At 66.4% G+C, this 55,145-nt stretch carries 53 protein-coding genes (1 of these 53 running past the window's edge); 38 read left to right on the top strand and 15 right to left on the bottom strand.

Translation table 11 applies throughout. The annotated features are described in order from the left end of the window. On the bottom strand, positions 1-310 hold the start of the coding sequence (locus ACYJSS_RS28990) for a patatin-like phospholipase family protein (RefSeq protein WP_236206420.1). Its footprint begins 770 nt before the window's first position; the window shows 310 of its 1,080 coding nt (coding positions 1-310); it begins with the start codon at positions 308-310; its stop codon lies beyond the left edge, outside the window. A 222-nt stretch (positions 311-532) separates the two neighbouring features. Between ACYJSS_RS28990 and ACYJSS_RS28985 the strand changes: the two genes are divergently transcribed. The 5 genes from ACYJSS_RS28985 to ACYJSS_RS28965 all read left to right on the top strand — a co-directional run bounded on the left by ACYJSS_RS28985 (position 533) and on the right by ACYJSS_RS28965 (position 3,681). Beyond that, the gene (locus tag ACYJSS_RS28985) at positions 533-841 is read left to right on the top strand and encodes a PepSY domain-containing protein (protein WP_021216815.1); all 309 of its coding nucleotides are present in this window, start codon (positions 533-535) and stop codon (positions 839-841) included. After that, the gene (locus ACYJSS_RS28980; protein WP_111262841.1) at positions 841-1,155 is read left to right on the top strand and encodes a PepSY domain-containing protein; all 315 of its coding nucleotides are present in this window, start codon (positions 841-843) and stop codon (positions 1,153-1,155) included. The genes ACYJSS_RS28985 and ACYJSS_RS28980 overlap by 1 nt, the downstream gene beginning before the upstream one ends. Next, positions 1,155-1,823, top strand: coding sequence for a response regulator transcription factor (locus ACYJSS_RS28975; protein WP_111262842.1), 669 nt, complete (start codon positions 1,155-1,157; stop codon positions 1,821-1,823). The genes ACYJSS_RS28980 and ACYJSS_RS28975 overlap by 1 nt, the downstream gene beginning before the upstream one ends. Beyond that, positions 1,820-3,139 (top strand): sensor histidine kinase, encoded by a 1,320-nt coding sequence (locus tag ACYJSS_RS28970; RefSeq protein WP_236206421.1) that lies wholly within the window; start codon positions 1,820-1,822, stop codon positions 3,137-3,139. The genes ACYJSS_RS28975 and ACYJSS_RS28970 overlap by 4 nt, the downstream gene beginning before the upstream one ends. A gap of 65 nt (positions 3,140-3,204) precedes the next feature. Further along, on the top strand, positions 3,205-3,681 hold the full coding sequence (locus ACYJSS_RS28965) for a DUF3429 domain-containing protein (protein WP_236206422.1): 477 nt from the start codon (positions 3,205-3,207) through the stop codon (positions 3,679-3,681). On the opposite strand, the gene ACYJSS_RS28960 is transcribed toward ACYJSS_RS28965, so the two are convergent. The 5 genes from ACYJSS_RS28960 to ACYJSS_RS28940 all read right to left on the bottom strand — a co-directional run bounded on the left by ACYJSS_RS28960 (position 3,661) and on the right by ACYJSS_RS28940 (position 7,680). Then, entirely contained in the window at positions 3,661-4,185 is a 525-nt protein-coding gene (locus tag ACYJSS_RS28960; protein WP_236206423.1) for an AAA family ATPase, read from the bottom strand. The genes ACYJSS_RS28965 and ACYJSS_RS28960 overlap by 21 nt on opposite strands. Further along, a complete protein-coding gene (gene pnuC, locus ACYJSS_RS28955; RefSeq protein WP_111262846.1) occupies positions 4,182-4,745 on the bottom strand; it encodes a nicotinamide riboside transporter PnuC in 564 nt (187 codons plus the stop codon). Before pnuC ends, ACYJSS_RS28960 begins: the two co-directional genes overlap by 4 nt. Positions 4,746-4,784: 39 nt before the next feature. Beyond that, the gene (locus ACYJSS_RS28950) at positions 4,785-5,324 is read right to left on the bottom strand and encodes a hypothetical protein (RefSeq protein WP_111262847.1); all 540 of its coding nucleotides are present in this window, start codon (positions 5,322-5,324) and stop codon (positions 4,785-4,787) included. 101 nt (positions 5,325-5,425) lie between these two features. After that, entirely contained in the window at positions 5,426-6,040 is a 615-nt protein-coding gene (locus ACYJSS_RS28945) for a hypothetical protein (protein WP_236206424.1), read from the bottom strand. A gap of 8 nt (positions 6,041-6,048) precedes the next feature. Beyond that, positions 6,049-7,680, bottom strand: coding sequence for a methyl-accepting chemotaxis protein (locus ACYJSS_RS28940; RefSeq protein ID WP_043246469.1), 1,632 nt, complete (start codon positions 7,678-7,680; stop codon positions 6,049-6,051). A 244-nt stretch (positions 7,681-7,924) separates the two neighbouring features. Between ACYJSS_RS28940 and ACYJSS_RS28935 the strand changes: the two genes are divergently transcribed. Further along, entirely contained in the window at positions 7,925-8,755 is an 831-nt protein-coding gene (locus ACYJSS_RS28935; protein ID WP_043246471.1) for an undecaprenyl-diphosphate phosphatase, read from the top strand. A 94-nt stretch (positions 8,756-8,849) separates the two neighbouring features. Further along, entirely contained in the window at positions 8,850-9,824 is a 975-nt protein-coding gene (locus tag ACYJSS_RS28930) for an alpha/beta fold hydrolase (RefSeq protein WP_236206425.1), read from the top strand. 188 nt (positions 9,825-10,012) lie between these two features. On the opposite strand, the gene acnA is transcribed toward ACYJSS_RS28930, so the two are convergent. Next, positions 10,013-12,754: an aconitate hydratase AcnA gene (gene acnA / locus ACYJSS_RS28925; RefSeq protein ID WP_236206426.1), complete on the bottom strand. Its 2,742-nt coding sequence runs from the start codon at positions 12,752-12,754 to the stop codon at positions 10,013-10,015. Between the two features lie 215 nt (positions 12,755-12,969). Here acnA and rlmM point away from each other — a divergent pair, with 215 nt between their 5' ends. Together rlmM and tusA are read left to right on the top strand one after the other, a co-directional pair. Continuing rightward, entirely contained in the window at positions 12,970-14,025 is a 1,056-nt protein-coding gene (gene rlmM / locus ACYJSS_RS28920; RefSeq protein WP_043246476.1) for a 23S rRNA (cytidine(2498)-2'-O)-methyltransferase RlmM, read from the top strand. Between the two features lie 89 nt (positions 14,026-14,114). Further along, entirely contained in the window at positions 14,115-14,354 is a 240-nt protein-coding gene (gene tusA, locus ACYJSS_RS28915) for a sulfurtransferase TusA (RefSeq protein WP_021216828.1), read from the top strand. Positions 14,355-14,517: 163 nt separating this feature from the next. Here tusA and ACYJSS_RS28910 read toward each other — a convergent pair whose 3' ends face one another. Further along, positions 14,518-15,930, bottom strand: a complete 1,413-nt coding sequence (locus ACYJSS_RS28910; protein ID WP_111262853.1) for an MATE family efflux transporter — start codon at positions 15,928-15,930, stop codon at positions 14,518-14,520. Positions 15,931-16,194: 264 nt separating this feature from the next. On the opposite strand from ACYJSS_RS28910, the gene pdxB reads away from it, so the two are divergent. Continuing rightward, the gene (gene pdxB, locus ACYJSS_RS28905) at positions 16,195-17,337 is read left to right on the top strand and encodes a 4-phosphoerythronate dehydrogenase PdxB (protein ID WP_236206428.1); all 1,143 of its coding nucleotides are present in this window, start codon (positions 16,195-16,197) and stop codon (positions 17,335-17,337) included. 70 nt (positions 17,338-17,407) lie between these two features. Here the strand turns inward: pdxB and ACYJSS_RS28900 are convergent, their stop codons facing one another. Then, positions 17,408-17,584, bottom strand: coding sequence for a PA1571 family protein (locus ACYJSS_RS28900; RefSeq protein ID WP_178082991.1), 177 nt, complete (start codon positions 17,582-17,584; stop codon positions 17,408-17,410). Between the two features lie 194 nt (positions 17,585-17,778). On the opposite strand from ACYJSS_RS28900, the gene ACYJSS_RS28895 reads away from it, so the two are divergent. From ACYJSS_RS28895 to ACYJSS_RS28870, 6 genes are all read left to right on the top strand, one after another. Beyond that, entirely contained in the window at positions 17,779-18,918 is a 1,140-nt protein-coding gene (locus tag ACYJSS_RS28895; protein ID WP_111262855.1) for an ATP-NAD kinase family protein, read from the top strand. A gap of 292 nt (positions 18,919-19,210) precedes the next feature. After that, positions 19,211-19,609 carry a GFA family protein gene (locus ACYJSS_RS28890; protein WP_111262856.1) on the top strand — a complete coding sequence of 133 codons (399 nt, stop codon included), beginning with the start codon at positions 19,211-19,213 and terminating at the stop codon, positions 19,607-19,609. Between the two features lie 2 nt (positions 19,610-19,611). Then, complete coding sequence (locus tag ACYJSS_RS28885) at positions 19,612-20,190, top strand: DUF1287 domain-containing protein (protein ID WP_111262857.1); 579 nt, start codon at positions 19,612-19,614, stop codon at positions 20,188-20,190. A 50-nt stretch (positions 20,191-20,240) separates the two neighbouring features. Continuing rightward, positions 20,241-20,681, top strand: coding sequence for a thiol-disulfide oxidoreductase DCC family protein (locus tag ACYJSS_RS28880; protein ID WP_111262858.1), 441 nt, complete (start codon positions 20,241-20,243; stop codon positions 20,679-20,681). A 72-nt stretch (positions 20,682-20,753) separates the two neighbouring features. Further along, positions 20,754-22,526, top strand: a complete 1,773-nt coding sequence (locus tag ACYJSS_RS28875; protein WP_236206429.1) for an ABC transporter transmembrane domain-containing protein — start codon at positions 20,754-20,756, stop codon at positions 22,524-22,526. A gap of 22 nt (positions 22,527-22,548) precedes the next feature. Continuing rightward, positions 22,549-23,658 (top strand): saccharopine dehydrogenase family protein, encoded by a 1,110-nt coding sequence (locus ACYJSS_RS28870; RefSeq protein WP_236206430.1) that lies wholly within the window; start codon positions 22,549-22,551, stop codon positions 23,656-23,658. A 137-nt stretch (positions 23,659-23,795) separates the two neighbouring features. On the opposite strand, the gene ppnP is transcribed toward ACYJSS_RS28870, so the two are convergent. Beyond that, the gene (gene ppnP / locus ACYJSS_RS28865) at positions 23,796-24,077 is read right to left on the bottom strand and encodes a pyrimidine/purine nucleoside phosphorylase (RefSeq protein ID WP_111262861.1); all 282 of its coding nucleotides are present in this window, start codon (positions 24,075-24,077) and stop codon (positions 23,796-23,798) included. An 89-nt stretch (positions 24,078-24,166) separates the two neighbouring features. After that, the gene (locus tag ACYJSS_RS28860) at positions 24,167-24,715 is read right to left on the bottom strand and encodes a 3'-5' exonuclease (protein ID WP_236206431.1); all 549 of its coding nucleotides are present in this window, start codon (positions 24,713-24,715) and stop codon (positions 24,167-24,169) included. A gap of 120 nt (positions 24,716-24,835) precedes the next feature. Between ACYJSS_RS28860 and ACYJSS_RS28855 the strand changes: the two genes are divergently transcribed. Further along, on the top strand, positions 24,836-25,708 hold the full coding sequence (locus ACYJSS_RS28855; RefSeq protein ID WP_111262863.1) for an NAD(P)-dependent oxidoreductase: 873 nt from the start codon (positions 24,836-24,838) through the stop codon (positions 25,706-25,708). A gap of 48 nt (positions 25,709-25,756) precedes the next feature. On the opposite strand, the gene ACYJSS_RS28850 is transcribed toward ACYJSS_RS28855, so the two are convergent. Further along, the gene (locus tag ACYJSS_RS28850) at positions 25,757-26,098 is read right to left on the bottom strand and encodes a DMT family protein (RefSeq protein WP_043247147.1); all 342 of its coding nucleotides are present in this window, start codon (positions 26,096-26,098) and stop codon (positions 25,757-25,759) included. Between the two features lie 101 nt (positions 26,099-26,199). On the opposite strand from ACYJSS_RS28850, the gene ACYJSS_RS28845 reads away from it, so the two are divergent. The 5 genes from ACYJSS_RS28845 (at position 26,200) to ACYJSS_RS28825 (ending at position 33,650) form a co-directional block, all read left to right on the top strand. Beyond that, complete coding sequence (locus ACYJSS_RS28845) at positions 26,200-28,413, top strand: alpha-glucosidase (RefSeq protein ID WP_236206432.1); 2,214 nt, start codon at positions 26,200-26,202, stop codon at positions 28,411-28,413. A gap of 80 nt (positions 28,414-28,493) precedes the next feature. Continuing rightward, positions 28,494-30,728, top strand: coding sequence for a GGDEF/EAL domain-containing response regulator (locus ACYJSS_RS28840; protein ID WP_236206433.1), 2,235 nt, complete (start codon positions 28,494-28,496; stop codon positions 30,726-30,728). Continuing rightward, on the top strand, positions 30,725-32,632 hold the full coding sequence (locus ACYJSS_RS28835) for a sensor histidine kinase (protein WP_236206434.1): 1,908 nt from the start codon (positions 30,725-30,727) through the stop codon (positions 32,630-32,632). Before ACYJSS_RS28840 ends, ACYJSS_RS28835 begins: the two co-directional genes overlap by 4 nt. A gap of 81 nt (positions 32,633-32,713) precedes the next feature. Further along, a complete protein-coding gene (locus ACYJSS_RS28830; RefSeq protein ID WP_111262867.1) occupies positions 32,714-32,989 on the top strand; it encodes a YkgJ family cysteine cluster protein in 276 nt (91 codons plus the stop codon). Positions 32,990-33,035: 46 nt separating this feature from the next. Then, positions 33,036-33,650: an START domain-containing protein gene (locus tag ACYJSS_RS28825; RefSeq protein WP_111262868.1), complete on the top strand. Its 615-nt coding sequence runs from the start codon at positions 33,036-33,038 to the stop codon at positions 33,648-33,650. 202 nt (positions 33,651-33,852) lie between these two features. Here ACYJSS_RS28825 and gltA read toward each other — a convergent pair whose 3' ends face one another. Beyond that, positions 33,853-35,142: a citrate synthase gene (gene gltA / locus ACYJSS_RS28820; protein WP_111262869.1), complete on the bottom strand. Its 1,290-nt coding sequence runs from the start codon at positions 35,140-35,142 to the stop codon at positions 33,853-33,855. A gap of 361 nt (positions 35,143-35,503) precedes the next feature. On the opposite strand from gltA, the gene sdhC reads away from it, so the two are divergent. The 12 genes from sdhC to ACYJSS_RS28760 all read left to right on the top strand — a co-directional run bounded on the left by sdhC (position 35,504) and on the right by ACYJSS_RS28760 (position 49,791). Continuing rightward, positions 35,504-35,878, top strand: coding sequence for a succinate dehydrogenase, cytochrome b556 subunit (gene sdhC, locus ACYJSS_RS28815; protein WP_111262870.1), 375 nt, complete (start codon positions 35,504-35,506; stop codon positions 35,876-35,878). Then, positions 35,872-36,240 carry a succinate dehydrogenase, hydrophobic membrane anchor protein gene (sdhD, locus tag ACYJSS_RS28810; RefSeq protein WP_111262871.1) on the top strand — a complete coding sequence of 123 codons (369 nt, stop codon included), beginning with the start codon at positions 35,872-35,874 and terminating at the stop codon, positions 36,238-36,240. The genes sdhC and sdhD overlap by 7 nt, the downstream gene beginning before the upstream one ends. 3 nt (positions 36,241-36,243) lie before the next feature. After that, the gene (gene sdhA, locus ACYJSS_RS28805; protein WP_111262872.1) at positions 36,244-38,016 is read left to right on the top strand and encodes a succinate dehydrogenase flavoprotein subunit; all 1,773 of its coding nucleotides are present in this window, start codon (positions 36,244-36,246) and stop codon (positions 38,014-38,016) included. 26 nt (positions 38,017-38,042) lie between these two features. Next, positions 38,043-38,750 (top strand): succinate dehydrogenase iron-sulfur subunit, encoded by a 708-nt coding sequence (locus tag ACYJSS_RS28800; protein WP_111262889.1) that lies wholly within the window; start codon positions 38,043-38,045, stop codon positions 38,748-38,750. 248 nt (positions 38,751-38,998) lie between these two features. Continuing rightward, a complete protein-coding gene (locus ACYJSS_RS28795) occupies positions 38,999-41,830 on the top strand; it encodes a 2-oxoglutarate dehydrogenase E1 component (RefSeq protein WP_111262873.1) in 2,832 nt (943 codons plus the stop codon). 44 nt (positions 41,831-41,874) lie between these two features. Further along, positions 41,875-43,110: a 2-oxoglutarate dehydrogenase complex dihydrolipoyllysine-residue succinyltransferase gene (gene odhB, locus ACYJSS_RS28790; protein ID WP_459481132.1), complete on the top strand. Its 1,236-nt coding sequence runs from the start codon at positions 41,875-41,877 to the stop codon at positions 43,108-43,110. Positions 43,111-43,199: 89 nt separating this feature from the next. Then, positions 43,200-44,636, top strand: coding sequence for a dihydrolipoyl dehydrogenase (gene lpdA, locus ACYJSS_RS28785; protein WP_111262875.1), 1,437 nt, complete (start codon positions 43,200-43,202; stop codon positions 44,634-44,636). 203 nt (positions 44,637-44,839) lie between these two features. Further along, positions 44,840-46,006 carry an ADP-forming succinate--CoA ligase subunit beta gene (sucC, locus tag ACYJSS_RS28780; protein WP_111262876.1) on the top strand — a complete coding sequence of 389 codons (1,167 nt, stop codon included), beginning with the start codon at positions 44,840-44,842 and terminating at the stop codon, positions 46,004-46,006. Continuing rightward, positions 46,006-46,893, top strand: a complete 888-nt coding sequence (sucD, locus tag ACYJSS_RS28775) for a succinate--CoA ligase subunit alpha (RefSeq protein ID WP_111262877.1) — start codon at positions 46,006-46,008, stop codon at positions 46,891-46,893. The genes sucC and sucD overlap by 1 nt, the downstream gene beginning before the upstream one ends. 277 nt (positions 46,894-47,170) lie before the next feature. Continuing rightward, on the top strand, positions 47,171-48,484 hold the full coding sequence (gene brnQ / locus ACYJSS_RS28770; RefSeq protein WP_111262878.1) for a branched-chain amino acid transport system II carrier protein: 1,314 nt from the start codon (positions 47,171-47,173) through the stop codon (positions 48,482-48,484). A gap of 168 nt (positions 48,485-48,652) precedes the next feature. Beyond that, the gene (locus ACYJSS_RS28765; RefSeq protein ID WP_111262879.1) at positions 48,653-49,405 is read left to right on the top strand and encodes a DUF599 domain-containing protein; all 753 of its coding nucleotides are present in this window, start codon (positions 48,653-48,655) and stop codon (positions 49,403-49,405) included. Continuing rightward, positions 49,402-49,791 carry an MAPEG family protein gene (locus tag ACYJSS_RS28760; RefSeq protein WP_111262880.1) on the top strand — a complete coding sequence of 130 codons (390 nt, stop codon included), beginning with the start codon at positions 49,402-49,404 and terminating at the stop codon, positions 49,789-49,791. The genes ACYJSS_RS28765 and ACYJSS_RS28760 overlap by 4 nt, the downstream gene beginning before the upstream one ends. A gap of 104 nt (positions 49,792-49,895) precedes the next feature. On the opposite strand, the gene ACYJSS_RS28755 is transcribed toward ACYJSS_RS28760, so the two are convergent. Beyond that, positions 49,896-50,186, bottom strand: coding sequence for a hypothetical protein (locus ACYJSS_RS28755; protein ID WP_111262881.1), 291 nt, complete (start codon positions 50,184-50,186; stop codon positions 49,896-49,898). A 129-nt stretch (positions 50,187-50,315) separates the two neighbouring features. Further along, the gene (locus ACYJSS_RS28750; RefSeq protein ID WP_213629216.1) at positions 50,316-50,549 is read right to left on the bottom strand and encodes a hypothetical protein; all 234 of its coding nucleotides are present in this window, start codon (positions 50,547-50,549) and stop codon (positions 50,316-50,318) included. A 136-nt stretch (positions 50,550-50,685) separates the two neighbouring features. On the opposite strand from ACYJSS_RS28750, the gene ACYJSS_RS28745 reads away from it, so the two are divergent. The 4 genes from ACYJSS_RS28745 to htpG all read left to right on the top strand — a co-directional run bounded on the left by ACYJSS_RS28745 (position 50,686) and on the right by htpG (position 54,916). Then, entirely contained in the window at positions 50,686-51,141 is a 456-nt protein-coding gene (locus tag ACYJSS_RS28745) for a PaaI family thioesterase (protein ID WP_111262883.1), read from the top strand. After that, positions 51,138-51,581, top strand: coding sequence for a PaaI family thioesterase (locus ACYJSS_RS28740; RefSeq protein WP_111262884.1), 444 nt, complete (start codon positions 51,138-51,140; stop codon positions 51,579-51,581). Before ACYJSS_RS28745 ends, ACYJSS_RS28740 begins: the two co-directional genes overlap by 4 nt. A gap of 47 nt (positions 51,582-51,628) precedes the next feature. Next, a complete protein-coding gene (locus ACYJSS_RS28735) occupies positions 51,629-52,876 on the top strand; it encodes an MFS transporter (RefSeq protein ID WP_236206435.1) in 1,248 nt (415 codons plus the stop codon). 135 nt (positions 52,877-53,011) lie between these two features. Further along, a complete protein-coding gene (gene htpG / locus ACYJSS_RS28730; RefSeq protein WP_111262886.1) occupies positions 53,012-54,916 on the top strand; it encodes a molecular chaperone HtpG in 1,905 nt (634 codons plus the stop codon). Positions 54,917-55,145: the final 229 nt, after the last annotated feature.

The raw sequence follows: 55,145 nt of genomic DNA, 5'->3' as shown, positions 1-55,145 counted from the left end.
GGAAGCGTTGCGCGGTGTACAGCTCGCCCAGGCGGCTGATGCCCTTGGCGGCGTCCGGCAGGCAGGCGCTGGCGAAGCGCCAGGAGCCGATGGAGGCGCCGATCAGCGAGCGCTCCTGGGGCGCGCGTGGCAGCCAGTCGCCGAACAGCGCCAGGTCCAGGCCCTGGATGCCCAGCGCCTTGGGGCCGCCGGCGGCGCCGGGGAGAATCTTCACGTCGGCCGGCTGCAGGCCGCGCTCGCGGATGCGTGCCAGGGCACGGCTGCCGGCGCGCAGGGTGAGGGCGGGCGACTTGATGTGAATGGCGCTCATGGGGGCCTCCGAAAAAAGCGAGGCAGCGATTATAGTGGCCCGCGCCGCCAGTCCAAGCGCCTTCATCCTGTGAATGATGCGTCCATGCCGAGGCCGGGGAGTGATTGGCGGGCCCGGGGTACCGATGGCATCGACCGGGGCGGCCGGAAATTCAGCTTGAGTTAATTGGCCTTCGCTAAGGTGTACCCATCGAAGACAGATATCCCCACAAGGAGATGCACCATGAAAAAACTCACTGCCCTGTTCGCCGTCGCCACCCTCGCTGCCACCGCCGGGATTGCCCAGGCCCGTGACCTCGGCCCGGACGAAGCCCTGAAGCTGCGTGACGCCGGCACCATCCAGTCGTTCGAGAAGCTCAACGCCGCCGCCATCGCCAAGCACCCCGGCTCCACCGTCAACGAGACCGAGCTGGAAGAGGAATACGGCCGCTACATCTACCAGGTCGAACTGCGTGATCCCCAGGGCGTGCAGTGGGATCTCGAACTGGACGCCACCAATGGCCAGATCCTCAAGGATCACCAGGACGACTGATGGGACTGATCATGCGCTACAGCGGCATCCTCGTCCTGGTTCTGGCGGTCTTCGCCCTCGAGGCGGTGGCCCGTGACCTGGACCAGGACGAAGCCCTGAAGCTCCGCGAAGAAGGGGTGATCATGCCCCTCGAGCAACTGCTGCACCGGGCCCTGGGGTTGTACCCCGGGGCTCGCCTGCTGGAGGCGGAGCTGGAAGAGGAAGACGATGTCTATGTCTACGAAGTCGAACTGCTGACCACCGAAGGCGTGGTGCGCGAGCTGGAACTGGACGCCCGTGACGGGCGCATCCTGAAGGACGAGGAGGATGACTGATGCGCCTGCTGCTGGTTGAGGATCATGTGCCTCTGGCGGACGAGCTGCTGGCCGGGCTCGGCCGCCAGGGCTACGCCGTGGACTGGTTGGCCGACGGCCGCGATGCCGCCCATCAGGGCGCCAGCGAACCCTATGACCTGATCGTGCTGGACCTCGGCCTGCCCGGGCGCCCGGGCCTCGACGTGCTTCGCGAATGGCGGGCGGGCGGGCTGGCCACGCCGGTGCTGATCCTCACCGCGAGGGATTCCTGGGCCGAGCGCATCGAGGGCCTCAAGGCCGGCGCCGACGACTACCTGACCAAACCCTTCCACCCGGAGGAGCTGGCCCTGCGCATCCAGTCGCTGCTACGCCGTGCCCGGGGCCTGGCCAACCAGCCGCACCTTGAAGCGGCCGGCCTGCAGCTGGACGAAGGCCGCCAATGCGTCACCCGCGGCGGCGAGGAAGTGGACCTGACCGCCGCCGAGTTCCGCCTCCTGCGCTACTTCATGCTCCACCCCGGCCAGCTGCTGTCCAAGAGCCACCTGGCCGAGCACCTGTATGACGGCGAGACCGAGCGCGACTCCAACGTCATCGAGGTTCACGTCAACCACCTGCGACGCAAGCTCGGGCGCAGCGTGATCGAGACCCGTCGAGGCCAGGGCTACCGCTTCACCGGTGTCACCGAGTGAGGTCCATCCAGCGGCAGCTCAGCATCGGCCTGGTGACCCTGTTGCTGGTGGTCGGGCTGTTGCTCGCCCAGGTGAGCCTGTGGCTGTTCGATGATGGCCTGCGCCGCCACCTCGAGGGCAACCTGCGCAGCGAGGCGGAAAGCCTGCTGGCCGCCCTGGTGCGCGGTCCCAAGGGCATCCAGCTGGACGAGCAGAAGCTCAACCCGGCGCATCAGCAGCCCTATTCGGGGCGCTACTTCCTGATCCGTATCGATGACACCCCCTGGCGCTCCCGCTCCCTGTGGGACGCCGAGTTCGCCATGCCCGAGCGCCCTGGCCTGACCGCCGAGCTGCTGCCCGGGCCCAATGACCAGCAGTTGCTCACCTACCGGGGCGACTACCGCCGCTTCGGGCGCCAGGTCAGCATTGCCGTGGCCCAGGACTACACGCCGATCCTGGACAGCTTCCGCCGCGTGCAGTGGACCGGTGTCGCCCTGGGTATCGCCGCACTCCTGCTGATGCTCGCCCTGCAGCGTTACACGGTGCGTCGCGCCCTGCGCCCGCTGGAACGGGTGCGCCGGCAGATCGCCCAGCTGCAGCAGGGCCAGCGCAGCGAGCTGGATGCCCGCGTGCCCCTGGAACTGGAGCCGCTGGTGGGCCAGATCAACCACCTGCTGGCCCATACCGAAGACACCCTGCGTCGCTCGCGCAATGCACTGGGCAACCTCGGCCACGCGCTGAAGACGCCCCTGGCGGTGCTGGTCAGCCTGGAGTCCCGCGACGAGCTGCGTGGGCACCCGGAGCTGCGCGCCACCCTGGCCGAGCAGTTGGAGCAGATCCAGCAACGCCTGTCCCGCGAGCTGGGTCGCGCGCGCCTGGCCGGAGAAGCGTTGCCGGGGGCGCATTTCGATTGCGATGCGGAGTTGCCGGGGCTGTTCAACACCCTGTCGATGATCCATGACAGCCGGCTCGACCTGGACTGGGATGTCGCCCCCGGCCTGCGCCTGCCCTGGGATCGCGAGGACCTGCTGGAGCTGTTGGGCAACCTGCTCGACAACGCCTGCAAGTGGGCGGAAACCCAGGTGCTGCTGTCCATCTCCCTGCAGGCCGACGGCTATCGCCTGAGTGTCGACGACGACGGCCCCGGCATCGCCGAGGAGCAGCGCGAGTCGGTGCTCGCCCGCGGCTCGCGGCTGGACGAGCAGGTTGCCGGCCATGGTCTGGGCCTCGGCATCGTGCGGGACATCGTCGACGCCTGGGGCGGCCGGCTCAGCCTGGACAGCAGCCCCCTCGGCGGCCTGCGGGTGCGCATCGACCTGCCCGTGCCTCGCCGTTGACGGCGCACGGTGCGGTTGGTATCAGGCCTGTCTAGTCTGAAGGCAACCCAACAAGGACCCGCCCCATGCATGCATTCGATGCTCCCCATCCGCCGCACCTGGCCCGGCTGCTCGGTTTTGCCGGGCTGGTGCCCTTCGTCACGGGCGCACTCGGTATCTGGCTGACCCCGATCGGCTGGCGCCCCCTGGTACTGGCGGCGTTGCTGGACTACGCCGCCGTCATTCTCGCGTTCATGGGCGCCATTCACTGGGGGCTGGCCATGCGTGCCGGCCAGGAGGACACCCGTGCGCGCCTGCAACTGGGCTTCTCGGTGATTCCCGCACTGTTCGGCTGGGTCGCCATCTCCGCCGGGCTGCCCGCCGGCCTGGCGGTGGCCGTGTTCATCCCGGCCTTCATCGGCCTGTACCTGGCCGACCTGCGTGCCGTGCGCCTGGGCCTGGCACCGGGCTGGTACCCGGCCCTGCGCCGCCCGCTGACCATCGGCGTGGTCACCAGCCTGCTGGTGGCCTGGGGCGGCCTGCTATTCGGCCAGCCAGGCTGACACCGCAGCCAGCGCCGCCTCGCGGCGTTCGGCCCAATTCCCCGCCACCACCACGTAGCGCTGCCCCCGGGCCTGCAGCCACGCCTCGCTGGCGTGGAAGAATGCCAATCGCTCGGCCAGTGCCGGTTGGCAGCGCTGCCCATCGCCCACCCAGGGCACGCCTTCCGGGCTCAGCAGCAGGTGCAGGTCGTAGCGGCGTTCGGCCAGGGCCGTCTCCAGCCAGGCCGGGCAGTCGCCGAACAGCGTGCGGCTCCAGAGGATGTTGCTCAGCAGGTGGGTATCCAGCACCAGCAGCGCCGGCCGCTCGGCCCGCGCCGCGTCCTCGCGCTGCAATTGCCCCCGGGCGATCAGGGGGATGTCGGCGTAGCAGGTGTCGCGCTGCTGCTCGTCGATGAACTCGCGCACGTACTCGCCCACCACCCGGCCGCCGAAGCGCGCGGCGATCTCGCCGGCCAGCCAGCTCTTGCCGCTGGACTCGGGGCCGGCCAGTACCAGCACCTTCATGCCGGGCTCGCCTGCGGTTGCCGCCATAGCCGCCAGCCGTGCACCGCCAGCAGGGTGAACAGCGCGTAGAGCGCGGCGGTCAGGTACAGCGCCTTGCTGAGGAACAGGCCGACGAAGATCACGTCCACCACAATCCACAGCGCCCAGCATTCCAGGCGCTTCTGCGCCATCCACACCTGGGCCACCAGGCTGAACCCGGTCAGCGCCGCGTCCAGCCAGGGCGCGGCGGCGTCGGTGTGGGTCGCCATCACGTAGCCCAGCGCCAGGCTGCCGGCGGCCCCCAGGCCCAGGCCCGTCGCCAGCTGCGCCGGCGCCAGGCGGCTGACCTCGCGGCCGTCATGGCGTGCGCCGCCCCGGGTCCATTGCCACCAGCCGTAGCCTTGCAGCACGGCGTAGATGCCCTGCAGCAGCATGTCGGAATAGAGCTTCACCTCGAAGAAGATCCAGGCGTAGATCAGCACCATGGCCAGGCCGATGGGCCAGCACCAGCGGTTCTGCCGGGTGGTGAGCCAGACGGCGAGCACGCCGAGCGCGGCGGCGAAGAGTTCAAGTGGCGACACGGGCGACCCTCGTGGAAAGAGCCGCCGATTGTAGCGGCTTCAGCCGGCGGCGGGCGCCCTGGCCGCCAGGCGTTGCCGGTCCTGGCGCTCGCGTTCGGTGCCCAGGTACCGCTCGCGGGTGCCCAGCAGGTGGTCGAACCAGGGCCGCGTCACGCACCAGTTGGCGTGGGGGTTGGGCCCCATGTGGTGGTCGTAGTGCCAGGGCAGGTGGCGGCGTGCCCAGTCCGGGTCCTCGTGGGAGCGGCGGTGGGTGCGGTAGTAGTTCGCCGCGCAGTACCAGAGGGTCGCGGTCAGCCAGGGCGCCACCAGCCACAGCGGGCTGGCGGCCAGGCTGGCCAGCAGCAGTGCCCAGGCTTCCTTGCCCTGGGCGTGCCAGCCCAGCGGGAAGCGCTCGTAGCAGGGGTCGCGGAAGGCATGGCGGCGGGCGTTGCCGTGGTGTTCGTGGAAATGGAAGCTCCAGAAGCGCCCGCGTACCCGGCCCAGGCCGTGGAGCACATGCTTGTGGAAGAACCATTCGATGAAGTTGGCCAAGAGCAGGCCGGCGATGATGCTCAGCGGGGCTTCGAGGTACCAGGGCATGGTGGTGGGTTTCCTTGGCGGGTCACGGGTCGACTCTAGCCAGGAGGAGGGCACCCGGTCTTGCCCGCGCTGCCCGGTTCGCCGGGCGCCCGGGGCAAGCCTCAGCAGACCAGGCTGTCGGCCTGGCGGTAGAGCATCAGCAGTTTGCGGGTGATGCTCTGCTGGATGTCGTCGCGCTCGAAGGTGGAGAGGTGCGGCAGCTTGTACACCTGCAGGCGGTGCAGGTGGATGTAGGGCATCTGCTGGTCGAACTCGCGCAGGTCGCCCTTCATCAGGATCGGCAGGAAGACGTCGCCGCGCTTGCGCTGGTTGCTGATGATCTGCGCCAGTGCCGGCTTGAAGGGCATGGTCTTGGGCTTCGGGCCGCCTTCCTCGATGCGCGTGCTGAGCAGCAACCCCGGCTTGCCGAGCACCACGCCGGGCAACACGAAGAGGCCGGTCTTGAGCACCGCGGCGGCCTCGATCCCGTGGAGGGTGTCGTGAAAGGCGTAGGGGTTGGGCAGCACCACCATCTTGCGCCCGAGATCGGCGGGAAAATGCAGGCTGTAGTTGGTGTAAAGCTGGCGCGTGGACTCGGAGTACACGCACAGGCGGTTCTCGAACAGACGGATGAAACGCTCGGCCAGCTCGCGACGGGCGATGCTGTCCAGGTCCCAGATCAGGTCCTGGTTCTGCTGCTGGCCGAGGTCGACCTCCTGGTGTTCCATGTTGCCCATGCCGGTCCTCAAACGCGGAATTGTCTCAACAAGCGGTTCAACTGCTCGGCCAGTTGGCTGAGCTGCTGACTGGCGGCGCTAGTCTGCTCTGAAGCCATCGCGTTGTCATGGGCCAAGCTGGCTGCCTGGGTCACATTCTGGTTGATGTCCTCCACCACGTGGGACTGCTGCAGGGTGGCACTGGCGATGGAGGCGTTGAGCCCGGTGAGGTTGCGCAACGACTGGGCGATCTGCCCGAGGCTTTCGCCGGCCTGGCTGGCCTGCTCCACGGTCAGCTGCGAGGCGCGGCTGCTTTCGTTGATCACCTTCACCGCCGCTTCGGAGTTGCCTTGCAGGCGCTCGATCATGCCGTGGATCTCGGCGGTGGATTTCTGCGTGCGCTGGGCCAGCAGGCGCACTTCGTCGGCGACCACGGCGAAGCCACGGCCCTGCTCGCCGGCGCGGGCGGCCTCGATGGCGGCGTTGAGCGCCAGCAGGTTGGTCTGCTCGGCGATGGAGCGGATCACTTCCAGGACGGTGCCGATCTGCGAGCTTTCCTCGGCCAGCGAGCGGATCACCTCCACGGCCTGGCCGATGGTGTCGGAGAGCTGGCCGATCTGCCGCAGGCTGGCGTCGATGTTGCTCTGGCCGAGGCGTGCCTGGTCTTCGGCGGTGCGCACCTCGCTGGCGGCGTGCTCGGCGTTCTTCGCCACGTCCTGTACGCCGTAGGTGACCTCGTTGATGGCGGTGGCCACCAGCTCCATCTGCTGGGATTGCTGCTCGCTGTGGCGCTGGCCGTTGCTGGCGATGCCGCCCAGGGAGCCGGCGGCCTGGTCCAGTGCGCCGGCAGCGTCCAGTGATTGGCGGATGACCCCGCGCAGCTTGCTGGTGAAGGCGTTGAAGTGCCCGGAAAGCGCGGTGATCTCGTCGCGACCCTGGCCATCCAGCGAACTGGTCAGGTCACCTTCGCCGCTGGCTATGTTGGCCATGGCCGCCACAACGTCCTGCAGCGGGCGGGTGATGCTGCGGGCGATCACCACCACCAGCACCGCCATGATCAGGGCGATCACCAGGCCGATGAAGGAGGCGCGCAGGGCCTGGGACCAGAATTCCTCCTGCATGTCGTCGATGTAGATGCCCGAGCCGATCACCCAGCCCCAGGGTTCGAAAAGCTGCACGTAGGACACCTTGGGCACCGGGTCGCTGGCGCCCGGCTTCGGCCAGCGGTAGTCGACGAAGCCCGCGCCCTTGCTGCGGGCCACGGCCACCATGTCGTTGAACAGCGGCTTGCCGTCCGGGTCCTTGTAGCCGGAGAGGTCCTGCCCCTCCAGCTTCGGGTTGGTCGGGTGCATGACCATGCGCGGGGTCAGGTCGTTGATCCAGAAGTAGTCGTTCTTGTCATAGCGCAGCGCGCGGATGGCCTGCATGGCCTGCTTCTGCGCGTCCTCGCGGGGCAGGGTGCCGGCAGCCTCCTGGGCCTGGAAGTGCTGCAGCACGCCAGCGGCGGTCTGCACCACGTGCTGGGTCTTGAGCTCCTTGCCATGCAGCAGGTCGCTGTGGATCTGCTGGAGCATGGCCATCCCGAGAACCACCAGCATCGACACCGCGACGACGAGGATCAGCCAGAGGCGGCGGCTGATGGGCAGACTGCGAAGGTTCATGGTCGGGGGCTCCTGACTCGTTATTGTTCTGCGGCCGGATTTCGCGCTCCAGCGCGGTCGTTGCCACGCGCGAATCCACATCATGTCTGATAGCATTTCGGCCTTCGGCCGGCAAACCTGATGCAGATCGTCGGCCGGGAACCCGCGTCACTGTGGCTGGTCTCAGCCGCGCACGGCACCCGTCCGGGCCACACCACACACCTTTTCGAGCAGGCCGCCATCGGGCGAGCCTTGGGGAGAACCAATGGATTTTTGGACGGCCTTCCAGGCCCTGATTCTGGGCGTAGTCGAAGGCATCACGGAGTTCCTGCCGATCTCCAGCACCGGCCACCAGATCATCGTCGCGGACCTGATCGGCTTCGGTGGTGAGCGCTTCCAGGCGTTCAACATCATCATCCAGCTCGGCGCCATCCTCGCCGTGGTCTGGGAATACCGGCGCAAGATCTTCGACGTGGTGGTGGGCCTGCCTCGCGAGCGCAGCGCCCAGCGCTTCACCGGCAACCTGCTGGTGGCCTTCTTCCCGGCGGTGATCCTGGGCGTGGCCTTCGCCGACCTGATCCACCACTACCTGTTCAACCCCATCACCGTGGCCACGGCGCTGGTCATCGGCGGGGTGATCATGCTCTGGGCCGAGCGTCGCGATCACCTGATCCAGGCCGAGACGGTGGACGACATGAACTGGAAGCAGGCCCTCAAGGTGGGCTTCGCCCAGTGCCTGGCGCTGGTGCCCGGCACCTCGCGCTCCGGCGCCACCATCATCGGCGGGCTGCTGTTCGGCTTGTCGCGCAAGGCGGCCACCGAGTTCTCCTTCTTCCTCGCCATGCCCACCATGGTCGGCGCGGCGGTGTACTCGGGCTACAAGTACCGCCACCTGTTCCAGCCCTCCGACCTGCCGGTGTTCGCCCTGGGCTTCGTGGTCTCCTTCATCTTCGCGATGATCGCCGTGCGCGCGCTCCTCAAGTTCATCGGCAACCACAGCTACGCGGCCTTCGCCTGGTACCGCATCGGCTTCGGCCTGCTGATCCTCGCCACCTGGCAGTTCGGGCTGATCGACTGGGCCACCGCCCAGGGTTGATGAGTCCCGGGCATTCGCGACATCGATAAAGGCACGCCCCCGGGCGTGCCTTTGTCATAGTGGGCGCCTGCACCGCAACGATTGAGGAAAGCCCATGAGCGCGCTCGAACATCGCCTGCTGGAGGTCAACGGCATCCGCCTGGGGCTGTATTGCGCGGGCCCCGAGGATGGGCGGCCACTCTGGCTGCTGCATGGGTTCCCCGAGTGCTGGCATTCCTGGCGCAACCAGATCGAGCCGCTGCTGGCCGCCGGCTACCGCGTGCTGGTACCGGAGATGCGCGGCTACGGCGGCAGCAGTGCCCCGAGCGATCCCGCCGCTTATGACCTGATCACCCTCTGCGGCGATATCCAGGCCGCCATGGACGCCCTCGGCCAGCATGAGGCCTGCGTCATCGGCCACGACTGGGGCGCTCCGGTGGCCTGGCACCTGGCACTGCTGGAGCCGCTGCGGGTCAAGGCGGTGGTCGGCATGGCGGTGCCTTTCGGCGGTCGCCCGAAGCAACCGGCGACCGAGGCGATGCGTCAGCACTTCGCCGGGCGCTTCAACTACATCCTCTATTTCCAGACGCCGGGCGTCGCCGAGCGCGAGCTGGATGCCGACATCCCGCGCACCCTGCGGATGATGATGCACAACAGCTCCGCCGCCGTGCCCCGGGACTTCTTCCTCCAGGACAAGCCCGCCGGCGCGACGCTGTTCGACGGCATGCAGGACCCCGGCCAGCTGCCGGCCTGGTGCGACGAGGCGGCCTTCGCCGAGTACCTGAAGACCTTCGAGGGGCGCGGCTTCCACGGTGCGCTCAACTGGTACCGCAACTTCGAGCGCAGCTGGCAGCGCACCGAGCCGCTGCAGGGCAGGCAGGTGTTGCAGCCGGCCCTGTTCCTCATCGGCGACAAGGACCCGGTCGGCACCCTGGAGGCCCACAGCATCAAGGTCATGCCGCGCAGCGTGCCCGGCCTGGAACAGCACGTGATCGCCGAGTGCGGGCATTGGCTGCAGAACGAAAAGCCGCGCGAGGTGAACGCCCATCTGCTGGGCTTCCTGGCGCGGCACTATCCGAATGGCAACTGATCTGCGGGGTGGGATGGGTGGGAGCGAATTCATTCGCGATTGTTCGGCACCGAGCCCATCGCGGTTGAAACCGCTCCCACAGGTGGGAGCGGTCTTGGGGCGACTGATGTCGCCCCTGCAGGATTGAGGAGGCTGTAGGGGCGAATTCATTCGCCCGCCCTTGAATGCGCCCCTACAGGCCTCCCAGCTCAGCCGGCCAGCAACTGGCGCAGCACGTAGTGGAGGATGCCGCCGGCCTTGAAGTACTCGACCTCGTTGAGGGTGTCGATGCGACAGAGCACCTCGACCTTCTCGAGCGAGGCGTCCTCGCGGGTGATCTCCAGGGTCAGTGGCATGCGCGGGCGCAGTTCCACGCCGCTGAGACCGTGGATGCCGATCGTCTCCTTGCCGGTCAGGCCCAGGCTCTTGCGGTCGGTACCCTCCTTGAACTGCAGTGGCAGCACGCCCATGCCCACCAGGTTGGAGCGGTGGATGCGCTCGAAGCTCTCGGCGATCACCGCCTTGACCCCCAGCAGGTTGGTGCCCTTGGCCGCCCAGTCGCGGGAGGAGCCGGTGCCGTATTCCTTGCCGGCGAAGATCACCAGCGGCGTGCCTTCGGCCTGGTAGCGCATGGCGGCGTCATAGATGGCCAGCTTCTCGCCGCTGGGCACATGCAGGGTGTTGCCACCTTCCTCGCCGCCGAGCATCTCGTTGCGGATGCGGATGTTGGCGAAGGTGCCGCGCATCATCACCTCGTGGTTGCCACGCCGCGAGCCGTAGGAGTTGAAGTCGGCCGGCTCCACGCCGTTTTCCCGCAGGTAGCGCCCGGCGGGGCTGTCGGCCTTGATGTTGCCGGCAGGGGAGATGTGGTCGGTGGTCACCGAATCCCCCAGCAAGGCGAGGACCCGGGCCTGCTGCACGTCTTCCACCTTGGGGGGCGCACCGGCGATATCGGCGAAGAAGGGCGGGTGCTGGATGTAGGTGGAGTCGGCCTGCCAGGCATAGGTGTCCGATTCGGGCACCTGGATGGCGCGCCATTTCTCGTCGCCGGCGAAGACCTCGGCGTATTCCTTGCGGAACATGGCGGTGTCCACCTTGGCGATGGCGTCGGCGATCTCCTTCTGGCTCGGCCAGATGTCCTTCAGGTACACAGGCTTGCCGTCCTTGCCTTCGCCCAGCGGTTCGCGGCTGATGTCCAGGCGCACGCTGCCAGCCAGGGCATAGGCCACCACCAGCGGCGGGGAGGCCAGCCAGTTGGTTTTAACCAGCGGGTGCACGCGGCCTTCGAAGTTGCGATTGCCGGAGAGCACCGAGGCCACGGTCAGGTCGCCCTGCTGGATGGCCTTCTCGATGGGCTCCAGCAGCGGGCCGGAGTTGCCGATGCAGGTGGTGCAGCCGTAACCCACCAGGTCGAAGCCCAGCTCATCGAGGTACTTAGTCAGCCCGGCGGCGGCGAAGTACTCGGTCACCACCTTGGAGCCGGGCGCCAGGGAACTCTTCACCCAGGGCTTGCGCGTCAGGCCCTTTTCCACGGCCTTCTTCGCCACCAGGCCGGCGGCCATCATCACGCTGGGGTTGGAGGTGTTGGTGCAGGAGGTGATGGCGGCGATCACCACGGCGCCGTCGCTCAGGCGGTGGGTGCGGCCCTCGTATTCGTAGTCCATCACGCCGCTCTGCACGCTGCCGCCCACGGCGGTGCCACCGCCGCCCTCGCTGAGCAGGCGGCCGTCCTCCTTGGCGCTGGGCTTGAGTTGCAGGGCGATGAGGTCGTCGAAGGTGCTGGCCACCTGGGTCAGCGGCACCCGGTCCTGCGGGCGCTTGGGCCCGGCCAGGCTGGCTTCCACCGTGCCCATGTCCAGGGACAGATTGTCGGTGAACACCGGTTCGTCGCCGGCGTTGCGCCACAGGCCCTGGGCCTTGCAGTAGGCCTCCACCAGCTTGACCGTGGATTCCGGGCGGCCGGAGAGGCGCAGGTAGCCCAGGGTGATCTCGTCCACCGGGAAGAAGCCGCAGGTGGCGCCGTATTCCGGGGCCATGTTGGCGATGGTGGCGCGGTCGGCCAGGGGCAGGTCGGCGAGGCCGTCGCCGTAGAACTCGACGAATTTCCCCACCACGCCCTTCTTGCGCAGCATCTGGGTGACGGTGAGCACCAGGTCGGTGGCGGTGATGCCTTCCTTGAGCTTGCCGCTGAGCTTGAAGCCGATCACCTCGGGGATCAGCATCGACACCGGCTGGCCGAGCATCGCCGCTTCCGCCTCGATGCCGCCCACGCCCCAGCCGAGTATGCCGAGGCCGTTGATCATGGTGGTGTGGGAGTCGGTGCCCACCAGGGTGTCGGGGAAGGCGTAGGTCCTGCCGTCCTCGTCGCGGGTCCAGACGGTGCGGCCCAGGTACTCGAGGTTGACCTGGTGGCAGATGCCGGTGCCCGGCGGCACCACGCTGAAGTTGTCGAAGGCGTTCTGGCCCCAGCGCAGGAAGGCGTAGCGCTCGCCGTTACGCTCCATCTCGATCTCGACGTTCTGCTCGAAGGCCTCGGGGCTGGCGAAGCGGTCCACCATCACCGAGTGGTCGATCACCAGGTCCACCGGCGAGAGCGGGTTGATCTTCTGTGGGTCGCCGCCGGCCTTCGCCACGGCATCACGCATGGCGGCCAGGTCGACCACGGCGGGCACGCCGGTGAAGTCCTGCATCAATACCCGCGCCGGGCGGTACTGGATCTCGCGCTCGGAGCTGCGGGTCTTCTGCCAGGCCACCAGGGCTTCGAGGTCCTCGCGGCCGACGGTCTCGTTGTCCTCCCAGCGCAGCAGGTTCTCCAGCAGCACTTTCAGGGACAGGGGCAGTTTGTCGATGCTGCCGAGGCGCTTGGCGGCCTCTGGCAGGCTGAAGTAGTGATAGGTCTTGCCGTCCACCTCGAGGGTGCGGCGGCTGTTCAGGCTATCCAGGGAAGGCATGCGACATCTCCTTTTGGCCCACACGGCATGGGCCGATACAGGGGGCGGAACCTTGGAAAGCTAGCTCTGCTTGGCAGGTTCCGCCATGTTCTGGACTCACGTTCCGCCAGCATGGTTCCTCTTGTCGCATCACTGCGGGCGTAGGAATTTTCCATCGGTTAGTGTGTGAAATCGGGCGCTTCGGCTCTATAGTGCGCGGCCAAGGAGACACCCCGATGAATAGCCTGTTCCTGCACTGCCGCCCCGGTTTCGAGGGCGAAGTGTGCGCCGAGATATCCGACCTGGCCGCCCGACTGGACGTGCCCGGCTACGCCAAGGGCAAGGCCAACAGTGCCTGTGCCGAGTTCATCTGCCAGGATGCCGACGGCGCCGAGCGGCTGATGCGCGGCCAGCGTTTCGCGCGCCTGATCTTCCCGCGCCAGTGGGCCCGTGGCGGCTTCCTGGCCCTGCCGGAGACCGATCGCATCAGCGTGCTGCTGGCGCACCTGGCCGACTACCCGGTGTGCGGCAGCCTGTGGCTGGAGGTGCTGGACACCAACGAAGGCAAGGAGCTGTCGAATTTCTGCAAGAAGTTCGAGGCGCCCCTGCGCAAGGCCCTGGAGAAGGCCGGGCGCCTGGTGGATGACCCGGGCAAGCCGCGTTTGCTGCTGACCTTCCGCAGTGGCCGCGAGGTGTTCGCCGGCCTCGCCGAGGCGGACAACTCCGCGCTCTGGCCCATGGGCATCCCGCGCCTGAAGTTCCCCCGCGAGGCGCCGAGCCGCTCCACGCTGAAGCTTGAGGAGGCGTGGCACACCTTCATCCCCCGCGAGCAGTGGGAAACACGGCTCTCCGAGGACATGACCGGCGTCGACCTCGGCGCATCCCCCGGTGGCTGGACCTACCAGCTGGTGCGTCGCGGCATGCTGGTCACCGCCATCGACAACGGCCCCATGGCCGAAAGCCTGATGGAGACGGGGCTCGTGCAGCACCTGATGGTCGACGGCTTCACCTTCAAGCCGAAGCAGCCGGTGGACTGGATGGTCTGCGACATCGTCGAGAAGCCGGCGCGCAACGCCGCGCTGCTGGAGACCTGGATAGGCGAGGGGCTGTGCCGCGAGGCGGTGGTCAACCTCAAGCTGCCGATGAAGCAGCGCTACGCCGAGGTGCAGCGCCTGCTGCAGCGCCTGGAAGACGCCTTCCGCGAGCGCAGGATCAAGGTGTCCATCGCCTGCAAGCAGCTCTATCACGACCGCGAGGAAGTGACCTGCCACCTGCGTCGCCTGGACCGCTGAGGCCCCACGCCCAGCCGCGCCGGGCATCGGCCGGGCTGGGCGTGCCCGGCGCTTTACGCCACAATGGCGACCTGTTCCTGGAGTACCCCATGTCCGATCAGCCTGATGCCATTCTCGATGCCACCGGCCTCAATTGCCCTGAGCCGGTGATGATGTTGCACAACAAGGTGCGCGACCTGCCGTCCGGCGGTCTGCTCAAGGTCATCGCCACCGACCCGTCGACCCGGCGGGATATCCCCAAGTTCTGCATGTTCCTCGGCCACGAGCTGGTGGAGCAGGGCGAAGAGGCCGGTACCTACCTGTACTGGATCCGCAAGAAAGCCGAATGAGGCCCGTCCCGGATGCGAAGAAGCCCGCCTGATGCGGGCTTCTTGCTGTCTGGAGGCATGTCGGTGCGGTGGTCGGGTGGAGCCCCGCCTGCGCGGGTATGACGAGGCCCCTGGGCGCGCGACCGTCCCCGTCACCCTCGCGAACGCGGGGGGCCGCTGGACCTCAGGCCGGCTCCGCCACGCCCAGCCGCTCGCCCATGCGGATGCGCGAGCGTGCGCTGCGGGCGACGCGGAACGACAGCATCACCGCCGCCACCGTGAGGCCGACGATCAGCCCCTGCCACAGGCCGCGCGGGCCGGTGGGTTCGCCCAGCCAGTCGGTGAGCCCCAGCAAATAGCCGACGGGCAGGCCGATGCCCCAGTAGGAGAACAGTGTCAGCACCATGGTCACCCGGGTGTCCTGGTAGCCGCGCAGGGCGCCGGCGGCGGTGACCTGGATGGCATCGGAGAACTGGAACAGCGCGGCGAACACGATCAGCGACGCGGCCACTGCGATCACCTGCGCATCCGGCGTATAGATGGCGGCGATCTGTTCGCGCAACAGCAGCATCAGGCTGGCCGAGAGGCAGGCGTAGGTCAGTGCCACGGCCATGCCCAGGCCGGCGGAGAAGCGCGCGTCACGCGGTGTGCCGCGGCCCAGGGAGTGGCCGACACGTACGGTCACGGCCATCGCCAGGGAGTAGGGGATCATGAACACCAGCGAACTGAAGTTCAGCGCGATCTGGTGCCCGGCCACCACATTGGCGCCGAGGCCGCCGATGAGCAGGGCGATCACCGCGAAGATGCTCGACTCGGCGAAGATCGCGATGCCGATGGGCAGGCCCACGCTCAGCAGGCGGCGGATCACCGCCCAGCTCGGCCTCTCGAAGTGATTGAACAGGCCGCTCGGCTTGTAGACCTTGGCGATGTTCACCCAGGCCAGCATGCCGAAGAACATCAACCACATGACGGTGCCGCTGGCCCAGCCACAGCCGACGCCGCCCATGGCCGGGAAGCCCAGGTGGCCGTAGATCAGCACGTAGTTCAGGGGAATGTTCAGCAGCAGTCCGCAGATGCCCAGCACCATGCTCGGGCGGGTTCGACCGAGGCCGTCGCTGCAGCAGCGCAGCACCTGGTAGAGGGCCACTGCCGGCAGGCCGAAGGCGATGCCGTGGAGGTAGCCCATGCTCGGGATCACCAGGTCTTCTTCCACGCCCATCAACTGCAGCACGGGCTCGGCGCACAGCAGCAGGCCGGCGCCGGCGATGCCGACCACCACGGCCAGCCACAGTGCCTGGCGCACCAGCGGGCCGATCTCGGCGTCCTGGCCGGCCCCATGGCGCTGGGCGACTTTCGCGGTGGTGGCCAGGAGGGTGCCGGTCATCAACAGGAACACCGGCACCCATATGGAGTTGCCCAGGGCCACGGCGGCCAGGTCACGCGGGCTGACGCGGCCTGCCATCACGGCGTCGACGAAACCCATGGCCGAGTGGGAGAGCTGGGCGATCATGATCGGCAGGGCGAGGGTGAATAGGGCACGCAATTCGCGACGGGTACGGTCGAGGCGAGTCTGGATTGTCACGGGGGGTCTTTCCATGGCTGTGAAGCGTTCACCGGTACGGCGGTGGCGTCCGTATTGCTTGTGGCCCACGGGGTGGGCATGCCTGGCTGCGATGGGCTCGCAACGGGCGCTGGCCTGGCCGTGGCAGGGGGAATGCCGGCGATAGAGGGCAGCGGAGGCGAAAGACCGCGTAGTTTACGCCTTGACGATGCAGTCAGGAAAGAGGGGCGATGCGTGCCTGCGAGGCGACGCCGGGTGGGTGGATTCCGTAGAATGGCCGCCTTGCCCCCGGAGAGCGCCATGCGAATCCTTGCTGACGAAAACATCCCCCTGGTCGACGCCTTCTTCGGCGGTTTCGGCTCCATCCGCCGCCTGCCGGGCCGGGCCATCGACCGTGCCGCCCTGGACGACGCCGAGGTGCTGCTGGTGCGCTCGGTGACCCGTGTCGACCGCGCCCTGCTGGAAGGCAGCGCGGTGCGCTTCGTCGGCACCTGCACCATCGGCACCGATCACCTGGATCTGGACTGGTTCGCCGAAGCCGGCATCGCCTGGTCCAGCGCGCCGGGCTGCAATGCCCGGGGCGTGGTGGATTTCGTGCTGGGCAGCCTGCTGACCTTGGCCGAGGACGAAGGCGTCTCGCCGACGACCCGTACCTACGGCGTGGTCGGTGCCGGCCAGGTGGGCGGACGCCTGGTGGAGGTGCTGCGCGGCCTGGGCTGGCGGGTGCTGGTCTGCGACCCGCCGCGCCAGTTGGCCGAAGGCGGAGACTACGTCGACCTGGCGACCCTGCTGGAGCAGTGCGATGCCATCAGCCTGCACACTCCGCTGGACAAAGGCGGTGCCCATCCCACCCACCATCTGCTGGGTGCCGCTGAACTGGCGCGGCTCAAGCCCGGCTGCTGGCTGATCAATGCCAGCCGGGGCGCGGTGGTGGACAACCTGGCATTGCGCGATGTGCTGCGTAGCCGGCCGGACCTGCGCGCGGTACTGGACGTCTGGGAAGGCGAGCCCGAGGTAGACCCTGAGCTGGCCGCACTCTGCCGCATCGCCACGCCGCACATCGCCGGCTACAGCCTGGACGGCAAGCTGCGCGGCACCGCGCAGATCTACCAGGCGTTCTGCCGTGCCCATGGAATCGAGGAAAGCGTGCATCTGGATGCGTTGCTGCCCGCGCCCTGGCTGCCTGAATTGACCCTGGACGCCAGTGCCGACCCGGTCTGGGCCCTGGCCATGCTGTGCCGCGCGGTGTACGACCCGCGCCGTGACGACGCCGACTTCCGCCGCAGCCTGGTGGGCGATGCCGCACAGCGCCGCCTGGCCTTCGACGCCCTGCGCAAGCACTACCCGGTGCGCCGGGAAATCGACGGCCTGCGGGTGCGGCTTCAGAGCGAGGCGCCGCAACTGGCGCAGTGGGTGAGGGCGCTGGGCGCCGAGCTGGCCTGATCGCCGGCCAGGACGCCGGAATGAAAAGGCCCGGGCAGGTGCCCGGGCCTTCGGAGTGGAGCGAAGCGGGTCAGGCCTGTTTGCGGGCGCTGACCGACTGCTTGTCCAGTTCCTTGCAGGCATGCTGGATCATGCCTTCGGTGATCGGAATCTCGCGACCTTGCGCGTCGATGATCGCGCCGCCAACGGGCTGCTGCGGTTGAAGTGGAACGACCCGGCGGGTGGAAGTGCTGTTCTGCAAGCTCATGGCCTGTCTCCTCATCAGGTGGTGCGCGCAGTCTAGGTCCCATAGATGAACGCGCAGTGACAGTCAGGCGCCAGTATTACGCCGTAAAGCAATGGGACCGGAGGGTATCTGCAGCGATTGTGCCAATCGCGCTGGCCGTCCGGTCCCACAGGTTGACCCGCAGCGCGGGCCGAGAGTTCAGCGAAGAGGTTGGCATGTCGATATTCCGTATGGGCCTGATCATCAATCCCCTGGCCGGGTTGGGCGGCACGGCTGCACTCAAGGGCAGTGATGGTGTCGCCGCCGAGGCCCTGGCGCGTGGCGCCCTGCCTCGCGCCGAGGAGCGCACGCGCCTGGCGCTGGAGTCCCTGCTGCCCCTGGCGGAGCGTCTCGAATTCCTCACCTTCCCCGGTGCCATGGGCGCTGACCTTCTGGCGCGCATGGGTTTCCGTCATCGCCTGGTCGGAGCCCTGGAGGGGGCCACCAGCAGCGCTGCCGACACCCGCCATGCGGTGATGGCGCTGCAGGAGGCGGGGGTGTCGCTGATCCTCTTCGCCGGGGGCGACGGCACGGCCCGGGATGTCAGCGCCGTGGCCCGCGAAGGCCAGCCGGTGCTGGGCATCCCGGCGGGGGTGAAGATTCATTCCGGGGTCTATGCCATCAGCCCGCGCGCCGCCGGGGAGCTGGCGCGACGCCTGGTCGAAGGCGGGCTGGTACGCCTGGCCAGTGGCGAGGTGCGCGACCTCGACGAGGCCGCCCTGCGCGATGGCAAGGTGGCGGCACGCTGGTACGGCGAGCTGACGGTGCCGGTGGAGGGCCACTTCATGCAGCACGTGAAGCAGGCGGGCATGGAGTCCGAAGAACTGGTGCTGGTCGAACTCGCCGATTGGCTGGCGGACAGCTGGGAGGCGGACGTGCGCTATGTCTTCGGTCCCGGCTCGACCCTGCATGGCCTGGCGGGCAACCTCGGCCTGGAGACCACCCTGCTGGGCGTGGACGTGATCGAGAACGGCCAGGTGATCGCCCGTGACGTTACCGAAGCCCAGCTGTTCGCACTCGTGGATGGCCATCCGGCCTTCCTCCTGGTCACCGCCATCGGCGGCCAGGGCCACATCATCGGTCGCGGCAACCAGCAGATCAGCCCGCGTGTGCTGCGCGCCATCGGCCTCGAACGCCTGCGGGTGGTGGCCACCAAGCGCAAGCTCGGCACCCTCGAAGGCCGGCCCCTGCTGGTGGACAGCGGCGATCCGCAGCTGGACGACGCCTTCCCCGATGCGGTGCGCGTCTGGGCGGGCTACAAGGAAGAGCTGCTGTACCCGCTGGGCTGGGCCGGCGAAGTCGATACCGAGGCCTGACCGGCAGATGACTACAGCGCGCTGGGAACCGACCTAGAGCGCAAGCGGCGGGCGCCCCTGGTATTGCCCCGGACCGATCCTTAAGGTTGGCCGGGCCTGCCGATCCGATGCTTCCGCCCCCGGCGCATTCTCCTCAGGGCTTATGGTTGGGGCGTCTGGGGTGGAGTCCCGGATCGGCAGGCTCCTTTGCACAGCTGCATACCCTTGGCCCGATGGCTCACACCATCGGGCATTTTCCGTTGCCTTCCGCTCCGCTACTCTTGCCGCTGCACACCTGTCCGAGGAGGGAAACATGGTCCAGGGTGGTTGCCTGTGCGGCGGAGTCCGCTTCGAGATCGAGGGTGAGCTGGCGCCGATCCAGATCTGTCACTGCAGCCAGTGCCGCAAGGCGCAGGGCACGCCCTTCGTCACCAATATCCCGGTGGACGAGACGCGCTTCCGCCTGCTCGCCGGAGCGCAGCTGCTGCGCGCCTTCAGCTCCTCACCGGGCAAGCAGCGGGTGTTCTGCGAGCAGTGTGGCTCGCCCCTCTACAGCCAGAGCGAGAAGGCACCCGGCGTACTGCGCATCCGCGCCGGCCTGCTGGAAGGCGAGCTGGCCACGCGCCCCGCGAACCATGCCTACGTGGCTTCCAGGGCCAATTGGTGGGACATCGACGATGCCCTGCCGCAATTCCCGCAAGGGCGGGGTTGATCATGTTCAAGCGACTGTTCTGCCTGTACCTGCTGCTGGCCAGCCTGGGGGCCGAGGCGGCGGTGGATGCCGGGCGCCTGGTGGATTCGGCGCGTGCGCAGGTCGGCGTGACCCTCAGCTACGACCCGGTCTACCGGCGCATCGCCTACCCCGGTGGCGACGTACCGCTGGCCACCGGGGTGTGCACCGATGTGGTGATCCGCGCATTGCGCGAGCAGGGCCTGGACCTGCAGAAACTGGTGCACGAGGACATGCGCAGCCACTTCTCCGCCTACCCGCGCAACTGGGGCCTGAAGCGCCCCGACCCGAACATCGACCATCGCCGCGTGCCCAACCTGATGACCTGGTTCAAGCGCCAGGGCATGGCGCTGACGCCCAGCGACCAGGCCGCCAGCTACCGCCCCGGCGACATCGTCACCTGGGACCTGGGGCGCGGCCTGCAGCACATCGGCATCCTGTCCGATCGCACCAGTGCCGAGGGCGCGCCGCTGGCGCTGCACAACATCGGGCGGGGTACCCAGGAGGAGGACATCCTCTTCCGCTACCGGATCATCGGGCACTACCGCATCGCAGAACGTTGATTCGGCGCCTGTTAGTATCTGCACCCTCCTTTCCTGAGCGGGAGCGCGTGATGAGCGCTGATTCCTTTCCCCCCCACATCCGGCCCGGCGAGCGGGTGGTGCTCTTCGATGGCGTGTGCAGGCTGTGCAACGGCTGGGCGCGCTTCCTGATCCGCCATGACCGCGAACACCTGTTCAGGCTGGCCTCGGTGCAGTCCCCCGAAGGCCAGGCGATCCTGCGCTGGTACGGCATGCCCACCGACCACTTCGACACCATGGCCTACATCGAGGGTCGCGATCTGTTCGTGCGTTCCGACGCGGTGCTGCGCATCGCCCGCCAGTTGCCCTGGCCCTGGCGCCTGGCCACGGTGTCGCGCGTGGTGCCGGCGTTCCTGCGCGACTGGCTCTACGACCGCATCGCGCTGAACCGCTACCGGCTGTTCGGTCGCCACGAGGTCTGCCTGTTGCCGGACCCCGACCACGAGCGACGCTTTCTCCACGCGGACCACTAAGCGGTTCCGTGCCGCTGGCGCCGCGCCGGGAAAAACCGCAGAGTGGCGCCTCCTTCCCAACGAGTCCTCGCAATGGGTCTGCTTTCCTCTCGCCAGCGCAACGCCCTGCGCATGGCCGCGCGCTTCGTCGTCCCCTATCGCTGGCGGGTGGTCGGTGCGCTGCTGGCATTGCTGTTCACCGCCGCCATCACGCTGTCGATGGGGCAGGGCATCCGCCTGCTGGTCGACCAGGGGCTGGCGACCCAGTCGCCGGAAGCGCTGAACCATTCGATCCTGCTGTTCTTCGTCCTGGTGGTGGCCCTGGCGCTGGGTACCTTCAGCCGCTTCTACCTGGTGTCCTGGGTGGGCGAGCGCTTCGTCGCCGATATCCGCAAGCGGGTGTTCAACCACCTGATCGAGCTGCACCCCGGCTTCTTCGAAACCAACCGCGCCTCGGAGATCCAGTCGCGCCTGACCGCCGACACCACGCTGCTGCAATCGGTGATCGGCTCCTCGCTGTCCCTGGCGCTGCGCAACGGCATCATGCTGATCGGCGGCATCGCCCTGTTGTTCGTCACCAACCCCAAGCTGACCGGCATCGTGGTCGTCGCGCTGCCGCTGGTGGTGGCGCCGATCCTCATTTTCGGCCGCCGCGTGCGCAACCTCTCGCGGCAGAGCCAGGACCGCATCGCCGACGTCGGCAGCTACGTCGGCGAGACCCTGGGGCAGATCAAGACCGTACAGGCCTACAACCACCAGGCCCAGGACCGCGAGCGCTTCGGCCACACCGTGGAGGGCGCCTTCGACACCGCGCGCAAGCGCATCGCCCAGCGCGCCTGGCTGATCACCGTGGTCATCGTGCTGGTGCTCGGCGCGGTGGGGGTGATGCTCTGGGTCGGGGGCATGGACGTGATCGCCGGGCGCATATCCGGGGGTGACCTGGCGGCTTTCGTGTTCTACAGCCTGATCGTCGGTTCCGCCTTCGGTGCCATCAGCGAGGTGATCGGCGAGCTGCAGAGTGCTGCCGGTGCCGCCGAGCGCATCGCCGAACTCTTGCAGACCCGCAGCACCATCAAGGCACCCGAGAGCGACCTGCTGCGCCTGCCCGAACGGGTCGAGGGCGAGCTGGAGTTGCGTGGCCTGCGGTTCGCCTACCCGACGCGGCCGCAGAGCCTGGCCATCGACGGCATCGACCTGCGCGTGCGCCCTGGCGAGACCCTGGCGCTCGTCGGCCCCTCGGGAGCCGGCAAATCCACGCTCTTCGACCTGCTGCTGCGTTTCTTCGACCCCACCGAGGGCGAAGTGCGGGTGGACGGCCTGCCGATCCAGCGCCTGGACCCGGCCGACCTGCGCCGTTGCTTCGCTCTGGTGTCGCAGAGCCCGGCGCTGTTCTTCGGCAGCGTCGAGGACAACATCCGCTATGGCCGGCCCACTGCCAGCCAGGCCGAAGTCGAGGCTGCGGCACGGGCGGCCCACGCCCACGAATTCATCCAGCGCATGCCCCAGGGCTACCAGACGCACCTGGGCGACGGCGGCATCGGCCTTTCCGGTGGCCAGCGACAGCGCCTGGCCATTGCCCGCGCATTGCTGGTGGATGCCCCGATCCTGCTCCTCGATGAAGCCACCAGCGCGCTGGACGCCGAGAGCGAGCACCTGATCCAGCAGGCCCTGCCCGAGGTGATGAGCGGGCGCACCACCCTGGTGATCGCCCACCGCCTGGCCACGGTGCAGAGTGCCGATCGCATCGCGGTCATCGACCAGGGCCGACTGGTCGCCATCGGCCGCCACCAGGAGCTGGTGCTGAGCAGCCCGCTCTACGCGCGCCTGGCAGAGTTGCAGTTTTCCACGACGAGAGAAACGGCCTGAGCGGCCTCACAGGGAGCCCGTGGTGAAGGATGGATTGAGGGTGCTGGTGCTGGGCGGCTACGGCAATTTCGGCCGGTTGATCGTGCGGCGCCTGCGCAGTATCGAAGGCCTCGGCGTGATCGCCGCCGGGCGTGACCTGGCCAAGGCCCGGGCGCTGGCGGAGGAGACCGGTTGCGAGGCGGCACGCCTGGATATCGACCAGGCCGGGTTGGCCCAGGCCTTCGTCGAGCTGGGGGCCCAGGTGCTGGTGTCCACCGTCGGGCCCTTCCAGGGGCAGGACTACCGGGTCGCCGAGGCGGCGCTGGAAGCGGGCTGCCATTACATCGACCTGGCCGATGCGCGGGCCTTCGTCTGCGGCATCGACCGGCTGGACGCCGCTGCCCGCGAGCGTGGCCTGCTGGTCTGTGCTGGCGCCAGCTCGGTTCCGGGCCTGAGCGCGGCCGTGGTGGACGAGTTGCTGCCGCGCTTCAGCCGGCTGGACAGCATCGAACACGGCATCAGTTCCTCGGAGAAGACGCCGGGGCTGTCGACGCTCGAAGCGGTGCTCGGCTACTGCGGCCGGCCGGTGCGGGTCTGGCAGGACGGCGCCTGGGGCTCGCTCCACGGCTGGCAGGGCCTGCGCCGGCATGCCTTCCGCGCGCCGATGGGGCCACGCTGGGTAGGCGTTTGCGATATTCCCGACCTCGAGCTCTTCCCCGTGCGCTACCCGGGCGTGCGCGACGTCAGCTTCCGCGCTGGCGTCGGCCTGCGCCTCACCCAGTTCGGCACCTGGGCGCTGTCCTGGCTGGTGCGCGGCGGGCTGGTGCGCAACGCCGTCGGCCTGGCGTCGCTGCTGCGCCGGGGGGCGGTGCTGGTGGAGCCCCTGGGCAACGGCCTCAGCGGCATGTTCGTGACGCTGCGCGGGCTGGATGGCGAAGGCCGGCCGCTGGTGCTCACCTGGGAACTGGTCGCCCACGACAACGACGGCCCCAACATCCCCTGCATGGCCGCCGTGGCGCTGGTGCGCAAGCTCGCCGCAGGCACCCTGGCGGCGCGCGGCGCGATGCCCTGCATCGGCCTGTTCAGCCGAGCCGAATACCTGGCGGAGCTGGAGGGGATGCGCATCGAGGTGGATATCAGGGAAGGCGAATAGCCTCCCGTAGGATGGCGTAGAGCGCAGCGAAACCCATCATTGCGGAGCCGCTGCGATCACATCCGCCCATGCCCTGCACCGATCCTTTCGCCCATAAAAAACCGGCCACTCGGGCCGGTTCCTCACCACATCGCGACTCAGCGGTATTCGCAGAGGTACGCGGTATCCTGGGCGACTTTCAGCTGGAACTTGCTGTCGGCCGGTACGGTGAACTTGCTGCCGGCGGCGAAGGTTTCCCAGCTGTCGCTGCCCGGCAGCTTGACGGTCAGGGCGCCGGCGACGACGTGCATCACTTCCAGTTGGCTGGTGCCGAATTCGTATTCGCCGGGGGCCATCACGCCGATGGTGGCGGGGCCTTCGCTCATGCCGAAGGCGATGGATTTGACGGTGCCGTCGAAGTACTCGTTGACCTTGAACATGGCAGGGATCCTTGAGAGGGGTTGGAAAAAGGGCCCGCCAGTATGCCCAAGCCGCTTTGCAGCGTCACTAGGCAATGCGGCGGGGCGTTTCAGGAGGTCGCGGGCAACACCAGGGGCAGCAGGCGCGCGGTGTTGCGTGCATCCTCCAGCGCCCGGTGCTGCTGGCCCTGGAAGCTGAGGCCGGCCAGTTGCAGCGCGGTGTGCAGGCCCACCGGCTGCCTGAGCTGGCGGACGCGGGCGAAGTGCTGCTTGAGGTTGAGGTGGGGAATGGTGGCAAGGCGGCTGACCAACTGCTGCTGGCGCCACTCCTGCTCCAGCTGGTGGCGGTCGTAATCGCCCCAGCTGACCCAGTTGACCAGGCGTGGCTGGTAGTTCTGCAGCCAGCGTTCGAAGGCCGGCCAGACCTGCGCCAGTGGCGCGGCGCCGTCGATGTTGGCCTGGCTGATGTGGGTCAGCTGGCGGCAGAAGGCGGTCAGGCAGGGGCGACGCAATGGGCGTACGAAGCGCTGGAAGTGGTCCACCTCGCGACCGTCGGCAGCCACGATCGAGGCGCCGATCTCGATGATTTCCATGTCTTCCAGGGGCCAGCCGCCTTCCTCGGTCGTGGCCTCCAGGTCTATCACCAGCCAGTGCGGCATGGGGCTCTCCTTGGCGCTTGCGGGGTGTCCTGGCAACTTCCGGGCGAGTATGGAGGGGCTTTCGCGGCTCGGCAAACCGCGTGTTAGGCTTCCTGGGACTTGCACAGAGGAGGGTTTGCGATGGCGAAGGTGACCTTTATCGGGCTCGGCGTGATGGGCTTCCACATGGCCGGCCACCTGGCGTGCGAAGGGCACGAGGTACGCGTCTACAACCGCTCGCCGGAGAAGGCCTCGCTCTGGTGCGACGAATTCGGTGGCGACAGTTTCGCCACCCCGCGCGAGGCGGCGCAGGGCTCGGACCTGGTGATGACCTGCGTGGGCAACGACGATGACCTGCGTGCGGTGGTGCTGGGGGAAGACGGCGCCTTCGCCGGCATGCAGCCCGGCAGCGTGCTGGTGGATCACACCACCGCCTCGGCCGATGTGGCCCGGGAGTTGGCCGCCCTGGCGGCCGAGCGTGGGCTGGGCTTTCTCGACGCACCGGTCTCCGGCGGCCAGGCGGGGGCCGAGAGCGGCATGCTGACGGTGATGGTCGGGGGGGAGCGCGAACTCTACGAGCGGGCGGCGCCGGTGATCGACAGCTACGCACGGATGACCCGGCTGATGGGCCCGGTGGGCAGCGGCCAGTTGACCAAGATGGTCAACCAGATCTGTGTCGGCGGGCTGCTCCAGGGGCTTTCCGAGGCCCTGCATTTCGCGCGTCGCTCCGGGCTCGACGCGGCGGCGGCCATGGAGGTGATCGGCAAGGGCGCGGCGCAGTCCTGGCAGCTGGAGCACCGCCACCAGAGCATGCTCGACGGCAAGTTCGACTTCGGCTTCGCCGTGGACCTGATGCGCAAGGACTTCGCCATCGTCTTCGCCGAGGCCCAGCGCAACGGCGCGCAACTGCCGGTCACCGAACTGGTGGACCGCTTCTACGGCGAGATCCAGGCCGAAGGCGGCGGGCGCTGGGATACCTCCAGCCTGATCACCCGCCTCGAACCACCGAAGTGAAGCTGGCGCGGTCGGTCGTCACGGCCGCCGCGCCGCGCGTGAATGGCCTCAGGCGCGGAAGATGAAGTACACCGCGCCGAGCAGGCACAGACCGGCCCAGAGGTAATCGAGTTTCAGCGGCTGCTGCATGAAGTAGACGCTGAAGGGCACGAAGACCGCGAGGGTGATCACCTCCTGCATGATCTTCAACTGGCCCACCGAGAGCGCCGTGTAGCCGATGCGGTTGGCCGGCACCTGCAGCAGGTACTCGAACAGCGCGATCCCCCAGCTGATCAGCGCGGCGATGATCCAGGGCTTGGTGTTCAGGGTCTTGAGATGGCCGTACCAGGCGAACGTCATGAAGACGTTGGACAGGGTGAGCAACAGGGCGGTCTGCAGCCAAACCGGCATGACGGTGACTCCGCGATGTGAGGATGCGCGCCAGACTAAATGGCGGTGCAGGACTAGAAAAGGGGCGAGCGATGCGCTGGTGGGTAAAAGGGACGGCGGCCATGTTGCTGGCAGCGGCGGCGGTGGGGGCCGGATGGCAGGGGCTGCGGATGTGGAAGCAGCGCGCCGTGCTGGCCGAACTGGTGGTGCCGCCGGCCTTCGCCATCCCCCGTGACTTCGACTTCGGCGACTACCGCCTGGCGTGGAATGGCCACGGCCTTGTGCTGAGCCCGAAGGGCAGCCCAGGCAAGCGGCTTTGGACCACCGAAGGAGGCTTCCTCGCCGCTGGTATCGGCGAGGCCAAGGTCGAGGAGCACCGCGGGGCATTGTTCGTCGACGAGCGCCGGGAGCTCCTCTGCCGCGAGCAGAGCCTGGACAGTTTCCAGGGGGCGGGCCAGCGGCTGGTGCTGCGGGGTCACCTGCGCTGCGCCGACGGTGCCGTGAGCGGCTATGCCTTGGTGCTGGAGGCCGACGGAGTGCGCGGCGTACGCCTGGCTGTGGCGCTGGATGACCCGCGGCTCAACCGCCTCTACCTGAATTGGCAGCGGGACGCCGACGAACGCTTCTTCGGCTTCGGCGAGCAGTTCAGCGCCTTCGACCTGGCTGGCCGCCGCCTGCCCATCCTGGTGCAGGAACAGGGCATCGGCCGCGGCCTGCAGCCCATCACCCTGGCTGCGGACCTCACTGCACGGGCCGGTGGCGACTGGTCGAGCAGCTACGCGCCGGTGCCCTTTTTCCTGACCTCGAAGTTGCGCGCCTTCTTCAGCGAATCCAGTGCCTACCAGGTGTTCGACCTGCGTGACCCGGCGCGGGTGGGCCTGGAGGTGCACCAGGGCAGCCTGGCCGCGCGCATCTACAGCGGCGACAGCCCGGCCGCCCTGGTGCGGGCTCACACGTCCGTGGTCGGGCGCATGGCGCCGCTGCCGGACTGGACCCAGCACGGCGCCATCCTCGGCCTGCAAGGCGGCACCGAGCGGGTGCGCGAGTTGCTGGCGCGCCTCGATGCGGCCGATGTGCCGCTGGCCGGCGTCTGGCTGCAGGACTGGGTGGGCCAGCGCAGCACCCGCTTCGGCAAGCAGCTCTGGTGGAACTGGACCCTCGACCCGCGCCACTACCCGCAGTGGCAGGCCCTGAGCGCCGAACTCAAGGCGCGCGGCATCCGCACCCTGGCCTACGCCAATCCCTTCCTGGCGGATATCACCGAGAAGGGGGGTGAGCAGCGCAATCTGTTCCGCGAGGCCCGTGAGCGTGGTCTGCTGATGAAGGGAGCGGACGGCGCGCCACTGGAGCTGCTCAACACCAGCTTCGGTGCGGGGCTCGTCGACCTGAGCAACCCCGAGGCGCGTCGCTGGCTCAAGGACGTGCTGCGCACGGAGATGCTCGGCCAGGGTTTCTCCGGCTGGATGGCCGACTTCGGCGAGGCCTTGCCCTTCGAGGCGCGCCCGGCCTCGGGCGAGGATGCGGCATTGCTGCACAACCGCTTCCCGGAGGAGTGGGCTCGGCTCAATCGTGAGCTGTTGGAGGAGGCCGGTGGGGAAGGGGAGCTGCTGTTCTTCACCCGCGCCGCCTACAGCCGCAGCCCGGGCCTGACCACCAGCATGTGGCTGGGGGACCAGATGGTGACCTGGGATGCCCACGACGGCCTGCACAGCGCGCTGCTGGGGCTGCTCTCCGGCGGGCTGTCGGGCTTCACCCTCAACCACGCCGACACCGGTGGGTACACCACCATCAGCAATCCACTGAAGGACTATCACCGCAGTGAGGAGCTGCTGCAGCGCTGGGCGGAGTTCTCCGCCTTCACCAGCCTGCTGCGCACCCACGAGGGCAACCGCCCGGCGGACAGCCATCAGGTCTACGACTCGCCGGCCAGCCTGGCGCACTTCGCCCGTTGTGCCCGGTTGTTCGCCGCGCTGGCGCCTTATCGCCGCACGCTGATGGACGAGGCCGCGCGCACCGGGCTGCCGCTTGTGCGCCCGCTCTGGCTGCACTACCCCGATGACCCGGCAAGCCTGGAGGTGCTGCCACGCAGCTTCATGCTGGGTGACCAATTGCTGGTGGCGCCGGTGCTGGAGCCGGGCGTCGACAGCCTGGAAGTGGCGTTGCCGGCCGGGGAATGGGTGCACCTCTGGTCGCAGGCGCACTACCGGGCATCGCTTGGCACCCGGGTGCGCGTGGCGGCTCCCATCGGCCAGCCGGCGGTGTTCTACCTGCAAGGTTCGGCAGTGGGCGAGGCGCTGCGCAAGGCGCTGCGGGAGCAGGGGGAAAGCGGCTCCTGAGGCGAGCGCCGGAGGCTGTCTATACTGCCGAGGCGACCGTTCGGTCGTGGTGATCTCCTCCCCGTTGCGAGCCGGCCTTCATGGATGATCAGGTGCTGTTCCTCTCCGATGACGACGATACCCCTGCGCGGCATTCCGGCCCGGCCTGGCGCGTGCTGGCGGTGGACGACGATGTCGATTTCCAGCGTGCCACCGCCTTCGCCCTGGGCGAACTCGAGGTCGAGGGTGGCCGCATCGAGCTGATCCAGGCATTCAGTCTGCGCGAGGCTGCGGCGATCCTCGCCGAGCGGCGCGATATCGCGGTGATCCTCCTTGACGTGGTGATGGAGAGCGAGGATGCCGGCCTGCGCCTGGTGAGAACCTTGCGCGAGGTGATCGGCAACACCGAGGCACGCATCGTGATGCTGACCGGCGAGCCGGGCACGGCCCCGGTGCACGAGGTGATGCGCGATTACGACATCAACGACTACTGGACCAAGAGCGAGATGACCGCCGAGCGCCTGCTGACGGTACTCACCTCGGGCATCCGCGCCTTCGCCCAGTTGCAGGCCGTGGCCCGTGCGCGGCGCGGCCTGCAGTCGATCGTCGAGTCGAGCAACTCGCTGTTCTGCTCGCGCAATACCCGCGAGTTGGCGACCAAGATCCTGTCCGAGATCGCCACGTTGCTGGATGTGCGCATCGAGGGCCTCGTCTGCATGCGCGTCGAGCCGGAGCCGGGTGGCTATGCCACGGGCGATGAGGTGCGGGTGGTCGGCGCCACCGATGACTACGTGCAGGCCATCGACGGCGACCTCGACGGCCTTGGCCGCCCGCACGTGGCGGTGCTGCTGCGCCAGTGCCTGCAGGCGCAGCAGACCTTGCGCGTGGAGCAGGGCATCGTGCTGTTCTTCTCGCGCTTCCAGGCCGGCGCCGACTACGCCTGCTACGTCCGCACCGAGCGCGAGCTGGATGACACCGAACTGGAGCTGCTCAAGGTGTTCAGCGCCAGCATCAGCCGTGGCCTGTACAACGTTTCGTTGTTCAGCCGCCTGGAGCAGATGGCCTACCAGGACGAGCTGCTGAGGATTCCCAACCGCAACGCCCTGATCCGCATGCTCGACCTGGTCCTGCAGAGCGAGGACCGGGACAAGCAGGTGCTGGTACTGATCGATATCGATGATTTTTCCGGCGCCAATATCGCGTTCGGCACAGGGTATGGCGACTTCATCCTCGGCCTGGTGGCCAAGCGCTTGCGCGAGGCCTTCGAGCCCGAGGTGCTGGTGGCCCGGATCAAGGACGACCTGTTCGCCGTGCTGGGCCCGGAGTCCCGGGTGCGTGCGGCGGATATCGTCGCCTTGTTCCGCCGCAGCAACCGGCCCTACGAACTGGGCCAGGTCCACAGCCTGGGCAGCGTGACCCTGCGCCTGGCGGATTTCGTCGGCAATGCCAGCGTGGCCCTGCAATCGGCTCTGTTGACGCTGAAACAGGCCAAGCAACTGGGCCATGACCAGCATCTGGTGCATGACCCGCAATTGCAGACGGTGCACGCCGAGTCCTACCGCATGCTCCTGGCCCTGCGCGATGCCGTGGATGCCGGGCGCATCGGCATCGAACTGCAACCGCAGTTGCGTCTGCCGGATGGCCGCGTGACGGGCGTCGAGGCCCTGGCCCGCTGGCGCAAGGAGGATGGCAGCATGGTGCCGCCGGGCCGCTTCATCCCGCTGGCCGAGGCCACCGGCTACATCCTGCCGCTGGGGGACCTGCTGCTGCGCCTGTCGTTGCGTGAGGCGGCGCGGCTGGCCGAGGCCGGGTATGCGGACATCCGCGTGGCGGTGAACGTCTCGGCGCCGCAATTGCTGCAGCGGGACTTCATCGAGCGTTTCAGGCTGCATCTTGAGCGCGCCGGGGTATCGCCCCGGCAGATCGAGGTGGAGATCACCGAGTCGGTGGCGATGCGCAACTTCGAGCTGGTCTGCGAGCAGCTCAAGGCCCTGCGCGAAATGGGCGTGACCATCGCCATCGACGATTTCGGCACCGGCTTCTCCTCGCTCAGCTACCTGCGCCGGCTGCCGGCGGACCGGCTGAAGATCGACCGCAGCTTCATCGTCGAGATCGACGAGGCGCAGGGCGAGGCGCTGATCGCCGACGCGGTGATCCAGATCGCCGCGCGGGTGGGGATGCACGTGATCGCCGAAGGGGTGGAAACCGAGAGCCAGGCGCAGTGGGTGCTGCGCAACGGTTGCAGCGAAGCCCAGGGCTACCTGTTCGCCCGGCCCATGCCCTGTGACCGCCTGATCGGCTGGCTCGCCGACAGGGCCGGGCCTCGCAGCGGATGAGTCCGGACTCGTTGCAGCGTTTCTCCCGTCGGGTGCTGCTGCGCAGCCTGCTGACGCTGTTCCTGCCCTGGGCGCTGCTGATCCTGGTGCTGACCGTGCTGCTCTATGACCGCCTGCTGGATGCCAAGCTGGCGCCGCGCCTGCATGACCAGCAAGCCAGCCTCAGCGAGGGGTTGGGCGTGCTCAACCGCTATGTGGCCTCCTTGCGTGGCAACCTGCTGTTCCTTTCCCAGCATCCGGCGATGGGCGCCGTGCTGGAGCGCGGCGATCCGCAGAACCTGGCGCTGCTGCGGCGGCTGATGCTGGATTTTTCCCAGAGCTCCGGGCGCTACGACCAGATCCGCTGGCTCGATGAGCGCGGCCAGGAGCGGGTGCGCGTGGATTTGCGGGAGGGACTGGCGGTGCGGGTGCCGGACCCGGAGCTGCAGAACAAGGCGGATCGCTACTTCTTTGTCGAGGCCATGCAATTGCCGCCGGGGGCTTTCTATCTGTCGCGCTTCGACCTGAACCAGGAGCGCGGGCAGCTGGAGCGACCACTGAAACCGACGTTGCGGGCGGCGACGCCCCTGTTCGACAAGGCTGGACGAGCGCGTGGGGTGCTGGTGCTCAATTACCTGGGGCAGGTGTTGCTGGACCGGGTGGGGCAGATTTCCACCCGCTACGGCGGCTACCTGGAACTGGTGGATTTCGAGGGCTACTGGATCTATTCGCGCAACCCCGGGCAGGCGTGGGGGTTCATGCTCGACCGCCCGCAGGATACGGTCGCCAGCCGCTACCCGCAGAGCTGGGCACGGATGCGCAGCCAGCCGTCGGGGCAGTTCATCGACGCTGCCGGGCTCTGGGCCTTCGTTCGCTTCGATCCGGGCGACAGTGGCGACGACCCGGATGGCGCGGAGCGTGACAGTGGGCGTGACTGGTTGCTGGTGTCGCTGCTGCCGGTGGACATCCTGCAGTCCCTGCGGCTCCAGGTGTTCTGGCAGATGCTGGCATTCGGCGCCTTCATGCTCTTCGTGGGCCTGGCGGTGGTCCTGCGGCTGGCCTTGACGGAGGCCGACCGCGATCGGGCGTTGGCCGGGTTGGAGGCACGGGGGGACGAGCTGGCTCAGAGCAACCGGCAGCTCACCGATACGGTGGAGGCGCTGCAGCGCACCCGGGGGGCGCTGATCCAGGCGGAGAAGCTGTCCTCCCTGGGCACGCTGGTGGCGGGGGTCGCCCACGAGCTGAACACGCCCATTGGCGCGGCCAGCGTGGCGGCGTCGGCCCTGGACAAGAGCCGGGAGCAACTGGAGCAGGGGTTCCGGGAGGGGTTGCAGCGTTCTGCGCTGGAGCGGTTCCTGCAACGCAACGCCGAGGGGCTGGCGATCATCCTCGCCAACCTGGGGCGCATGGCATTGCTGACCCGTGCCTTCAAGCAACTGGCCACCGACCGGGCCAGTGTGGAGCGGCGCTGTTTCGACCTGGTGGCGCTGGTGGACGAGGTGATGCTGGTGTTCGCGCCGCGGCTCAAGGCCACCTCCCACCGGGTACTGCTCAACCTGCCGCCGAGCCTGATGCTGGACAGCTACCCCGGGCCGCTGGGGCAGATCGTGCAGAACCTGATCGAGAACGCGCTGGTGCACGCCTTCGCGCCAGGGGAGAGCGGCACCGTGCGGGTGCGTGCGGATATCGATGACGGGGGCCGCCATTGCGTGATCGAAGTGGAGGACGATGGCTGCGGAATGACGGAAGAGGTCCTGGCGCGCATCTTCGACCCCTTCTTCACCACGCGGCGCGGTTCGGGTGGCACCGGGCTGGGCCTGCACCTGACCCACCAGTTGGCGGTGGACATCCTCGGTGCGGAGTTGCAGGTGAGCAGCACGCCGGGGCGGGGAACGCTGTTCAGGGTGAGACTTCCGTTGGGCTGATTGGGGGATATCCCATTTCTTTGGGGGCACAGGTAGAATTCGCGCCCTTCATCGGCCGTGGCTTACAGAGAGGCCCCCGTCATGATCTGTCGTGCAGGCTGTGGCGCCTGTTGCATTGCCCCCTCCATCAGTTCTCCCATCCCCGGCATGCCCAATGGCAAGGCGGCGGGGGAGCGGTGCGTCCATCTTTCTGCCCAGCACCTCTGCGCGATCTTCGGCCAGCCAGGCCGCCCGAAGGTGTGCAGCGACTTCGATGCCGATCCTTTTGTCTGTGGCGACAGCCGGGAAGAGGCGATACGTTTGCTGGGCTGGTTGGAACAAGAGACGGCCGTGGCGGTCAGTCAATCTATCCAGTAGCCGTCCGGATGGACGACGGCTGGTCATCATAAGAAGGAGAACAAAGATGGTTTCGCTGCAACGAATCGCTGTGATCTGTGGATTGAGCGCAACGGCGCTGATGGCTGCAACTGCCCATGCCGAAGACTGGAAGCTGGCCAAGGACGAGGACGGCATCAAGGTGTACCTGAGCGAGGTGGCCGGTTCCAAGTACAAGGCCTATCGCGGGGTCGCCACCCTCAAGACCGACGTCGCCACCCTGCGCAAGCTGCAGGAAGACGTTTCCGGCTCGTGCGCCTGGATCCACGAGTGCGAGCAGCAGAAACTGCTCAAGTCTGAAGGCGCCGACAGCTGGACCTACACCCGCTTCAATACCCCCTGGCCGGTCACCCCGCGTGACTCGGTGATCCACGCCACCACCACCGAAGGTGCCGATGGCAGCCTGACCCGCACCCTCAAGGGCGAGCCCAAGTACCTGCCCGAAGAGAAGGGGTTCGTGCGCGTCGCGGCCGTGGAAGGGGTATGGAAGTTCGTGCCCAAGGGCCCGGGCGAGGTGGAAGTGACCTATCAGGTGCACACCGAGCCGGGCGGCAGCGTGCCATCCTGGCTGGCCAACAGCTTCGTGGTCGATGCGCCGTTCAACACGATCAGCCACCTGCGTGAACGCGCCGAGAAGAAGTGAACGAACGGTCGTATTGAAAAGGGGCCCCGCAATGCGGGGCCTTTTCATTCGTGCGGCCGCAGGGGCGGGCCGTACGGCGGCGCGAGGGGCGCGCACCGGTGCGTGACCTGATGTGGGGCGGTAGTGGCGCCAGCCTCGCATGCCTGGCTGGCGCCCATGAAAAAGCCCCGCGAGTGCGGGGCTTTTCCTGGAACGGTACGTCTTACTTGCGCTTGTCGAGCGAGACGTAGTCGCGTTGCTCGTAGCCGGTGTACAGCTGGCGCGGACGGCCGATCTTGTACGGGCTGGAGAGCATTTCCTTCCAGTGGGAGATCCAGCCGACGGTGCGCGCCAGGGCGAAGATCACAGTGAACATGCTGGTCGGAATACCGATCGCCTTGAGGATGATCCCCGAGTAGAAGTCGACGTTCGGGTACAGGTTGCGTTCCTTGAAGTACGGATCGGTCAGGGCGATCTCTTCGAGACGCATGGCCAGTTCCAGTTGCGGATCGTTCGTGATCCCCAGTTCCTTCAGGACTTCGTCGCAGGTCTGCTTCATCACGGTGGCACGCGGGTCGCGGTTCTTGTAAACGCGATGGCCGAAGCCCATGAGCTTGAACGGATCGTTCTTGTCCTTGGCCTTGGCGATGAACTTGTCGATGTTCGAGACATCGCCGATCTCATCCAGCATGGTCAGTACCGCTTCGTTGGCACCACCGTGCGCCGGGCCCCACAGGGCGGCGATGCCGGCTGCGATGCAGGCGAACGGGTTGGCACCGGACGAACCGGCCAGGCGTACGGTGGAGGTGGAGGCGTTCTGCTCGTGGTCCGCATGCAGGATGAAGATGCGATCCATGGCCTTGGCCAGTACCGGGCTGATCGGTTTGATCTCGCACGGGGTGTTGAACATCATGTGCAGGAAGTTTTCCGCGTAGTTCAGGTCGTTGCGCGGATACATCATCGGCTGGCCCATGGAGTACTTGTAGACCATGGCGGCGATGGTAGGCATCTTGGCGACCAGGCGGATCGCGGAGATTTCGCGATGGTGCGGGTCGTTGATGTCCAAGGAGTCGTGATAGAAGGCGGAGAGGGCGCCCACTACGCCGCACATGATCGCCATCGGATGGGCATCGCGGCGGAAACCGTTGAAGAAGCTCTTCAGTTGCTCGTGAACCATGGTGTGGTTCTTGACGGTGCTGACGAACTTGGCCTTCTCCTCGGCGCTGGGCAGTTCGCCATTGAGCAGCAGGTAGCAGGTTTCCAGGTAGTCGGATTCTTCGGCCAGTTGTTCGATGGGGTAGCCGCGGTGAAGCAGCACGCCCTTGTCGCCGTCGATGTAGGTGATCTTCGACTCGCAAGAGGCGGTAGACATAAAGCCAGGATCAAAAGTGAAGCGACCCGTGGAGGTCAGGCCCCGCACATCGATTACATCGGGACCTACGGTACCGGACAGAACGGGCAGCTCGACGGGGGCAATGCCCTCGATGATCAACTGCGCTTTTTTGTCAGCCATAGCGGCCTCCTATTTATGCTTGAAATCATCAGACAGCCCCCCACGCAGGGCCCGCACCACTATAGTGAGATAAATGCGAATGTCAATTTGAAGAAACCCATGTAGGAGAGGGGTTTGCGGGGTGTTTTTCGCTGAAAAAGGGCGCTATTTACGCCTTTTATATAAGGAGCGCAATCCGCTCTTAGGGGGAGGCCTTTCCGTTGTCATTAGTCAGCTAACTGTCTATACTCAGCGCCCGACTGCCAGGGGCCCTGAAGCCCGTATTCTGGAGGTCGGCACTCCCTTGGTGAGGGGTACCTGACCAGTGCACTTCCCGACAACTTGCCCTGATTGTTAGGGGCCTCAGTGTGAAAAAAAAGCCGTGAATAGCCAACGACCTGTAAACCTAGATCTCAGGACCATCAAACTCCCAATCACTGCTTACACGTCCATTCTCCACCGTATCTCTGGCGTCATCCTCTTCGTCGGCATCGCTGTGCTGCTTTACGCGCTCGGCAAGTCGCTGGCGTCCGAGGAAGGCTTCGAGCAGGTGAAGGCGTGCCTGACCAGTCCGCTGGCCAAGTTTGTGATTTGGGGCCTGCTGTCCGCATTGCTTTATCACCTGGTCGCCGGTGTGCGCCACCTGGTGATGGATGCGGGTATCGGCGAGACGCTCGAGGGCGGCAAGCTGGGCTCGAAAATCGTCATCGCGATTTCCGCGGTGCTGATCGTGCTGGCGGGGGTGTGGGTATGGTAACCAATGTCACGAACTTCTCGCGTTCGGGCCTCTATGACTGGATGGCTCAGCGCGTTTCTGCGGTCGTTCTCGCGGCTTATTTTCTCTTCCTGCTGGGCTACCTCGTTGCGAATCCCGGCCTGACCTATGCTGATTGGCATGGTCTGTTCTCCCAGAACTGGATGCGCATCTTCAGCCTGCTCGGGCTGGTTGCTCTCGGTGTACATGCCTGGGTTGGCATGTGGACCATCTCCACTGACTACCTGACGCCAATGGCGCTGGGCAAGTGGGCAACCGTTGTGCGTTTCCTGTTCCAGGCAGTCTGCGGCATCGCCATGTTCGCGTACTTCGTCTGGGGCGTGCAGATTCTGTGGGGTATCTGATCCATGTCTAGCATTCGTACTCTTTCCTACGACGCCATCATCGTCGGCGGCGGTGGCGCTGGTATGCGCGCCGCGCTGCAGTTGGCGCAAGGCGGCCACAAGACTGCTGTGGTCACCAAGGTCTTCCCGACCCGTTCTCACACCGTTTCCGCCCAGGGCGGCATCACCTGCGCCATCGCTTCGGCCGACCCGAACGACGATTGGCGTTGGCACATGTACGACACCGTCAAGGGCTCCGACTACATCGGTGACCAGGACGCTATCGAATACATGTGCTCCGTCGGCCCGGAAGCCGTGTTCGAGCTGGAGCACATGGGCCTGCCGTTCTCCCGTACCGAGCAGGGACGCATCTACCAGCGTCCGTTCGGTGGCCAGTCCAAGGACTTCGGCAAGGGTGGCCAGGCTGCTCGTACCTGCGCTGCTGCCGACCGTACCGGTCACGCGCTGCTGCACACCCTGTACCAGGCCAACCTGAAGAACGGCACCTCGTTCCTCAACGAGTGGTACGCCGTCGACCTGGTGAAGAACCAGGATGGCGCCGTGGTCGGCATCATCGCCATCTGCATCGAGACCGGCGAGACCGTCTACATCCGCTCCAAGGCAGTGGTGCTGGCCACTGGCGGCGCTGGCCGCATCTATGCGTCCACCACCAACGCCCTGATCAATACCGGTGACGGCATCGGCATGGCCCTGCGTGCAGGCGTGCCGGTCCAGGACATCGAAATGTGGCAGTTCCACCCGACCGGTATCGCCGGTGCCGGCGTGCTGGTGACCGAGGGTTGCCGTGGCGAGGGTGGCTACCTGATCAACGCCCATGGCGAGCGCTTCATGGAGCGTTACGCTCCGAACGCCAAGGACCTGGCCGGCCGCGACGTGGTCGCCCGCTCCATGGTCAAGGAAGTGCTGGCCGGCAACGGCTGTGGCCCGGACAAGGACCACGTCCTGCTGAAGCTCGACCACCTGGGCGAGGAAGTGCTGCACAGCCGCCTGCCGGGTATCTGCGAACTGTCGAAGACCTTCGCCCACGTCGACCCCGTCGTCGCGCCGGTGCCGGTGATCCCGACCTGCCACTACATGATGGGCGGCGTTGCCACCAACATCCATGGCCAGGCCATCACCCAGGATGCCAACGGCAACGACACCATCATCGACGGCCTGTTCGCGGTCGGCGAAGTCGCCTGCGTATCCGTACACGGTGCCAACCGTCTCGGCGGCAACTCGCTGCTCGACCTGGTCGTGTTCGGTCGTGCTGCGGGCCTGCACCTGGAAAAAGCCCTCAAGGAAGGTATCGAGCATCGCGGTGCTTCGGAAACCGACCTGGAGCTGTCGCTCAAGCGCCTGTCCGGCGTCAACGAGCGCAGCAGTGGCGAAGACGTGGCTCCGCTGCGTAAAGAGCTGCAGAACTGCATGCAGAACTACTTCGGCGTATTCCGTACCGGCGAATACATGCAGAAAGGCATCGCTCAGTTGGCCGACCTGCGCGAGCGCATCGCCAACGTGAAGATCGCCGACAAGAGCCAGGCCTTCAACACTGCGCGTATCGAGGCGCTGGAACTGCAGAACCTTCTCGAAGTGGCCGAGGCTACCGCGATCGCAGCGGAGGTCCGCAAGGAATCCCGTGGCGCGCACGCCCGCGAAGACTTCGAAGATCGTGACGACGAGAACTGGCTGTGCCACACCCTGTATTTCCCGGGTGAGAAACGCGTTACCAAGCGCGACGTCAACTTCACGCCCAAGACAGTTCCGGCGTTTGAACCCAAAGTACGTACCTATTAAGGGTGGCTGATATGTCGCAAGCCAACATTCTGAAAGTCAGCGTTTATCGCTACAACCCGGACCAGGACGCTGCGCCCTTCATGCAGGACTTCCAGGTCGATACCGGCGGCAAGGACATCATGGTCCTGGACGTGCTGGCCCTGATCAAGGAGCAGGACGAGGGTTTCTCCTACCGTCGCTCCTGCCGTGAAGGGGTCTGCGGTTCCGACGGCATGAACATCAATGGCAAGAACGGCCTGGCCTGCATCACGCCGATCTCCGCTGCCGGCCTCAAGGGCGGCCAGCTGGTGATCCGCCCGCTGCCCGGCCTGCCGGTCATCCGTGACCTCGTCGTCGATATGAGCATCTTCTACAAGCAGTACGAGAAGGTGAAACCCTTCCTGCAGAACGACGCGCCCGCCCCGGCGATCGAGCGTCTGCAGTCCCCGGAAGAGCGCGAGAAGCTGGACGGTCTGTACGAGTGCATCCTGTGCGCCTGCTGCTCGACCTCCTGCCCGTCCTTCTGGTGGAACCCGGACAAGTTCCTCGGTCCCGCTGCGCTGCTGCAGGCCTATCGCTTCCTGGCCGACAGCCGTGACACCAAGACCGAAGAGCGTCTGGCAGCGCTGGACGATCCGTTCAGCGTGTTCCGCTGCCGCGGCATCATGAACTGCGTGAGCGTCTGCCCCAAGGGTCTGAACCCGACGAAGGCGATCGGCCACGTACGTCACATGCTGCTGCAAAGCGGTACTTGATGCGCTTCATGCTTTACCCGTGACACCTGCGGCGCCGGTTTGCTTCCGGCGCCGCAGTAAAACCAGGACAGCAGCTCACAAAGCGGCGGTCCTTACTCGAAAATACATAGATGACCAGCAGGGGCAACCGGGCTGGTGCCCGGACTATCTGCGGGATCCTTGGTGGCTTTACCGAGTCGCTGTGCCAGGACTGTTGAAACCACGATGATTCCACGCCGGTGGTGTCCCCTTACCGAGGGTGACCAAGCATGCAAGAAAGCGTAATGCAGCGCATGTGGAACAGCGCCCACCTATCCGGTGGCAACGCTGCATATGTGGAAGAGCTCTATGAGCTTTACCTGCACGATCCCAACGCTGTGCCCGAAGAGTGGCGCACCTACTTCCAGAAGTTGCCGGCCGACGGCAACGCCGCCACCGACGTATCGCATTCTACTGTCCGCGACCATTTCGTCCTGCTCGCCAAGAACCAGCGCCGTGCCCAGCCCGTTTCGGCTGGCAGCGTCAGCAGCGAGCACGAGAAGAAGCAGGTCGAAGTCCTGCGCCTGATCCAGGCCTACCGCATGCGCGGCCATCAGGCGGCGACGCTCGACCCCCTCGGCCTCTGGCAGCGCAAGGTGCCGGCCGACCTGTCGATCAACCATTACGGCCTGACCGACGCCGACCTCGACACCACCTTCCGTACCGGTGAGCTCTACATCGGCAAGGAAGAAGCGACCCTGCGCGAGATCCATCAGTCGCTGCAGCAGACCTACTGCCGCACCATCGGTGCCGAGTTCACCCACATCGTCGATTCCGACCAGCGCAAGTGGTTCCAGCAGCGCCTGGAAAGCGTGCGTGGCCGCCCGGCGTTCTCCGCTGAAGTGCAGAGCCACCTGCTCGAGCGCCTGACCGCGGCCGAAGGCCTGGAAAAGTACCTGGGCACCAAATACCCGGGCACCAAGCGTTTCGGCCTGGAAGGTGGCGAAAGCCTGATTCCGATGCTGGACGAGATCATCCAGCGCTCCGGCGCCTACGGCACCCAGGAAATCGTCATCGGCATGGCCCACCGCGGCCGTCTGAACGTCCTGGTCAACACCTTCGGCAAGAACCCGCGCGACCTGTTCGACGAGTTCGAGGGCAAGAAGGTCGAGGGCCTGTCCTCCGGTGACGTCAAGTACCACCAGGGCTTCTCCTCCAACGTCATGACCTCGGGCGGTGAAGTCCACCTGGCGCTGGCGTTCAACCCGTCCCACCTGGAAATCGTCTCCCCGGTGGTCGAGGGTTCCGTGCGCGCCCGTCAGGACCGCCGCAAGGACAAGGCCGGCGACAAGGTACTGCCGATCTCCATCCACGGCGACGCCGCCTTCGCGGGCCAGGGCGTGGTCATGGAAACCTTCCAGATGTCGCAGACCCGCGGCTACCGCACCGGCGGTACCGTGCACATCGTCATCAACAACCAGGTCGGCTTCACCACCAGCCGTCAGGACGACTCGCGCTCCACCGAGTACGCCACCGACGTCGCCAAGATGATCCAGGCGCCGATCTTCCACGTGAACGGCGACGATCCGGAAGCCGTGCTCTTCGTGACCCAGCTGGCCGTCGACTACCGCATGCAGTTCAAGCGTGACGTGGTCATCGACCTGGTCTGCTACCGCCGTCGCGGCCACAACGAGGCCGACGAGCCGAGCGGCACCCAGCCGCTGATGTACCAGCAGATCGCCAAGCAGCGCACCACTCGTGAGCTCTACGCCGACGCCCTGATCCAGTCCGGCGTGCTGGACAACGAGCGCGTGCAGACCAAGATCGACGAGTACCGCACCGCCCTGGACAACGGCCAGCACGTGGTCAAGAGCCTGGTGAAGGAGCCCAACAAGGAGCTCTTCGTCGACTGGCGTCCCTACCTGGGCCATGCCTGGACCGCTCGCCACGACACCCGTTTCGAGCTCAAGACCCTGCAGGATCTCTCCGCCAAGCTGCTGGAGATCCCGGAAGGCTTCGTCGTCCAGCGCCAGGTCTCGAAGATCCTCGAAGACCGCCAGAAGATGGGCGCCGGCGGCCTGCCGATCAACTGGGGCTATGCCGAGACCATGGCCTACGCCACCCTGCTGTTCGAAGGCCACCCGGTCCGCATCACCGGCCAGGACGTGGGCCGCGGTACCTTCTCGCACCGCCATGCGGCGCTGCACAACCAGAAGGACGCCGGCACCTACCTGCCGTTGCAGAACCTGTTCGACGGCCAGCCGAGCTTCGAACTGTACGACTCCTACCTGTCCGAAGAGGCCGTGCTGGCCTTCGAATACGGCTACTCCACCACCACGCCCAACGCGCTGGTGATCTGGGAAGCCCAGTTCGGTGACTTCGCCAACGGCGCCCAGGTGGTGATCGACCAGTTCATCACCAGTGGCGAGCACAAGTGGGGTCGTCTCTGCGGCCTGACCATGCTGCTGCCGCACGGCTACGAAGGGCAGGGCCCGGAGCACTCCTCCGCACGCCTGGAGCGTTACCTGCAGCTGTGCGCCGAGCACAACATCCAGGTCTGCATGCCGACCACCCCGGCGCAGATCTACCACCTGCTGCGTCGCCAGGTGATCCGCCCGCTGCGCAAGCCGTTGGTCGTATTGACGCCCAAGTCTCTGCTGCGCCACAAACTCGCCATCTCCACCCTGGAAGATCTGGCCGAGGGTTCGTTCCAGACCGTCATCGGCGAGATCGACCCGATCGATCCGAAGAAGGTCGAGCGCCTGGTGCTGTGCAGCGGCAAGGTCTACTACGACCTGCTGGAAAAGCGTCGTGCCGAAGGCCGCGAAGACATCGCCGTCGTGCGCATCGAGCAGCTCTACCCGTTCCCGGAAGACGACCTGGCCGAAGTTCTTGCCCAGTACAAGAACCTCAAGCACATCGTCTGGTGCCAGGAAGAGCCGATGAACCAGGGCGCCTGGTACTGCAGCCAGCATCACATGCGTCGTGTCGCGGCGGCCCACAAGAAAGGGCTGTTCCTCGAGTACGCCGGTCGTGACGCGTCGGCCTCGCCGGCCTGCGGCTACGCCTCGATGCACGCTGAGCAGCAGGAAAAACTGCTGCAAGATGCCTTTACTGTTTAACGCCTTCGCGCAGATAAAACCGAATTAGATAGGAACCCATACAAATGGCTATCGAGATCAAAGCCCCTACATTCCCCGAGTCGGTTGCCGATGGCACCGTAGCCACCTGGCACAAGAAGCCGGGCGAGGCCGTGAAGCGTGACGAGCTGATCGTCGACATCGAAACCGACAAGGTGGTGATGGAAGTGCTGGCCGAGGCCGACGGCGTCCTGGGCGAGATCGTCAAGAACGAGGGCGACACCGTCCTCAGTGGCGAGCTGCTGGGCAAACTGACCGAAGGTGGCGCCGCTGCTGCTCCTGCCGCCGCTGCAGCCCCTGCTGCCGCTCCCGCTGCCCAGGCCGCCGCTCCGGCTGCCGGTGGCGACGACGCCATCCTCTCGCCGGCCGCTCGCAAGCTGGCCGAAGAGAACGGCATCGACCCGAACAGCATCGCCGGCACTGGCACTGGCAAGGGCGGTCGCGTGACCAAGGAAGACGTGGTCGCTGCCGTCGAAGCGAAGAAATCCGCTCCGGCCGCCGCCCCGGCTGCCAAGCCTGCCGCTCCGGCCGCCGAAGCCCCGGTCTTTGCCGCGGGTGATCGCGTCGAGAAGCGCGTCCCGATGACCCGCCTGCGTGCCAAGGTCGCCGAGCGTCTGGTCGAGGCCCAGTCCACCATGGCCATGCTGACCACCTTCAACGAAGTCGACATGACCGAAGTCATGGCCCTGCGTTCGAAGTACAAGGACCTGTTCGAGAAGACCCACAATGGCGTCCGCCTGGGCTTCATGTCCTTCTTCGTCAAGGCTTCCGTCGAGGCGCTGAAGCGTTTCCCGGCGGTCAACGCCTCGATCGACGGCAACGACATCGTCTACCACGGTTACCAGGACATCGGCGTAGCCGTTTCCAGTGACCGTGGCCTGGTGGTTCCGGTCCTGCGCAACGCCGAGCTGATGAGCCTGGCCGAAGTCGAGAACGGCATCGCCACCTTCGGCAAGAAGGCCCGTGAGGGCAAGCTGTCCATCGACGAGATGACCGGTGGCACCTTCACCATCACCAACGGCGGTACCTTCGGCTCGATGATGTCGACCCCGATCGTCAACCCGCCGCAGGCCGCCATCCTCGGCATGCACAACATCATCCAGCGTCCCATGGCGGTAAACGGCCAGGTGGTCATCCGCCCGATGATGTACCTGGCTCTGTCCTACGATCACCGTCTGATCGATGGCAAGGAAGCCGTCAGCTTCCTGGTGACCATCAAGAACCTGCTGGAAGACCCGGCTCGTCTGCTGCTGGACATCTAAATCAGTTGCAAGCCACACGCCGCAAGCTGCAGAACATCGCAGCCCGGCCTGTGGCTTGCCGCTCGAAGCTCGAGGCTTAGGAGAACGTTATGACCCAGAAATTCGACGTGGTAGTGATTGGTGCGGGCCCCGGCGGTTACGTCGCGGCCATCAAGGCAGCCCAACTGGGCCTGAAGACCGCCTGCATCGAGAAATACCAGGACAAGGACGGCAAGACCGCTCTGGGCGGTACCTGCCTGAACGTCGGCTGCATTCCGTCGAAGGCGCTGCTGGACAGCTCCTACAAGTACCACGAGGCCATCGATGGCTTCAAAATCCATGGCATCGAAGCCAAGGGCGTCAGCATCGACGTACCGGCCATGGTCGCGCGCAAGAACGGCATCGTTAAGAACCTGACCGGCGGCGTGAGCACCCTGTTCAAGGCCAACGGCGTCACCCTGCTGGAAGGCCACGGCAAGCTGCTGGCCAACAAGCAGGTCGAAGTCACCGGTTCCGACGGCAAGACCCAGATCGTCCAGGCCGAGAACGTGATCCTGGCATCCGGCTCCCGCCCGGTGGAAATCCCCCCGGCTCCCATCGACCAGGACGTCATCGTCGACTCCACCGGCGCCCTGGACTTCCAGGCCGTGCCGAAGAAGCTCGGCGTGATCGGCGCTGGCGTGATCGGCCTGGAGCTGGGCTCCGTATGGGCCCGCCTGGGTGCCGAAGTCACCGTGCTGGAAGCCCTGGACAAGTTCCTCCCGGCCGCTGACGAGCAGATCGCCAAGGAAGCCCTCAAGGTCCTCACCAAGCAGGGCCTGAAGATCCGCCTGGGCGCCCGTGTCACCGGTACCGAAGTGAAGAAGAAGCAGGTCACCGTCAGCTTCACCGACGCCGAAGGCGAGCAGAAGCAGGTGTTCGACAAGCTGATCGTTGCCGTTGGTCGTCGTCCGGTCACCACCGACCTGCTGGCTGCCGACAGCGGCGTGACCCTTGACGAGCGCGGCTACATCTACGTCGACGACCACTGCAAGACCTCCGTTCCCGGCGTCTTCGCCATTGGCGACGTGGTGCGTGGCGCGATGCTGGCCCACAAGGCTTCGGAAGAGGGCATCATGGTCGCCGAGCGCATCGCCGGCCACAAAGCCCAGATGAACTACGACCTGATCCCGTCGGTGATCTACACCCATCCGGAAATCGCCTGGGTCGGCAAGACCGAGCAGTCCCTGAAGGCCGAAGGCGTCGAAGTCAACGTCGGCACCTTCCCCTTCGCGGCCAGCGGTCGCGCCATGGCTGCCAACGACACCACCGGCCTGGTCAAGGTCATCGCCGATGCCAAGACCGACCGCGTCCTGGGCGTCCACGTGATCGGCCCGAGCGCTGCGGAGCTGGTACAGCAAGGCGCGATCGGCATGGAGTTCGGTACCAGCGCCGAAGACCTGGGCATGATGGTCTTCTCGCACCCGACCCTGTCCGAGGCGCTGCACGAAGCGGCCCTGGCCGTGAATGGCCACGCGATCCACATCGCCAACCGCAAGAAGCGTTGAGAAATCAGCCGGGGATGCCGCGCCGGGTCGGCGCCTCCCCAGCGGATTCCTGACAGAAGAACCACGGCGGGCCACCCGTCGTGAGCCCCCAGGGGCTCACCGCGGAAAGCCCGCCGGACTGCCTTCAGAAGCAGTCACAGGTGGCGCGGCACCACGAATGCAGCGCCGAATGGGCAATACCCAAACGAAGACGGTAGACAAGCATGAATCTCCACGAATATCAGGGTAAGCAGCTGTTCGCTGAGTACGGCCTGCCCGTATCCAAGGGCTTCGCCGTGGATACCCCGGAAGAAGCCGCAGAAGCCTGCGAAAAAATCGGTGGCAGCGAGTGGGTCGTCAAGGCCCAGGTCCACGCCGGCGGCCGCGGTAAAGCGGGCGGCGTGAAGCTGGTCAAGAGCAAGGACGACGCCAAGGCGTTCGCCGCCAACTGGCTCGGCAAGCGCCTGGTGACCTACCAGACCGACGCCAACGGCCAGCCGGTCAGCAAGATCCTGGTCGAGTCCTGCACCGATATCGCCAAGGAACTGTACCTGGGCGCCGTGGTAGACCGTTCCAGCCGCCGCATCGTGTTCATGGCCTCCACCGAAGGTGGCGTGGACATCGAGAAAGTAGCCCACGAGACTCCCGAGAAGATCCTCAAGGCCACCGTCGACCCGCTGGTCGGCGCTCAGCCCTACCAGGGTCGTGAACTGGCCTTCCAACTGGGCCTGCAAGGCGACCAGATCAAGCAGTTCACCCACATCTTCGTGAACCTGGCCAAGCTGTTCCAGGACTACGACCTGGCCCTGCTGGAAGTGAACCCGCTGGTGATCAAGGCCGACGGCAACCTGCACTGCCTGGACGCCAAGATCAACATCGACAGCAACGCCATGTACCGCCAGCCCAAGCTGCGCGCCATGCACGACCCGTCCCAGGACGACGCTCGTGAAGCCCATGCGCAGAAGTGGGAACTGAACTACGTCGCGCTGGAAGGCAACATCGGCTGCATGGTCAACGGCGCTGGCCTGGCCATGGGCACCATGGACATCGTCAACCTGCACGGTGGCAAGCCTGCCAACTTCCTCGACGTCGGCGGTGGCGCGACCAAAGAGCGCGTGACCGAAGCCTTCAAGATCATCCTGTCCGACAGCAACGTCGCTGCCGTACTGGTGAACATCTTCGGCGGTATCGTTCGTTGCGACATGATTGCCGAAGGCATCATCGGTGCAGTGAAGGAAGTCGGCGTGAAGATCCCGGTGGTCGTCCGCCTGGAAGGCAACAACGCCGAACTCGGCGCCAAGGTACTGGCCGAAAGCGGTCTGAACATCATCGCTGCGACCAGCCTGACCGACGCTGCCCAGCAGGTCGTCAAGGCCGCGGAGGGTAAGTAATGAGCGTCCTGATCAATAAAGACACCAAAGTAATCTGCCAGGGCTTCACCGGCTCGCAGGGCACCTTCCACTCCGAGCAAGCCATCGCCTACGGCACCAAGATGGTTGGCGGCGTGACCCCCGGCAAGGGCGGCACCACCCACCTCGGCCTGCCGGTGTTCAACACCGTCAAGGAAGCCGTGGAAGCCACCGGCGCCGACGCATCGGTGATCTACGTTCCGGCTCCGTTCTGCAAGGATTCCATCCTCGAAGCGGCTTTCGGCGGCATCAAGCTGATCGTCTGCATCACCGAAGGCATCCCGACCATCGACATGCTGGAAGCCAAGGTCAAGTGCGACGAGCTGGGCGTACGCCTGATCGGCCCGAACTGCCCGGGCGTGATCACTCCCGGCGAGTGCAAGATCGGCATCATGCCGGGTCACATCCACCTGCCGGGCAAGGTAGGCATCGTGTCGCGTTCCGGCACCCTGACCTATGAAGCCGTGAAGCAGACCACCGACGCCGGCTTCGGCCAGTCCACCTGCGTGGGCATCGGTGGCGACCCGATCCCGGGCTCCAACTTCATCGACATCCTGAAGCTGTTCCAGGAAGACCCGAAGACCGAAGCGATCGTCATGATCGGTGAGATCGGCGGTTCCGCTGAAGAAGAAGCCGCTGCCTTCATCAAGGCCAACGTGACCAAGCCGGTGGTGTCCTACATCGCGGGTGTCACCGCACCGCCCGGCAAGCGCATGGGCCACGCCGGCGCCATCATCTCCGGCGGCAAGGGCACTGCGGACGAGAAGTTCGCCGCCCTGCAGGACGCCGGTGTGAAGACCGTGCGTTCCCTGGCCGACATCGGCAAGGCCCTGGCCGAGCTGACCGGCTGGGAAGTGAAGAAGGCCTAAGGCTTTCCGACCTGAGCAAAGGCCACCTTCGGGTGGCCTTTGTGTTTTTCCGCGCCTGTTCTTCAGGCGACAGATAGTTAAGTCCAGTCGACAGGCTGATGCATGTCAGTGCCGGTGGGCTGAACAAATCGCTAGTCTTGCACCCCTCAAGCTCGCCAGGCTCCACAAGGGCAGGGAACGGGCACCCATGGTCGATCCCAAAACGGATGGATGACGTTTCCCGTACCCCGGGGAAACCCTCTGAAACTATGAAATTCTGCCTGTGGTATTCCTCCCTATGACTCGTTTGAAAGGCTCGGACCTCCTGGCCCTCGGCTTCATGACATTCGCGCTGTTCCTTGGCGCCGGCAACATCATTTTTCCGCCCAGCGCCGGCATGGCCGCGGGTGACAATGTCTGGCGCGCCGCGCTCGGCTTCCTGCTCACCGGCGTCGGCCTGCCGCTGCTCACCGTGGTCGCCCTGGCACGTGTCGGTGGCGGCATGGACCGCCTGACCGCGCCGCTCGGCAAGGCTGCCGGCCTGGCCTTCGCGGTAGCCGTTTACCTGGCCATAGGGCCTCTTTTCGCCACCCCGCGTACCGCCGTGGTTTCCTTCGAGATGGGTGTTGCGCCCTTTACCGGAGAAAGCGGCATCGCACTGTTCATCTACAGCGTGCTGTACTTCGGTGCCGTGCTGTTCCTGGCGCTGAATCCCGGCAAGCTGGTGGACAGCATCGGCAAGTTCATCACCCCTGTCCTGCTGGCCGCGCTGCTGGTACTGGGCGGTGCCGCGATGAGCATGCCGGCCGGCCCCATCGGCAGCACTTCGCAGGCCTACCAGGCTGCGCCGCTGGTGGAAGGTTTCCTGCAGGGCTACCTGACCATGGACACCCTGGGCGCGCTGGTATTCGGCATCGTCATCGCCACGGCCATCCGCGACCACGGTGTCGAAGATGCCGGCCTGGTTACCCGCTACTCCGTCATAGCCGGGATCATCGCTGCATCCGGGCTGGCCGCTGTCTACCTCGCGCTCTTCTATCTGGGGGCCACCAGCCAGGGCATCGCCGGTGACGCACAGAACGGTGTACAGATCCTCACCGCCTACGTTCAGCACACCTTCGGCACCGTCGGCAGCCTGCTGCTGGCCGTGGTCATCACCCTGGCCTGCCTGACCACTGCCGTCGGCCTGCTCACCGCGTGCGGCGAGTTCTTCAGCCGCATCCTGCCGGTCTCCTACCGCACCGTGGTACTGGGGCTGGCCGCGTTCAGCCTGCTGGTGGCCAACCAGGGGCTGACCCAGCTGATCGCCTTCTCGGTGCCCGTGCTGGTGGGGCTGTATCCCCTGGCGATCGTCCTGGTGGCATTGAGCCTCTGCAATCGCCTGTGGCTGTCGTCGCGCCGCGTCTTCGTGCCCACCATGCTCGTTGCCCTCGTCTTCGGCCTCATCGACGGCCTGGGCGCTGCCGGCTTCAAATCGTTGGTGCCGTCCTTCATCGAGCACCTGCCGTTCTCCAGCCAGAGCCTTGCGTGGCTGCTGCCGGTGCTGGTCGTGCTGGTGCTGGCGGTTATCGCCGACCGCCTGGCGGGCCGCCCCGCCGTCGCGCCGGCCTGAGCCGCCTCGCACCGTTTGAAAGGCCACCTTCGGGTGGCCTTTTTCTTGGCTGCCCCCTGCCACCGCGCCTGGTCGAGAGCGGGGGCGCTGTGGCGTCGGTCACAGGGTGTCTTCCCCGGCTGCGTTGACGTCTACAGGGCGGTTCCCCTTATCCGCACCAGGCCACCCATGAACGACATTTCCGAGCTGATCGACTTCCACTACCTGTGGAACCTGCTGGCCATCCTCTGGTTCATCCTCTGCTGGGGTGGCTACACCCGCTACGCCACCTGGAAGGGCCGGGACACCCCGTGCCTGGCTTCGGTCATGCACCTGTACCGCGAAGACTGGATGCGCCGCCTGCTGCTGCGCGACAACCGCATCGCCGACGCCAGCGTGATCGGCAACCTGGAGCGCAACGCCTCCTTCTTCGCCTCCAGCACCCTGATCATCCTCGCCGGCGTGCTCACCGTGCTCGGCTCCACCGACCGCGCCGTCTCCATCCTCGCCGACCTGCCGTACGTCGAGCCCGCCAGCCGAGGGATCTCCGAGGTCAAGCTGCTGGCCATCGCGGTGGTGTTCGTCTACTCCTTCTTCACTTTCAGCTGGTGCATGCGCCAGTACAACTTCGCCGCCGTGCTGGTGGGGGCGGCACCGATGATCGGCGAGCGCAATGTCGGCGAGCAGGAGCGCAAGGACTTCGCCGCACGCACCGCGCGGGTCATCTCGCTCGCGGCCAACCAGTTCAACCTCGGCCTGCGCAGCTACTATTTCGGCCTGGCCATGCTGGCCTGGTTCATCAACCCCTGGTTCTTCATGCTGATCACCGCTGGCGTGGTCCTGGTGCTGTATCGACGCGAATTCCATTCCGCTGTGCTAGAGGTGATGGTGTACACCCCGACGACACAGGCGGCGGAGCCGCCGAAGGAGAAAAACGAATGAGTATTCCGTTCTGGTGCGTGTTCTTCGCTGCCCTGCTGATCTACATCGCCAAGATTCCCGTGGCCAGGGCCATGAAGGAGGAGGGCGGCGGCTACGACAACCACCACCCCCGGGCCCAGCAATCCCGCCTGACCGGCTTCGGCGGTCGTGCACTGGGGGCGCACCTCAACAGCATCGAAATCTTCCCGCTGTTCGCCGCCGGCGTGCTGATGGCCCACACCACCGATACCCGTGGCTGGCTGATCGACCTGCTGGCGCTGGTGTTCATCGTCTCCAGGGTGATCTACCTCTTCCTCTACTGGAACGACATCCACCTGCTGCGCAGCCTGGTATGGGTAGTCGGGCTCCTCTGCTGCCTGCTGTTGATGCTCAGCCCCGTGCTCTGACTTACCCTCACCCCCGCGCTTGCGGGGGCCACCCGATGGCAACCCGGCAGATACGAGAAGGCCCGCATGATGCGGGCCTTTGCGTTGGGAGATGGAGGCTGGATTCACTTGCCGTCGATGGCGTCCTTGGCTTCGTCGCCGGCGCCTTCCACCGCATCCCCGATGTCATCGGCGGCCTCTTCGGCCTTCTCGCCGGCGGTGGGTTGGTGACCGGTGATCTGGTCGGCCTTCCGTTCGGCCGCCTCGCCGCTTTCCTTCGCCGCGTCGCCCAGTGATTCCATGGCTTCGGATGCCGATTCCTTGGCCGCTTCCATCTTGTCTTCCGGGGTCTTTTCGCAGGCTGCCAGGCCGAGGGTCACGGCCAGGATCAGGGCATAGGGAAGGGGATTGAGCACGGTATGTCTCCTGGTTCTCTAGGGGCGGGATGAGTGGCCTCATCGCGTGCCGTTGGAGCCCAGGCGTTTCGCTTTAGTTCCTCGGGTTGCCGCCAGCCTGCAGGGCGCAAGGGCTGGCGGCTGCCACTGTTACTGCTGGCCGCTGGGCTGGCCACCCTGCGGGGCGGCTTCCGGTGCAGTGCTCGGCGCGGCCGGGGTGGAAGGGGCCGGAGCCGGGGTCTGCGGGGCACCGCCAGGGGCCGGCTGGGTGGCGGCGGGCGGGGTTTCGCTCGGCTGGGCGGCCTTGTCGTCAGCGGGCTTGTCGCAGGCGGCGAGGCCCAGGCTCGCGGCGATCAGCAGGGCATAGGCATAGGACTTGTGCATAGGGGTCTCCTTGGTCTCGGTTGTTGCACGACGAGCTTTCGAGTCCCCGTGCCCCCAGGAAGTTCAGCCGGATCGCCCCGGCGGCGGGCCGCGCGGTATCATGCGCGCCTTCACGCCAACGCCATGGAACCACCGGATGAGCGACAACCCCATTCTCGACAATGCCCAGCGCTTCCTGTCCGTGCTGCGCCACTGCCAGGTGCTCGGCCTGCGCGTCCACGGCGCCGACAGCCGGGGCCTGACCCTGTGCCTGCCCTACAGCGAGCGGATCATCGGCAACCCGGAAACCGGCGTCATCCATGGCGGCGCCATCACCACCCTGATGGACACCACCTGCGGCATCTCCACCGTCTGCGTGCTCCCGGAGTTCGAGATCTGCCCGACCCTCGACCTGCGCATCGACTACATGCACCCGGCCGAGCCGAACAAGGACGTCTACGGCTTCGCCGAGTGCTACCGCGTCACGCCCAACGTCATCTTCACCCGCGGCTACGCCTACCAGGACGACCCCGAGCAGCCCATCGCCCATGTGGTCGGCGCCTTCATGCGCATGGGCAAGCCCAGCCAGTTGAAGAAGGGGAGCGCGGCATGAAGCTCGATCTCGACGCCCTGGTACGTGAAGCCCACGAGAAGAACGACTACGACTCGCTGGTGTGCCTGATCCCCTACGCCAAGCTGCTGGGCATCGAATGCCTGCGCCTGGGGGAGGACATGGTGTTCCGCCTGCCGGCGAACAAGGACAACATCGGCAACCCGACCCTGCCGGCCATCCACGGCGGCGTGATCGCCGGCTTCATGGAGCACGCCGCGATGCTCCACCTGCTGATGTTCATGGGCATCCCACATTTGCCCAAAATCATCGACTTCTCGATAGATTACCTACGCGCCGGGCACTATCGTGACACCTTCGCCACCTGCCAGGTCTGGCGACAAGGCCGTCGCGTCGCCAACGTCGCCATCACCGCCTGGCAGACCAACCAGACCGAGCCCATCGCCACCGCCCGCGCCCACTTCAAGGTCGACGAACCCTGACCCGTGGCCGGGTGCGATACGCCCGGTCACGCACCAAGGAATCCTGGATGGATGCACTACTGATACTCGGCGGGCTGCTGCTGATCCTCGCCGGCCTCGTCTGGCTGGTCATGCTCGCCTTCGGTACCAGCCTGCTGTGGGGGATCGGCAGCCTGCTGCCGCCGCTCACCCTCGGCTACATAGCCGCGCACTGGCGCACCGCGCGCAAGGCGGTGATGCTCGCGGCCCTCGGCGTCATCCCGCTGATCGTCGGGCTGACCCTCCTGGCCAACCGCGACCCCGAGCGCCTGCACGCCCTGGTCAGCCTCGAATGGCTCAAGGGCGAGCGCAAGGCGCCGAGCGAACTGGCCATCGACCTGCGCGGCGAGCTCAATGGCCAGCCCTTCCAGCCCCAGCAGGCCGAGCTCATCGATGGCGTACTGAGCCTGCGCGAGGGCCAGGATTTCTTCGCCCGCCGCGAGGTGAGCATCCGCCTGGGCCAGCAACCCGGGGACGAACTGCGCCTGGACGTGCTGCCCGAAGACACCGGCAGCAAGCCCGAGGTCGAGATCAGCTGGCTGCTCCCCGAGCAGGAGCTGCCCGAAGCGCGGCGCCTGGGCAGGGGCTACACCCTGCACCTGGACCTCAAGCGGCGCGGCCCCAACACCCTCGCCGGTGCCTTCCACCTGGTGCTGCCGCCGCAGTTCCACACCACCCTGAGCGGTGAGGTCGAGCTGTTCACCGACCGCCTGCGCTACCGGGACGGGCAGGTCGACCTGCGGCACGACTCCATGGACACCCTGCACTACGTCGCCCGCGACTACCTGCAGCGCCGTTTCGCCACCCGCCAGGTCGAAGTGGCACGGCTGCCGACCGCCAGCCTGCCCGCGCATGAACTGGAGCTGGACGTCGAGGCCCGCATCGACGGCACCGCCCAGCGGCTGCCATTGCAGTTCATCCGCAGCGACCTGCGTGGCTGGGCCATCCGTGGCGACCGCTTCCCGGCCTTGCCAGCGCTCGAAGCCAAGCCCGAGGCCGCCAGCGCGAAGGCCGAGGACGCCCCCGTCGAACGCGCCTCGCGCCCGGCCGACCGGCGCCAGCGTTTCTCCCTGGAGCGCCTGCTGAGCAACCCCAACCACTACCAGAACCTCGCCATGCGCGTGCAGACCCAGCGTGGCAGCCTGGCCGAGGGGCGCTTCAACGGCATCAACAGCGCCGGCCAGATCATCATCCGCCGCAACATCTCCGGGCAGGGCGAGGCCAGCTTCGTGCTGCGCCCCGAAGAGATCGCCCGCATCGAGCTGCTCGAGCCCTGAACCCCGCCGCCACGGCCGCCCGCCCGGGCGGTCGTCGACGCCCTCCATGCAAGCCCTTGAAATTGAACAGCAAGCCCCCATCTGGGTGACATCCGCCGCAGTCGCGGCCTATATCATCCGTGGAGTTAGACGACCATGAGTGTGGAGACTCAAAAAGAAACCCTGGGCTTCCAGACCGAAGTGAAGCAACTGCTTCACCTGATGATCCATTCCTTGTACTCCAACAAGGAAATCTTCCTGCGCGAGCTGATCTCCAACGCCTCCGACGCCGCCGACAAGCTGCGTTTCGAAGCGCTGGCCAAGCCGGAGCTGCTCGAAGGCGGCGCCGAGCTGAAGATCCGCGTGAGCTTCGACAAGGACGCCAAGACCGTCACCCTCGAAGACAACGGCATCGGCATGAGCCGCGATGAAGTCATCGCCCACCTGGGCACCATCGCCAAGTCCGGCACCGCCGACTTCCTGAAGAACCTGTCGGGCGACCAGAAGAAGGACTCGCACCTGATCGGCCAGTTCGGCGTGGGCTTCTACTCCGCCTTCATCGTCGCCGACAAGGTGGACGTGTTCACCCGTCGCGCCGGCCTCTCCGCCGCCGAGGGCGTGCACTGGTCCTCCAGGGGCGAGGGCGAGTTCGACATCGCCAACGTCGAGAAGGCCGAGCGCGGCACCCGCATCGTCCTGCACCTGAAAGCCGGCGAGGAAGAGTTCGCCGATGGCTGGCGCCTGCGCAACGTCATCAAGAAATACTCCGACCACATCGCCCTGCCCATCGAACTGCCGAAGGAGCACTACGGCGAAGAGAAGGACAAGCCGGCCGAGCCCGAGTGGGAGACCGTCAACCGCGCCAGCGCCCTGTGGACCCGTCCGCGCACCGAGGTGAAGGACGAGGAGTACCAGGAGTTCTACAAGCACGTCGCCCACGACTTCGAGAACCCGCTGTCCTGGAGCCACAACAAGGTCGAGGGCAAGCTGGAATACACCTCCCTGCTGTACGTCCCGGCCCGCGCACCGTTCGACCTGTACCAGCGTGAAGCGCCGCGAGGCCTCAAGCTCTACGTCCAGCGCGTGTTCATCATGGATCAGGCCGAACAGTTCCTGCCCCTGTACATGCGCTTCATCAAGGGCGTGGTGGACTCCAACGACCTGTCGCTGAACGTCTCCCGCGAGATCCTCCAGAGCGGCCCGGTGATCGACTCCATGAAGTCGGCGCTGACCAAGCGCGTGCTGGACATGCTGGAGAAACTGGCCAAGAACGAGCCCGAGCAATACAAGGGCTTCTGGAAGAACTTCGGCCAGGTCCTCAAGGAAGGCCCGGCGGAGGACTTCGCCAACAAGGAGAAGATCGCCGGCCTGCTGCGTTTCGCCTCCACCAGCGACGAAAGCGGCGAGCAGAGCGTCTCCCTGGCCGACTACATCGGCCGCATGAAGGAAGGCCAGGACAAGGTCTACTACCTCACCGGCGAATCCTATGCCCAGGTGAAGAACAGCCCGCACCTGGAAGTCTTCCGCAAGAAAGGCATCGAAGTGCTGCTGCTCACCGACCGCATCGACGAGTGGCTGATGAGCTACCTCACCGAGTTCGACGGCAAGCACTTCGCCGACGTGGCACGTGGCGACCTCGACCTCGGCAAGCTGGACTCGGAAGAGGACAAGAAGGCCCAGGAAGAAGTGGCCAAGGCCAAGGAAGGACTGGTCGAGCGCCTCAAGGCCGCCCTCGGCGAGGACGTCTCGGAAGTGCGCGTCTCGCACCGCCTGACCGACTCCCCGGCGATCCTCGCCATCGGCGAACAGGACCTGGGCCTGCAGATGCGCCAGATCCTCGAAGCCAGCGGGCAGAAGGTGCCGGACTCCAAGCCCATCTTCGAGTTCAACCCCAGCCACCCGCTGATCGAGAAACTCGACAACGAGCAGGATGAAGAGCGCTTCGGCGAGCTGTCCCACATCCTCTTCGACCAGGCCGCCCTGGCCGCCGGCGACAGCCTCAAGGACCCGGCCGCCTACGTGCGCCGCCTGAACAAGCTGCTGGTGGAACTCTCCGCCTGAAGCCTGTAACGCACCCCGGAAAAGGCCCGCGCAAGCGGGCCTTTTCATTCCGCCCACCATCACCTGGTCACTCGGTTGGTGGAGGTCTATTGGAGCGTGGCTTTGCTTTTTGGCTCTCCGGACGGAGATGCAATCAGAGCTCGGAGCCTGCAGCCGCCGCTCACTCTGGACGTAGGGTGTGCTGCGCGCACCTGGATCTCGCCAGAAGCACCGTGCGGCGGTGCGCACG

Source organism: Pseudomonas sp. No.21 (genome assembly GCF_054558415.1).
The sequence above is the reverse complement of the archived record's forward strand: the minus strand, read 5'-3'. Positions and strand labels throughout refer to the sequence as shown.

What these genes read in the sequence shown, in the direction of transcription:
- ACYJSS_RS28735 (WP_236206435.1), top strand. Translation starts at nt 51,629, where the DNA reads ATGGATGCACTACTGATACTCGGCGGGCTGCTGCTGATCCTCGCCGGC.
- ACYJSS_RS28855 (WP_111262863.1), top strand. Translation starts at nt 24,836, where the DNA reads ATGGCGAAGGTGACCTTTATCGGGCTCGGCGTGATGGGCTTCCACATG.
- acnA (WP_236206426.1), bottom strand. Translation starts at nt 12,754, where the DNA reads ATGCCTTCCCTGGATAGCCTGAACAGCCGCCGCACCCTCGAGGTGGAC.
- ACYJSS_RS28830 (WP_111262867.1), top strand. Translation starts at nt 32,714, where the DNA reads ATGATCTGTCGTGCAGGCTGTGGCGCCTGTTGCATTGCCCCCTCCATC.
- ACYJSS_RS28890 (WP_111262856.1), top strand. Translation starts at nt 19,211, where the DNA reads ATGGTCCAGGGTGGTTGCCTGTGCGGCGGAGTCCGCTTCGAGATCGAG.
- ACYJSS_RS28875 (WP_236206429.1), top strand. Translation starts at nt 20,754, where the DNA reads ATGGGTCTGCTTTCCTCTCGCCAGCGCAACGCCCTGCGCATGGCCGCG.
- ACYJSS_RS28845 (WP_236206432.1), top strand. Translation starts at nt 26,200, where the DNA reads ATGTTGCTGGCAGCGGCGGCGGTGGGGGCCGGATGGCAGGGGCTGCGG.
- ACYJSS_RS28940 (WP_043246469.1), bottom strand. Translation starts at nt 7,680, where the DNA reads ATGAACCTTCGCAGTCTGCCCATCAGCCGCCGCCTCTGGCTGATCCTC.
- ppnP (WP_111262861.1), bottom strand. Translation starts at nt 24,077, where the DNA reads ATGTTCAAGGTCAACGAGTACTTCGACGGCACCGTCAAATCCATCGCC.
- odhB (WP_459481132.1), top strand. Translation starts at nt 41,875, where the DNA reads ATGGCTATCGAGATCAAAGCCCCTACATTCCCCGAGTCGGTTGCCGAT.
- sucC (WP_111262876.1), top strand. Translation starts at nt 44,840, where the DNA reads ATGAATCTCCACGAATATCAGGGTAAGCAGCTGTTCGCTGAGTACGGC.
- ACYJSS_RS28765 (WP_111262879.1), top strand. Translation starts at nt 48,653, where the DNA reads ATGAACGACATTTCCGAGCTGATCGACTTCCACTACCTGTGGAACCTG.
- ACYJSS_RS28975 (WP_111262842.1), top strand. Translation starts at nt 1,155, where the DNA reads ATGCGCCTGCTGCTGGTTGAGGATCATGTGCCTCTGGCGGACGAGCTG.
- ACYJSS_RS28935 (WP_043246471.1), top strand. Translation starts at nt 7,925, where the DNA reads ATGGATTTTTGGACGGCCTTCCAGGCCCTGATTCTGGGCGTAGTCGAA.
- ACYJSS_RS28965 (WP_236206422.1), top strand. Translation starts at nt 3,205, where the DNA reads ATGCATGCATTCGATGCTCCCCATCCGCCGCACCTGGCCCGGCTGCTC.
- ACYJSS_RS28795 (WP_111262873.1), top strand. Translation starts at nt 38,999, where the DNA reads ATGCAAGAAAGCGTAATGCAGCGCATGTGGAACAGCGCCCACCTATCC.
- brnQ (WP_111262878.1), top strand. Translation starts at nt 47,171, where the DNA reads ATGACTCGTTTGAAAGGCTCGGACCTCCTGGCCCTCGGCTTCATGACA.
- ACYJSS_RS28750 (WP_213629216.1), bottom strand. Translation starts at nt 50,549, where the DNA reads ATGCACAAGTCCTATGCCTATGCCCTGCTGATCGCCGCGAGCCTGGGC.
- ACYJSS_RS28825 (WP_111262868.1), top strand. Translation starts at nt 33,036, where the DNA reads ATGGTTTCGCTGCAACGAATCGCTGTGATCTGTGGATTGAGCGCAACG.
- ACYJSS_RS28960 (WP_236206423.1), bottom strand. Translation starts at nt 4,185, where the DNA reads ATGAAGGTGCTGGTACTGGCCGGCCCCGAGTCCAGCGGCAAGAGCTGG.
- ACYJSS_RS28740 (WP_111262884.1), top strand. Translation starts at nt 51,138, where the DNA reads ATGAAGCTCGATCTCGACGCCCTGGTACGTGAAGCCCACGAGAAGAAC.
- ACYJSS_RS28930 (WP_236206425.1), top strand. Translation starts at nt 8,850, where the DNA reads ATGAGCGCGCTCGAACATCGCCTGCTGGAGGTCAACGGCATCCGCCTG.
- ACYJSS_RS28980 (WP_111262841.1), top strand. Translation starts at nt 841, where the DNA reads ATGGGACTGATCATGCGCTACAGCGGCATCCTCGTCCTGGTTCTGGCG.
- ACYJSS_RS28985 (WP_021216815.1), top strand. Translation starts at nt 533, where the DNA reads ATGAAAAAACTCACTGCCCTGTTCGCCGTCGCCACCCTCGCTGCCACC.
- lpdA (WP_111262875.1), top strand. Translation starts at nt 43,200, where the DNA reads ATGACCCAGAAATTCGACGTGGTAGTGATTGGTGCGGGCCCCGGCGGT.
- ACYJSS_RS28885 (WP_111262857.1), top strand. Translation starts at nt 19,612, where the DNA reads ATGTTCAAGCGACTGTTCTGCCTGTACCTGCTGCTGGCCAGCCTGGGG.
- ACYJSS_RS28910 (WP_111262853.1), bottom strand. Translation starts at nt 15,930, where the DNA reads ATGGAAAGACCCCCCGTGACAATCCAGACTCGCCTCGACCGTACCCGT.
- ACYJSS_RS28745 (WP_111262883.1), top strand. Translation starts at nt 50,686, where the DNA reads ATGAGCGACAACCCCATTCTCGACAATGCCCAGCGCTTCCTGTCCGTG.
- htpG (WP_111262886.1), top strand. Translation starts at nt 53,012, where the DNA reads ATGAGTGTGGAGACTCAAAAAGAAACCCTGGGCTTCCAGACCGAAGTG.
- ACYJSS_RS28835 (WP_236206434.1), top strand. Translation starts at nt 30,725, where the DNA reads ATGAGTCCGGACTCGTTGCAGCGTTTCTCCCGTCGGGTGCTGCTGCGC.
- rlmM (WP_043246476.1), top strand. Translation starts at nt 12,970, where the DNA reads ATGAATAGCCTGTTCCTGCACTGCCGCCCCGGTTTCGAGGGCGAAGTG.
- ACYJSS_RS28895 (WP_111262855.1), top strand. Translation starts at nt 17,779, where the DNA reads ATGTCGATATTCCGTATGGGCCTGATCATCAATCCCCTGGCCGGGTTG.
- ACYJSS_RS28900 (WP_178082991.1), bottom strand. Translation starts at nt 17,584, where the DNA reads ATGAGCTTGCAGAACAGCACTTCCACCCGCCGGGTCGTTCCACTTCAA.
- ACYJSS_RS28880 (WP_111262858.1), top strand. Translation starts at nt 20,241, where the DNA reads ATGAGCGCTGATTCCTTTCCCCCCCACATCCGGCCCGGCGAGCGGGTG.
- ACYJSS_RS28760 (WP_111262880.1), top strand. Translation starts at nt 49,402, where the DNA reads ATGAGTATTCCGTTCTGGTGCGTGTTCTTCGCTGCCCTGCTGATCTAC.
- sdhA (WP_111262872.1), top strand. Translation starts at nt 36,244, where the DNA reads ATGTCTAGCATTCGTACTCTTTCCTACGACGCCATCATCGTCGGCGGC.
- ACYJSS_RS28850 (WP_043247147.1), bottom strand. Translation starts at nt 26,098, where the DNA reads ATGCCGGTTTGGCTGCAGACCGCCCTGTTGCTCACCCTGTCCAACGTC.
- sdhD (WP_111262871.1), top strand. Translation starts at nt 35,872, where the DNA reads ATGGTAACCAATGTCACGAACTTCTCGCGTTCGGGCCTCTATGACTGG.
- ACYJSS_RS28950 (WP_111262847.1), bottom strand. Translation starts at nt 5,324, where the DNA reads ATGCCCTGGTACCTCGAAGCCCCGCTGAGCATCATCGCCGGCCTGCTC.
- gltA (WP_111262869.1), bottom strand. Translation starts at nt 35,142, where the DNA reads ATGGCTGACAAAAAAGCGCAGTTGATCATCGAGGGCATTGCCCCCGTC.
- tusA (WP_021216828.1), top strand. Translation starts at nt 14,115, where the DNA reads ATGTCCGATCAGCCTGATGCCATTCTCGATGCCACCGGCCTCAATTGC.
- sucD (WP_111262877.1), top strand. Translation starts at nt 46,006, where the DNA reads ATGAGCGTCCTGATCAATAAAGACACCAAAGTAATCTGCCAGGGCTTC.
- ACYJSS_RS28840 (WP_236206433.1), top strand. Translation starts at nt 28,494, where the DNA reads ATGGATGATCAGGTGCTGTTCCTCTCCGATGACGACGATACCCCTGCG.
- ACYJSS_RS28945 (WP_236206424.1), bottom strand. Translation starts at nt 6,040, where the DNA reads ATGGGCAACATGGAACACCAGGAGGTCGACCTCGGCCAGCAGCAGAAC.
- ACYJSS_RS28860 (WP_236206431.1), bottom strand. Translation starts at nt 24,715, where the DNA reads ATGCCGCACTGGCTGGTGATAGACCTGGAGGCCACGACCGAGGAAGGC.
- pdxB (WP_236206428.1), top strand. Translation starts at nt 16,195, where the DNA reads ATGCGAATCCTTGCTGACGAAAACATCCCCCTGGTCGACGCCTTCTTC.